The 54773-nt window shown below is 60.1% G+C and carries 58 protein-coding genes, 1 tRNA gene and 1 pseudogene (1 of these 60 running past the window's edge); 37 read left to right on the top strand and 23 right to left on the bottom strand.

Translation table 11 applies throughout. The annotated features are described in order from the left end of the window. The 4 genes from AC1D35_RS10510 to AC1D35_RS10525 form a co-directional block, all read right to left on the bottom strand. The coding region (locus AC1D35_RS10510; RefSeq protein WP_477938576.1) for a sensor histidine kinase at positions 1-1456 on the bottom strand (1456 nt) is incomplete at its 3' end. 55 nt (positions 1457-1511) lie between these two features. Continuing rightward, positions 1512-2018 carry a signal peptidase II gene (gene lspA, locus AC1D35_RS10515; protein WP_113307770.1) on the bottom strand — a complete coding sequence of 169 codons (507 nt, stop codon included), beginning with the start codon at positions 2016-2018 and terminating at the stop codon, positions 1512-1514. After that, positions 2015-2872 (bottom strand): TrmH family RNA methyltransferase, encoded by an 858-nt coding sequence (locus AC1D35_RS10520; RefSeq protein WP_113307771.1) that lies wholly within the window; start codon positions 2870-2872, stop codon positions 2015-2017. The genes lspA and AC1D35_RS10520 overlap by 4 nt, the downstream gene beginning before the upstream one ends. Next, on the bottom strand, positions 2869-3966 hold the full coding sequence (locus AC1D35_RS10525) for a class I SAM-dependent rRNA methyltransferase (protein ID WP_113307772.1): 1098 nt from the start codon (positions 3964-3966) through the stop codon (positions 2869-2871). Before AC1D35_RS10525 ends, AC1D35_RS10520 begins: the two co-directional genes overlap by 4 nt. Positions 3967-4081: 115 nt before the next feature. Between AC1D35_RS10525 and AC1D35_RS10530 the strand changes: the two genes are divergently transcribed. Both AC1D35_RS10530 and AC1D35_RS10535 read left to right on the top strand, forming a co-directional pair. After that, positions 4082-4534 carry an SRPBCC family protein gene (locus tag AC1D35_RS10530; RefSeq protein WP_113307782.1) on the top strand — a complete coding sequence of 151 codons (453 nt, stop codon included), beginning with the start codon at positions 4082-4084 and terminating at the stop codon, positions 4532-4534. A 45-nt stretch (positions 4535-4579) separates the two neighbouring features. After that, entirely contained in the window at positions 4580-5023 is a 444-nt protein-coding gene (locus AC1D35_RS10535; protein ID WP_113307783.1) for a GNAT family N-acetyltransferase, read from the top strand. Positions 5024-5029: 6 nt separating this feature from the next. Here the strand turns inward: AC1D35_RS10535 and AC1D35_RS10540 are convergent, their stop codons facing one another. The 3 genes from AC1D35_RS10540 to sppA all read right to left on the bottom strand — a co-directional run bounded on the left by AC1D35_RS10540 (position 5030) and on the right by sppA (position 6743). After that, on the bottom strand, positions 5030-5362 hold the full coding sequence (locus AC1D35_RS10540) for a LapA family protein (RefSeq protein WP_113298360.1): 333 nt from the start codon (positions 5360-5362) through the stop codon (positions 5030-5032). 100 nt (positions 5363-5462) lie between these two features. Beyond that, positions 5463-5762, bottom strand: coding sequence for an integration host factor subunit beta (locus tag AC1D35_RS10545; protein WP_003544934.1), 300 nt, complete (start codon positions 5760-5762; stop codon positions 5463-5465). A 30-nt stretch (positions 5763-5792) separates the two neighbouring features. Beyond that, on the bottom strand, positions 5793-6743 hold the full coding sequence (sppA, locus tag AC1D35_RS10550) for a signal peptide peptidase SppA (RefSeq protein ID WP_113307773.1): 951 nt from the start codon (positions 6741-6743) through the stop codon (positions 5793-5795). 223 nt (positions 6744-6966) lie between these two features. Between sppA and lptC the strand changes: the two genes are divergently transcribed. The 6 genes from lptC (at position 6967) to ptsN (ending at position 12260) form a co-directional block, all read left to right on the top strand. Further along, positions 6967-7632, top strand: coding sequence for an LPS export ABC transporter periplasmic protein LptC (lptC, locus tag AC1D35_RS10555; RefSeq protein WP_113298362.1), 666 nt, complete (start codon positions 6967-6969; stop codon positions 7630-7632). A 13-nt stretch (positions 7633-7645) separates the two neighbouring features. Then, entirely contained in the window at positions 7646-8296 is a 651-nt protein-coding gene (locus tag AC1D35_RS10560) for an LptA/OstA family protein (RefSeq protein WP_113307774.1), read from the top strand. Between the two features lie 106 nt (positions 8297-8402). Further along, positions 8403-9116 (top strand): LPS export ABC transporter ATP-binding protein, encoded by a 714-nt coding sequence (gene lptB / locus AC1D35_RS10565; protein WP_210276717.1) that lies wholly within the window; start codon positions 8403-8405, stop codon positions 9114-9116. 155 nt (positions 9117-9271) lie between these two features. Then, entirely contained in the window at positions 9272-10819 is a 1548-nt protein-coding gene (gene rpoN / locus AC1D35_RS10570) for an RNA polymerase factor sigma-54 (RefSeq protein WP_113307775.1), read from the top strand. Positions 10820-11142: 323 nt separating this feature from the next. Further along, positions 11143-11724: a ribosome hibernation-promoting factor, HPF/YfiA family gene (gene hpf / locus AC1D35_RS10575; RefSeq protein WP_113298366.1), complete on the top strand. Its 582-nt coding sequence runs from the start codon at positions 11143-11145 to the stop codon at positions 11722-11724. A gap of 71 nt (positions 11725-11795) precedes the next feature. Then, the gene (gene ptsN, locus AC1D35_RS10580) at positions 11796-12260 is read left to right on the top strand and encodes a PTS IIA-like nitrogen regulatory protein PtsN (RefSeq protein ID WP_113298367.1); all 465 of its coding nucleotides are present in this window, start codon (positions 11796-11798) and stop codon (positions 12258-12260) included. 75 nt (positions 12261-12335) lie between these two features. On the opposite strand, the gene AC1D35_RS10585 is transcribed toward ptsN, so the two are convergent. The 3 genes from AC1D35_RS10585 to AC1D35_RS10595 all read right to left on the bottom strand — a co-directional run bounded on the left by AC1D35_RS10585 (position 12336) and on the right by AC1D35_RS10595 (position 17080). Next, entirely contained in the window at positions 12336-14672 is a 2337-nt protein-coding gene (locus tag AC1D35_RS10585) for a methyl-accepting chemotaxis protein (protein ID WP_113307776.1), read from the bottom strand. Between the two features lie 240 nt (positions 14673-14912). Beyond that, on the bottom strand, positions 14913-15812 hold the full coding sequence (locus AC1D35_RS10590; protein WP_477854792.1) for a ribokinase: 900 nt from the start codon (positions 15810-15812) through the stop codon (positions 14913-14915). Positions 15813-15856: 44 nt separating this feature from the next. After that, positions 15857-17080: a DNA recombination protein RmuC gene (locus tag AC1D35_RS10595; protein ID WP_113307072.1), complete on the bottom strand. Its 1224-nt coding sequence runs from the start codon at positions 17078-17080 to the stop codon at positions 15857-15859. Positions 17081-17275: 195 nt separating this feature from the next. On the opposite strand from AC1D35_RS10595, the gene AC1D35_RS10600 reads away from it, so the two are divergent. The 5 genes from AC1D35_RS10600 (at position 17276) to arsC (ending at position 21604) form a co-directional block, all read left to right on the top strand. Further along, complete coding sequence (locus AC1D35_RS10600; protein WP_113307071.1) at positions 17276-18775, top strand: globin-coupled sensor protein; 1500 nt, start codon at positions 17276-17278, stop codon at positions 18773-18775. Positions 18776-18870: 95 nt separating this feature from the next. Continuing rightward, complete coding sequence (gene def, locus AC1D35_RS10605) at positions 18871-19386, top strand: peptide deformylase (RefSeq protein ID WP_113298605.1); 516 nt, start codon at positions 18871-18873, stop codon at positions 19384-19386. A gap of 94 nt (positions 19387-19480) precedes the next feature. After that, positions 19481-20416 carry a methionyl-tRNA formyltransferase gene (gene fmt, locus AC1D35_RS10610; RefSeq protein ID WP_113307070.1) on the top strand — a complete coding sequence of 312 codons (936 nt, stop codon included), beginning with the start codon at positions 19481-19483 and terminating at the stop codon, positions 20414-20416. Next, on the top strand, positions 20416-21222 hold the full coding sequence (gene truA / locus AC1D35_RS10615) for a tRNA pseudouridine(38-40) synthase TruA (RefSeq protein ID WP_113307069.1): 807 nt from the start codon (positions 20416-20418) through the stop codon (positions 21220-21222). The genes fmt and truA overlap by 1 nt, the downstream gene beginning before the upstream one ends. Beyond that, positions 21200-21604: an arsenate reductase (glutaredoxin) gene (arsC, locus tag AC1D35_RS10620; protein ID WP_113307068.1), complete on the top strand. Its 405-nt coding sequence runs from the start codon at positions 21200-21202 to the stop codon at positions 21602-21604. The genes truA and arsC overlap by 23 nt, the downstream gene beginning before the upstream one ends. Here arsC and AC1D35_RS10625 read toward each other — a convergent pair whose 3' ends face one another. The 3 genes from AC1D35_RS10625 to dapD all read right to left on the bottom strand — a co-directional run bounded on the left by AC1D35_RS10625 (position 21605) and on the right by dapD (position 24342). Further along, positions 21605-22201, bottom strand: a complete 597-nt coding sequence (locus AC1D35_RS10625; protein WP_113298374.1) for a hypothetical protein — start codon at positions 22199-22201, stop codon at positions 21605-21607. It abuts the gene before it with no gap. Further along, positions 22188-23381, bottom strand: a complete 1194-nt coding sequence (gene dapE / locus AC1D35_RS10630) for a succinyl-diaminopimelate desuccinylase (protein WP_113307067.1) — start codon at positions 23379-23381, stop codon at positions 22188-22190. The genes AC1D35_RS10625 and dapE overlap by 14 nt, the downstream gene beginning before the upstream one ends. A 103-nt stretch (positions 23382-23484) precedes the next feature. Continuing rightward, entirely contained in the window at positions 23485-24342 is an 858-nt protein-coding gene (dapD, locus tag AC1D35_RS10635; protein WP_113307066.1) for a 2,3,4,5-tetrahydropyridine-2,6-dicarboxylate N-succinyltransferase, read from the bottom strand. Positions 24343-24537: 195 nt separating this feature from the next. Here dapD and AC1D35_RS10640 point away from each other — a divergent pair, with 195 nt between their 5' ends. Continuing rightward, positions 24538-25413: an LOG family protein gene (locus tag AC1D35_RS10640; protein ID WP_113298377.1), complete on the top strand. Its 876-nt coding sequence runs from the start codon at positions 24538-24540 to the stop codon at positions 25411-25413. A gap of 99 nt (positions 25414-25512) precedes the next feature. Here the strand turns inward: AC1D35_RS10640 and AC1D35_RS10645 are convergent, their stop codons facing one another. Continuing rightward, complete coding sequence (locus AC1D35_RS10645) at positions 25513-26136, bottom strand: EF-hand domain-containing protein (protein WP_113298378.1); 624 nt, start codon at positions 26134-26136, stop codon at positions 25513-25515. 102 nt (positions 26137-26238) lie between these two features. Further along, a complete protein-coding gene (locus AC1D35_RS10650; protein WP_113507449.1) occupies positions 26239-26946 on the bottom strand; it encodes a pyrimidine 5'-nucleotidase in 708 nt (235 codons plus the stop codon). Between the two features lie 186 nt (positions 26947-27132). Between AC1D35_RS10650 and bchE the strand changes: the two are divergent. The 3 genes and pseudogenes from bchE to AC1D35_RS10665 all read left to right on the top strand — a co-directional run bounded on the left by bchE (position 27133) and on the right by AC1D35_RS10665 (position 30560). After that, positions 27133-28661: pseudogene (gene bchE, locus AC1D35_RS10655) on the top strand (magnesium-protoporphyrin IX monomethyl ester anaerobic oxidative cyclase). 55 nt (positions 28662-28716) lie between these two features. Further along, positions 28717-29793, top strand: coding sequence for a trifunctional transcriptional activator/DNA repair protein Ada/methylated-DNA--[protein]-cysteine S-methyltransferase (locus tag AC1D35_RS10660; protein ID WP_113307063.1), 1077 nt, complete (start codon positions 28717-28719; stop codon positions 29791-29793). Next, positions 29790-30560, top strand: coding sequence for an isocitrate lyase/PEP mutase family protein (locus tag AC1D35_RS10665; RefSeq protein ID WP_477854783.1), 771 nt, complete (start codon positions 29790-29792; stop codon positions 30558-30560). Before AC1D35_RS10660 ends, AC1D35_RS10665 begins: the two co-directional genes overlap by 4 nt. Here the strand turns inward: AC1D35_RS10665 and AC1D35_RS10670 are convergent. Further along, positions 30545-31462 (bottom strand): LysR family transcriptional regulator, encoded by a 918-nt coding sequence (locus AC1D35_RS10670; RefSeq protein ID WP_477854782.1) that lies wholly within the window; start codon positions 31460-31462, stop codon positions 30545-30547. The two genes, AC1D35_RS10665 and AC1D35_RS10670, sit on opposite strands and share 16 nt — an antisense overlap. A gap of 120 nt (positions 31463-31582) precedes the next feature. Here AC1D35_RS10670 and AC1D35_RS10675 point away from each other — a divergent pair, with 120 nt between their 5' ends. After that, positions 31583-32428 (top strand): oxidoreductase, encoded by an 846-nt coding sequence (locus AC1D35_RS10675; RefSeq protein ID WP_477938577.1) that lies wholly within the window; start codon positions 31583-31585, stop codon positions 32426-32428. 33 nt (positions 32429-32461) lie between these two features. Here the strand turns inward: AC1D35_RS10675 and argB are convergent, their stop codons facing one another. Continuing rightward, positions 32462-33349, bottom strand: a complete 888-nt coding sequence (gene argB, locus AC1D35_RS10680; protein ID WP_113307059.1) for an acetylglutamate kinase — start codon at positions 33347-33349, stop codon at positions 32462-32464. A 156-nt stretch (positions 33350-33505) separates the two neighbouring features. Between argB and AC1D35_RS10685 the strand changes: the two genes are divergently transcribed. The 3 genes from AC1D35_RS10685 (at position 33506) to AC1D35_RS10695 (ending at position 35427) form a co-directional block, all read left to right on the top strand. After that, on the top strand, positions 33506-34042 hold the full coding sequence (locus AC1D35_RS10685) for a sigma-70 family RNA polymerase sigma factor (RefSeq protein ID WP_113298385.1): 537 nt from the start codon (positions 33506-33508) through the stop codon (positions 34040-34042). Further along, complete coding sequence (locus AC1D35_RS10690) at positions 34039-34758, top strand: anti-sigma factor domain-containing protein (RefSeq protein WP_113307058.1); 720 nt, start codon at positions 34039-34041, stop codon at positions 34756-34758. Before AC1D35_RS10685 ends, AC1D35_RS10690 begins: the two co-directional genes overlap by 4 nt. A 111-nt stretch (positions 34759-34869) precedes the next feature. Beyond that, complete coding sequence (locus tag AC1D35_RS10695; protein WP_113307057.1) at positions 34870-35427, top strand: fasciclin domain-containing protein; 558 nt, start codon at positions 34870-34872, stop codon at positions 35425-35427. Between the two features lie 149 nt (positions 35428-35576). Here AC1D35_RS10695 and yihA read toward each other — a convergent pair whose 3' ends face one another. From yihA to rpmH, 4 genes are all read right to left on the bottom strand, one after another. Beyond that, entirely contained in the window at positions 35577-36230 is a 654-nt protein-coding gene (gene yihA / locus AC1D35_RS10700; protein ID WP_113298388.1) for a ribosome biogenesis GTP-binding protein YihA/YsxC, read from the bottom strand. Between the two features lie 129 nt (positions 36231-36359). Further along, positions 36360-38153 (bottom strand): membrane protein insertase YidC, encoded by a 1794-nt coding sequence (yidC, locus tag AC1D35_RS10705; RefSeq protein WP_113307055.1) that lies wholly within the window; start codon positions 38151-38153, stop codon positions 36360-36362. Next, the gene (gene rnpA, locus AC1D35_RS10710) at positions 38153-38551 is read right to left on the bottom strand and encodes a ribonuclease P protein component (protein ID WP_113298390.1); all 399 of its coding nucleotides are present in this window, start codon (positions 38549-38551) and stop codon (positions 38153-38155) included. Before rnpA ends, yidC begins: the two co-directional genes overlap by 1 nt. A gap of 22 nt (positions 38552-38573) precedes the next feature. Continuing rightward, on the bottom strand, positions 38574-38708 hold the full coding sequence (gene rpmH, locus AC1D35_RS10715) for a 50S ribosomal protein L34 (protein WP_016552555.1): 135 nt from the start codon (positions 38706-38708) through the stop codon (positions 38574-38576). Positions 38709-39161: 453 nt separating this feature from the next. On the opposite strand from rpmH, the gene AC1D35_RS10720 reads away from it, so the two are divergent. The 15 genes from AC1D35_RS10720 (at position 39162) to AC1D35_RS10790 (ending at position 52469) form a co-directional block, all read left to right on the top strand. Continuing rightward, the gene (locus AC1D35_RS10720) at positions 39162-41153 is read left to right on the top strand and encodes a methyl-accepting chemotaxis protein (protein WP_477938578.1); all 1992 of its coding nucleotides are present in this window, start codon (positions 39162-39164) and stop codon (positions 41151-41153) included. Positions 41154-41306: 153 nt separating this feature from the next. Next, positions 41307-42827 carry a sensor histidine kinase gene (locus AC1D35_RS10725; RefSeq protein WP_113298392.1) on the top strand — a complete coding sequence of 507 codons (1521 nt, stop codon included), beginning with the start codon at positions 41307-41309 and terminating at the stop codon, positions 42825-42827. Between the two features lie 123 nt (positions 42828-42950). Continuing rightward, positions 42951-43027 (top strand) — tRNA-Arg (locus tag AC1D35_RS10730). A gap of 428 nt (positions 43028-43455) precedes the next feature. Then, positions 43456-43770 (top strand): hypothetical protein, encoded by a 315-nt coding sequence (locus AC1D35_RS10735; protein ID WP_113298393.1) that lies wholly within the window; start codon positions 43456-43458, stop codon positions 43768-43770. 199 nt (positions 43771-43969) lie between these two features. After that, positions 43970-44341, top strand: coding sequence for a cell surface protein (locus AC1D35_RS10740; protein ID WP_113298394.1), 372 nt, complete (start codon positions 43970-43972; stop codon positions 44339-44341). A gap of 154 nt (positions 44342-44495) precedes the next feature. After that, positions 44496-44771 (top strand): hypothetical protein, encoded by a 276-nt coding sequence (locus AC1D35_RS10745; protein WP_113307041.1) that lies wholly within the window; start codon positions 44496-44498, stop codon positions 44769-44771. Between the two features lie 68 nt (positions 44772-44839). Continuing rightward, positions 44840-45211: a hypothetical protein gene (locus AC1D35_RS10750; protein ID WP_162747151.1), complete on the top strand. Its 372-nt coding sequence runs from the start codon at positions 44840-44842 to the stop codon at positions 45209-45211. Between the two features lie 2 nt (positions 45212-45213). Further along, on the top strand, positions 45214-45873 hold the full coding sequence (locus AC1D35_RS10755; protein ID WP_113307039.1) for a methyltransferase domain-containing protein: 660 nt from the start codon (positions 45214-45216) through the stop codon (positions 45871-45873). A 16-nt stretch (positions 45874-45889) separates the two neighbouring features. Next, positions 45890-46540, top strand: coding sequence for a TetR/AcrR family transcriptional regulator (locus AC1D35_RS10760; RefSeq protein ID WP_113307083.1), 651 nt, complete (start codon positions 45890-45892; stop codon positions 46538-46540). Positions 46541-46552: 12 nt separating this feature from the next. Continuing rightward, positions 46553-47206, top strand: a complete 654-nt coding sequence (locus AC1D35_RS10765) for an SDR family NAD(P)-dependent oxidoreductase (RefSeq protein WP_477938580.1) — start codon at positions 46553-46555, stop codon at positions 47204-47206. Between the two features lie 26 nt (positions 47207-47232). Then, a complete protein-coding gene (locus tag AC1D35_RS10770) occupies positions 47233-48114 on the top strand; it encodes an aldo/keto reductase (RefSeq protein WP_113307037.1) in 882 nt (293 codons plus the stop codon). 273 nt (positions 48115-48387) lie between these two features. Beyond that, entirely contained in the window at positions 48388-48723 is a 336-nt protein-coding gene (locus AC1D35_RS10775) for a hypothetical protein (protein WP_113298399.1), read from the top strand. Between the two features lie 15 nt (positions 48724-48738). Next, a complete protein-coding gene (locus tag AC1D35_RS10780) occupies positions 48739-50016 on the top strand; it encodes an alpha/beta hydrolase (RefSeq protein ID WP_113307036.1) in 1278 nt (425 codons plus the stop codon). Between the two features lie 77 nt (positions 50017-50093). Then, positions 50094-51344 (top strand): FAD-dependent oxidoreductase, encoded by a 1251-nt coding sequence (locus AC1D35_RS10785; RefSeq protein ID WP_113307035.1) that lies wholly within the window; start codon positions 50094-50096, stop codon positions 51342-51344. Positions 51345-51431: 87 nt separating this feature from the next. Further along, positions 51432-52469, top strand: coding sequence for a 4-hydroxyproline epimerase (locus AC1D35_RS10790; protein WP_113307034.1), 1038 nt, complete (start codon positions 51432-51434; stop codon positions 52467-52469). A 9-nt stretch (positions 52470-52478) separates the two neighbouring features. Here AC1D35_RS10790 and AC1D35_RS10795 read toward each other — a convergent pair whose 3' ends face one another. Further along, complete coding sequence (locus tag AC1D35_RS10795; RefSeq protein ID WP_113307082.1) at positions 52479-52955, bottom strand: RbsD/FucU domain-containing protein; 477 nt, start codon at positions 52953-52955, stop codon at positions 52479-52481. Then, complete coding sequence (locus AC1D35_RS10800) at positions 52939-54186, bottom strand: ROK family transcriptional regulator (RefSeq protein ID WP_113298404.1); 1248 nt, start codon at positions 54184-54186, stop codon at positions 52939-52941. The genes AC1D35_RS10795 and AC1D35_RS10800 overlap by 17 nt, the downstream gene beginning before the upstream one ends. 235 nt (positions 54187-54421) lie before the next feature. Between AC1D35_RS10800 and AC1D35_RS10805 the strand changes: the two genes are divergently transcribed. Then, positions 54422-54773: the 5' end (the start) of a sugar ABC transporter substrate-binding protein gene (locus tag AC1D35_RS10805; RefSeq protein ID WP_113298405.1), read on the top strand. Its footprint extends 668 nt past the window's final position; 352 of the gene's 1020 nt are visible here — the first part of the coding sequence; the start codon lies at positions 54422-54424; its stop codon lies beyond the right edge, outside the window.

The following is a 54773-nucleotide window of genomic DNA, read 5'->3' on the forward strand; positions in this document are numbered from 1 at the left end:
TCGTAATCGTCTCGGCGATCGCCGTGCGCGCCGCACCGGCCGGGGCGAGCAGCACGATACTGTTGCTCGCCAGCAATGTTTTCCGGCTAGCGGTATCCTCTTCCGAAAGTTCGATGGGGAAGCGAATGGTGAATTGACTGCCCTTACCCCTCTCGCTTGCAACTGTCAGCGAGCCGCCGAATTCGCGCATGATGCGGGCGGAGATCGCAAGGCCAAGCCCCGTGCCGTTGCTCTTCTGGGCAAGCGAGCCGCCCTGTTCGAATTCCCCGAATATACGCGCCTGCTCCTCCGCCGTCATGCCGGGGCCGGTATCGGTCACTGATATCAGCAACTCGCCGGCGGCCCTGGAGATGCGGATGAAGACGCCGCCCGCCTGGGTAAACTTCACGGCATTGCCGATGACGTTGAAGAGCACCTGCCGCAGCCGCGCCGGATCGAAGCTCATCAGCTCCGGTACATCGGAGGAAACCGTCGCGCCGATCTCGATACCCTTCTCATGGGCGCGGTGGGCCAGCATCTCCACGACGCTTTCGACAAGCTTGCGCAGCGATTCCGAGCGCGGGCGGAGCTGGAACCGGCCAACCTCGATGGTGGAGAAGTCGAGCAGGTCCTCGACGAGCTGGGTCAGCGCGTGGCCTGACTGGCGGATGCTGGTCAGATAATTCTGCTGTTCCTGCGTCAGCTTCGTCTCTGAAATCAGATGCGCCATGCCGAGAATGCCTGACAGAGGCGTGCGGATTTCATGGCTGACGGTCGCAAGGAGCCGCGATTTGGCCGCGCTGTTATATTCGGCCTTCTGCCGCGCCTCCTCGCGGCTCTCCGCGGCAAGCCGCTCTTCGGTCACGTCGCGCGCGATGCTCTGCAGGAGCAGGCGCCCGTTTGCCGGGTCGCGAGTGACGACATCATGCCAGAGAAAGATGCGCTGCCCGGCCGGTGTCGAGATCTCCACGTCATAGCGATGCGGCTGCGGGCCGGGACGGAAGGCAAGGCCGATCTCTTCGCAGGTCTGGCCTTCGGGTTTGGCACGTCCGGTCAGGCGGCGGAACGTCTCATTGGAGCCGATGATGCGCCGGTCCATCATGCGGGTGACGACGATATCGCCGAGCACGTCGTGGACAGTGCCGAGCAGGCCGGTCGCATCGACGCGTTCCGGCCTCTCCGGGCTGCGGCCTCCGGGTCTGTTTCCGTTCCTGAAAAAAAGAGCAAGATAACCTGCAATGGCGGCGATCAGAATGATGCCGAGGCCTGCCATGAACGGGCCGCCCCAATGAGAAAGAAGCAGCAGCAGGATGGCCGAAAGAAGACCCGATCCGCCGAGCCACTGGAAGAGCAATGGATGCCGGGAGCGAAAAGCAGCCGACGACAATTCCGCAGCCGTGCGGCCGCGATGGGCCTTAACGGCAGTTCCGCCGAATGCGGCGGACAATCGTTCCTGGAGCTGCGCCAACCTCTGCATGCAATACAGCTAACATATTGCCCGTTCCGAATGTTTTCAGGAATCCGCTAAAAATTTAGTGATCCGCCTTTTTCGGCTTCTGCACCATCTCGTCGAGGATGACGCAGCCGGCGCCGACGGTGATGAAGCTGTCGGCGAGGTTGAACACGGCGAAGGACCAGGTTTCCGTATGGAAGAGGATGTAGTCGATCACATGCCCATAGGCGAAACGGTCGATGAGATTGCCAATCGCCCCCGCAATGATGAACGCATATCCAAGATGCGCCAGCCAGCGGTCCTTCGAGGTGCGATGCCAGAGGTAAAGCACGAAGGCGACGATGACCAGGCGCATGCCGACGATGAACCAGCCATCCATACCTGACAGCATTGAGAAGGCGACGCCGAGATTGTAGGTGCGGTAGAGCGCCAGCATCGGAATAACGGGGACGGCTTCCTGCAGCGGCAGGTAGTGGTCGACGGCGATCTTGACGATCTGGTCGAGGATGACCGCGATCACGATGAAGATCAGGATCGGCAGCGGTCGAGAGAAGAGCGCCGGGCGTGCGGTCGTCAGATCGGTCATTTGCCCTCGGACAGTGAGAGGAGATGGCGGCGTGCCTCAAAAAGCATGACGGCGGTGGCAACGGCGAGATTGAGGGAATCGGCGCGGCCCTGCTGCGGAATGCGGGCAAGCGCGTCTGCCTGCCCGGCAAGCTGGTCCGGCAAGCCGGATTGTTCGTTGCCCATCAGCAGCACGACCGGCTTTTTCTTGTAGTCGATCGTGCGGTAGTCGACCGAACCGGCAAGATGGGTCGCAACGACAGAAACGCCGGCCTGCTTCTTCCAGGCAATGAACTCCTCCGCCGTCGCATGGGCAACCGGAACGGCGAAAACCGAGCCCATGGTGGCGCGCACCGTTTCCAGCGAGAAGGGATCGGTGGTCTCGCCGACGAGGATGACGCCGGAGGCACCTGCTGCATCGGCGGTGCGGATGATCGTTCCGAGATTACCGGGATCGCGCACGCGGTCGAGCGCTACCCAGGTCTCGCCCTCCTTCGGCCGGACATCCCTGAGCTTCGTCCAGCGCGTTTCGAAAATGCCGACCACCATCTGCGGATTGTCACGCCGGGTGATCGAGGAGATCACCTTCTCGTTGACTTCGAGCACGAGCCCGCCGGAGGCGACGGTCTTTGCCGCCATCTGCTCGACCAGCGGCTTACCCTTGGCTGCCTTGGCATAGACCAGTGTGCGGATCGTCCAGCCGAGTTCGATCGCATCGATGACGAGCTTCAGACCTTCGGCCATGAAGGTGCCGCTCTCCTCGCGCGACTTCTTGTTCGTCAGCGTCTTGATATCCTTGATGATAGGATTGGCGAGCGAGGTCACTTCCTTCACCTGCCCGACCTTGCGGGGGCCGCGATCGTGGAATTCGTTCATTTCGGCACCCAGCGGGAAAAGAGGGAGGTGGAGAGCGCCCGGCCAGGCGTCTTGCCATCGAGGCCAGCCTCGCGGATGACCAGTTCGCCGGATTCGACCACGCCGCCCGCCCCGCGCATCGTCTCGCGCATCAGTTCATGGATGGAATAGAAGCTTGCCCGGATCGAATAGGCCGTCAGCACCAGGCCGACCGCCTTCGGCGACAGGATTTCTCGGCAGATGTCCAGCATCAGCGGCAGGTGCTCGAAGAGGTGCCAGACCTCGCCATTCGGGCCGCGGCCGAATTTCGGCGGGTCGGTGAGGATGATGTCGTACTGGCTGCCGCGGCGTTCTTCGCGCAGGATGAATTTCATCGCATCCTCGCAGATCCAGCGGATCGGCAGCTTTTCCATGCGTCCCAGCGCCTGGTTTTCGCGCGCCCAGCCGATCGCCTTCTTCGAGGCATCGACATGGGTGACTTCCGCACCGGCAGCCGCAGCGACCAGCGAGGCGACGCCGGTATAACCGAAGAGGTTCAGCACCTTCAGTGGCCGTCCGGCGCTTTCCACCTGTTGCTTCATCCAGCTCCAGTGAACGATCTGTTCCGGGAAGACGCCCACATGGCGGAAAGAAGTGAAGCGGCCGAAGAAATCGACGCCGAGCAGGTTCAGAGGCCAGGTCTCGCCGTGTGCTTCCTTTGGAAAACGCCAGCGGCCGCTGCCTTCTTCATCCGTGTCACCGGTAAAGACGGCATCGACCTTTTCCCATACATGGGCAGGCAGCGATGGCTGCCAAAGCGCCTGGCCTTCGGGACGCACGATCCGGTAAGGGCCGTATTGTTCGAGCTTCTGGCCGTTGCCGCTGTCGATCAGATGGAAATCACCCGCACCCGTCGATTCCAGGATGACAGGCACGCGCTCGGCCGGCCGCTCGCCGTGGCGCGCCGTGAGCGGGCGTTCGATTGCCGCCGGAACCGCCGCCGGTGGGAGCTGTTCCCGCGCAGGTGCAGCCTTTATGGCCGTCTTTTCCGGCTGTACAGGCCGCGCATCGGAGCGGCGTCCGCCGGAAGGGCCTGCCGCCATCTTCGCGCCGGGCCGGCGTTCTCTTTGTTTCAACGTGGTCTTCCGCGTCTTAAATTCAATTGAGCCAGTGCAAATAGCATTCCGTCCGACCTTGGCAAAGCGCTTTCCCGTTATGATATGGTCCGGCTATGGAAATGGGGAACTGCTGATGGACTTGATCGGGGAGGAACGCATCGCCGCGCCGCGGGATGTCGTGTGGGCGGCCATGAACGATCCCGATATCATCAGGCAATGCATTCCGGGCTGCCAGAGCGTCGAAAAGCGGTCGCCAACGGAATTCGTGGCAACCGTCAAGGTCGGCTTCGGCCTGTTTTCGGTGACATTCAACGGCGATATCACGCTTTCGAATGTCGATGCGCCGCATAGCTATACGATTTCTGCGGAGGGGCGGGGTGGCATTGCCGGTTTTGCCAAGGGCGAGGCCGACGTTACGCTGGTCAATGAGGGCCTGCATACGCTGCTGCGCTATGAAGCCGACGGTGATACGGGTGGCCGGATTGCCGAACTCGGCGGCCGGCTGATCCGCGCCACGCTGGAAAAGCTCGCCCGCCGCTTTTGGGGAAATTTCAATGCGGCGGTCATCGAAAAGGCTGCAGGCTAGTCCCGCGGGCTTGGCATGTCAGACAATCCCTTTTACGCAAGATCGATGACTTGGAAAATCCGACCCAACTGCCCCGAAGACGTGACGCAGCTTGCCGACATCTATCTGTCCGTCCGTCGCCAGACCTTCACCTGGGTCGATCCAGGTAAATTTCATCGGGAGGATTTTGCCGCCCATACCAACGGCGAAGTCGTTTCCGTCTGCGAGGCGGCTGACGGGAAGATAGCCGGCTTCATCTCGATCTGGGCGGCGGATGATTTCATCCATATGCTCTATATCCTGCCCGAATTTCAGGGCAAAGGTGCAGGAACCGCCCTGCTGCAATCGCTCCCCGGTTGGCCGGCGCATAAATATCGGCTGAAATGCCTCGTCAACAACCGCGACGCCAAGGCCTTCTATCTGGCACATGACTTTCAGGTCACCGGCAGAGGCGCCTCAACCGAAGGCGATTATGAAGAGCTGAGTTTCACGCCGGCGTCAGTGGAATAGCGGCAATCACCGCGAGGGCAATTGCCCGACGATCTCTTCCGCGCGCGTCTTGTGACGATCTGCTTCGCCCTGCCAGCGGATAGCCTCTTTGGCTTCGACGCGTGCGCGCTTGCGATGCTTACCCTGGTTGAACCAGGTCGCAGCCGAGCCCACCAGCATGCCGACGATGAATGCGATGAGCAGGAAAACGAAGAGGGGCGCGGCGAGCGAAAGAACCTGATCCTCTGGCCGGAACGGATTGAAAGCGAGCGTCACACTCTGCCGGTTGGCGACGCAGAAGATGATCAGGATGACGCCGAGCGGCAGCAAAATCAAAAGGTTGATGATCTTCTTGGCCATATCGTTCTCCACGCCGGTTTGGCGAAGGCAAGCTTCATGGACGCCAGAATAGAAGTGCGGCGGCGAAGTTCAAGTGCGGCTTGATGCCCGTTTCAGAGGATCAATCCTCTTCGTCGGCCTGTCCGGGGTTCAGCCGCTCACGCAGTTCCTTGCCAGTCTTGAAGAAGGGAACCCACTTCTCCTCGACGAACACGGTATCTCCGGTGCGCGGGTTGCGGCCGGAGCGGGAAGGGCGGTTCTTCACGGAAAATGCGCCGAAGCCGCGCAGTTCGACGCGATTGCCAGCCGCAAGCGCATCAGTGATCTCGTCGAGGACCGCATTGACGATATTTTCGACATCCCGATGATAGAGATGCGGATTGCGTGCTGCAACAATCTGCACCAATTCGGACTTGATCACGTTCGCCCCCTTAAATTATTGATTTCTTATTCAATCCTGGCCAACCTGCCAAACTGAAAGCAGCCCGTCAAGGAGCAACTTTGGGGGCAGGATGCCGTTAATATCCTGGCCTTTGACAAGATCGCCATAACCAAGGATGGTAATCAACCGGGAAACAGCTCCAGCGAGCAGGAAGGGCGTGTTGCTCTTCTTGTCCCAGTCGACGACCGGCAGCTTGTCGCTGACATCTCGCGAGGTCAGATAAGCGCGGATTTCGTCTTCTCCACCGACGGCATCGATAAGTTTCACCTTGAGCGCCTGCCGGCCCGTAAAGATCGTGCCGTCGGCAAGCTTCAGCACCTCGTCGCGCGGCAATTTGCGCCTGTCCACAACGAGATTGACGAACCAGTCGTAACTGTCGAGAACCATATTGCGGATCATGGCTTTGGCCTCTTCACTCGTATCGTGAAAGGGCGAGGGCTCGGCCTTGAGCGGGGAGGATTTGATTTCCTGCAACGAAACGCCGAGCTTGTCGAGCAACGGCTGGATCTGCGGATACTGGAAGATGACGCCGATCGAACCGGTGATCGAGCTTTCGCCGGCAATGATCGTGTCGCCGGCCGTGGCGATCATGTAGCCGGCGGAGGCTGCAAGCGTCCTGACGTCGGAGACGACGGGCTTCTTTTCCGCGATCGCTCGGACCGCCTTGAAGATTTTCTCGCCGCCATAAGTCGTCCCGCCGGGTGAGGAGATCGAGATCACGACTGCCTTCACCTGATCATTGTCCCTGATCTTTGCCAGCCGCTCGAGCAGTTCATCGTCATCGGTGATGAGGCCGGAAATCGTCACATGGGCGATATGGGGCCGGGCGGTGCTGCCTTCGCTGAAGGCAAAATTATAAAGCGCAAAGCCGAGCGCGACGAGCAGCGCGATCGCGGCAAGGCGCCAGAAGCCAAGCCTGCGGCGCAGCAGCCGGCGGTCTGCGATGATCGAGCTATCCATTCCAACCTCCAGAGACGAAACCCAGCGGGCGGTTTGTCACCGCCGGGGAGATAAGGCGCAAGCTGCCGCGAGAAAATGCCCGGAAACCTGTGTTTTTCGGTTTTGTTGCTTGTTGCAGAAAAAAATCCATATTGGCAAGCCAATGTAATAATGCGAAACGAACTGTGATTGGAGCCCGGCATTGCTATATAAGCGGCACGATCATCACACACGGACCAGGCATATGCTCGATACCCTCAGGAACAACGGGAAACCCGCATACGCCGGGTCCAAGGATAGCGCCTACGGCGTTGCCCGGTTCCATTCGACGCGTGTGCGCCGCCTGAAGATATTGTTGCCGGTCGCAGCCCTCATCATTTCCTTGATCTTCATCGCCGTCTCGGTAATCCGCACTTATCTGCCGGATACCATCAAAATCGAGGGCGCCAAGATCGAGAACGGCAAGGTTGTGATGGAGAAGCCGGCCATTGCCGGCCGCAACTCCGACGGTATCAACTATTCGATGCTCGCCGAGCGCGCGCTGCAGGATATCCGCAATCCGGATCTCATCACGCTGGAGACGATCAAGGCTGCGGTGCCGATGAATGACGGCCTGATGGCCCGTGTTACGGCTGCGACTGCAGATTTCAACCGCGCCACCGACAACCTGCACATGACGGCGCCGTTCACCCTCGTTCTGAGCAACGGTCTCGTCGCGAATTTCCAGACCGCACATCTTGATATCAAGGGCGGAAATATGTCGACGGACGATCCCGTCAGAATCACCAAGGACAATGCTTCGATTGTTGCGCGGTCGATGAATATAACCGATAAGGGGCGTGTGATCACATTCGAGGGGAACGTTCGCATGAATGTTGAATCATCCGCCATCCACAAACAGGGCACCTAAAGAGCCGGGTCAAATGACAAAAGATTGTCGCATTTCAACGCGTAAGACTGGCGTAGCTTTCATCACCGGCGCACTTGCCATCGTCCTGTCGGTCGCGGGGGCGGCCGCCCAGTCGACGACCATGCCTGGGATGAAACTATCCAGCGATCAGCCGATCCAGATTGAAAGCAACAAGCTGGAGATCCATGATCAGGAACACACGGCGCTCTTCACCGGCGACGTCAAGGTCGTTCAAGGAACGACGACCCTGCAGGCCGGCAAGATGACGGTCTATTACAAGGACAAGTCGAAGCAGCCCGCAGCAGGCGATGCTGCCACCAAGCCGGCGCCTGCTGCCCAGACGGCTCCGGCCGCGGCGGAACAGTCGAACTCGCTTGCCTCCGGCAGTGCCGATATCGACAAGATCCTGGTGACCGACAAGGTTTACCTGACGTCGGGAACGCAGACGGCGACCGCCGATGACGGCAATTTCGATATGACTTCCCAGGTCTTTATCCTCACGGGCAAGAAGGTCGTTTTGACCGATGGCCCGAACGTCTTTACCGGCTGCCAGCTTACCGTTCATATGGCGACTGGTCAGGCGGAGCTTGAAAGCTGCGGTGGTCGTGTCCAGATTCAGCTCGATCCAAAATCGCAGCCGAGTCAGCAGCCAAAGCAGAATTGAGAAGTCGGCCTTACACGTGAAGCTATTCTCCTTATCCACCAAGTCCGGCAGAGCCGCGACGGAAGCTGCGGCCGCCTCCGTCGATAAGGCCCGCTACCAGGGAACGCTGATTGCACGCGGTCTCACCAAGACCTATGCGACACGGCGTGTCGTCAACGGCGTTTCGCTGGTGGTGCGGCGTGGTGAGGCCGTCGGCCTGCTGGGGCCAAACGGCGCCGGCAAGACGACCTGTTTCTACATGATCACCGGCCTCGTGCCGGTCGATGAGGGAACCATAGAAATCGACGGCAACGACGTGACGACGATGCCGATGTATCGTCGCTCCCGCCTCGGCGTCGGCTACCTGCCGCAGGAGGCCTCGATCTTTCGCGGCTTGACGGTGGAGGAGAATATCCGCGCCGTCCTCGAGGTCCATGAAAAGGACAAGGCGGCGCGTGAGCGCAAGCTCGACGAACTGCTCGAGGAGTTTCACATCGCGAAGCTCCGCAAGAGTGCCGCCGTGGCTCTCTCGGGCGGTGAGCGCCGACGCCTGGAAATTGCCCGCGCGCTTGCGACCGACCCGACCTTCATGTTGCTCGACGAGCCCTTTGCCGGTGTCGACCCGATCTCGGTTGCCGATATTCAGAACCTCGTGCATCATTTGACGGCACGCGGCATTGGCGTTCTCATCACCGATCACAATGTGCGTGAGACGCTGGGACTGATCGACCGGGCCTATATCATCCATGCCGGCGAAGTGCTGACCCATGGACGCGCCAACGATATCGTCAACAACCCGGAAGTGCGCCGGCTTTATCTGGGCGACAATTTCAGTCTTTGAGCCAAACCTGGACGACAGAAAATTACGCTGTCGTTTAGGTTCCGCTTGACCAAATAGGATAAAAAAGCAATTTTTGGGCCAACTCGGATTTCCGTGGCCCGAAGCCTTGATCGGACGCGGTTTCTTGGAGGAGTCGAGGGAGTTTCGCGTCCGCCATGGCCCTGTCTGCCAATCTTTTTCTGCGACAGAACCAGTCCCTGGTGATGACACCGCAACTGATGCAGTCCATTCAGTTGCTGCAGATGACGCATGTCGAACTCACTCAGTTCATCGCCCAGGAAGTGGAGAAGAATCCGCTCCTCGAATTTCCGTCGGGCGAAGGCGATGCCGGTGAACGCGGAGAGGCTGTCGAAGAACCCCACCCCCAGCAATCGGAGGACGCGGGCGACAGCGACTATGAAGGCCGCGACGAAACGCTTTCCGCCGACTGGTACGATAATGGCAGCCCGAGCCGGCTGAGCGATGAGCTGGACGCCAACTACGCCAATGTCTTTCCGGATGATGGAGCGCCGCAGCGGCTCGATGCGCCGGAACTCATCAGCCAGTGGAAGTCGATGCCCGGCAGCGCCGAAGGTGCTGACAATTACGATCTTGATGATTTTGTCGCCGGCCAGGTGTCCTTGCGCGAGCATCTTGCCCAGCAGATACCCTTTGTATTGCCCGATATGACCGATCGCCTCGTCGCCCAGAATCTGGTCGATCAGCTTGATGAGGCCGGCTATCTGCAAGCCGATGTTGGCGAAGCCGGCGAGCGTCTCGGCACTGATGCAGAAGATATCGAGCGCGTGCTCTCAGCGCTGCAGACGCTTGATCCGCCTGGCGTCTTTGCGCGTAGCCTTGCCGAATGCCTGGCTATCCAGCTTCGCCAGAAGGATCGTTTCGATCCCGCCATGCAGGCTCTCGTCGAAAATCTCGAACTTCTGGCACGGCGCGACTTCGTCACCCTGAAACGCCTCTGTGGCGTCGATGAGGAAGACCTGCTCGATATGCTCGGCGAAATCCGCCAGCTCAATCCGAAGCCCGGCAGCGGTTTCGAGGCCGGCGTTTCAGAGGCGATCATGCCTGACGTCGTCGTCCGCCCCTCCTCGGACGGCGCCTGGCTGGTCGAGCTCAATCCGGATACGCTGCCACGGGTCCTCGTCAATCAGTCCTATTTTTCGCACGTAGCGAAGAACGGCGAGGATCACGCCTTCCTCTCCGAATGCCTGCAGACCGCCAATTGGTTGACGCGCAGCCTCGACCAGCGCGCCAAGACCATCATGAAGGTGGCGAGCGAGATCGTGCGCCAGCAGGATGCCTTCCTGTTGCATGGCGTTGATCATCTGCGGCCGCTGAACCTGAAAACGGTGGCCGAGGCGATCAAGATGCATGAATCGACGGTCAGCCGGGTCACCTCGAATAAATATATGCTGACGCCGCGCGGGCTTTTCGAGCTGAAATATTTCTTCACGGTTTCGATCAGCGCCGTCGCGGGGGGCGACAGCCATTCGGCGGAAGCAGTTCGCCACAAGATCCGCGCCCTGATCCTGCAGGAAAGCCCCGATGCGGTGCTTTCCGACGACGACATCGTCGATATGCTCAAGAAGGGTGGGATCGATCTCGCGCGCCGTACGGTCGCCAAATACCGCGAGGCAATGAACATCGCCTCTTCTGTCCAGCGCCGCAGGGAAAAGCGCGCGCTGGCCAAGGTCGCCGGTTTCTGACTTGCAATGCTAGGGCGAGCAAATGATCGCCGCTAGGAACCGCTGATGGCGAAGACCTCCCCATTTCATGGGATTTTCATTGCACGTTTTCCGCGTATGATAGGTCTCGCTGTGCCGGGCTATTGACTTTCCGGGAGGCTGTCGCTAGAAGCCCGCCGCAATCGGAGCAGCGAAGGGCGTCCGGGCATTATCCCCATCATCCTCAGGACAGCAGGGACACGCGGACTTGAGCTCATCTTGCTTGAGATTGCGCGAAGTGCTTGGATGAGCCTGAGGCTTGGCGTAAACTGGTACTCGCAAACTACTATAAGAAGGGAAACTCCATGAGTGTGCGTGTATCCGGTAAACATATGGAAATTGGTGACTCCTTCCGTCAAAAGATCGAGGACCAAATCGGTTTGGCCGTCACGAAATACTTCGACGGGGGATATTCCGGTCAGGTAATCGTGGAAAAACAGAACTCTCGTTTTTCTGCCGATTGTAAGCTTCATCTCGATAGTGGCGTCGTGCTGCATGCAGCAGGCGAGGCCATGGATCCGCAGATTGCCTTTGATGCGGCATCCGAGCGCATCGAGAAGCGCCTGCGCCGCTACAAGCGGAAGCTCAAAGATCACCACGCCGGAAATCATCTGAACGGTAACGGCTTTGCAGAAGTCGCCTATACCGTCATGGACGCGGTTCCCGATCACGAAGACGAGGTCCCGGACGATTTCGCTCCGGCCATCGTCGCCGAAAGCACGAAGCAGCTCAAGACGATGTCCGTCGCAACCGCCGTCATGGCGCTCGACATGACCGACGAGCCGCTTCTCCTGTTCCGCAGCCCCGGCAAGGAGCAGCTCAACATCGTTTACCGTCGTCACGACGGAAATATTGGCTGGATCGATTCGGCCAATATCAAAGGCTGAGATCAGGGCGAGGGAGCGGCGCAGGCGCTGCTCCCTCAACCACTTGATTTCGGCGACAAAAGGAAAAAGAAATGGCATTGGCAGATTTGCTGCACCAGGATGCGATCATTCCCGCCCTCAGGGTAAATTCCAAGAAACAGTTGCTTCAGGAATTGGCAGCAAAAGCCTCCAGGACTACGGGGCTTTCCGAGCGGGAAATCTTCGATGTGATCCTGCAGCGCGAACGTCTGGGCTCGACCGGCGTCGGCAACGGCATCGCCATTCCTCACGGCAAGCTCGTCAATATCCATTCCATCGTCGGTATTTTCGCCCGGCTGGACCAGCCGGTTGATTTCGAAGCGCTGGACGACCAGCCGGTCGATCTGGTGTTCCTGCTCCTGGCGCCGGAAGGCGCCGGCGCCGATCACCTGAAGGCGCTTTCGCGCATCGCCCGGGTGCTGCGCGACCATGATCTGGTCGCCAAGTTGCGCGCGACCGATTCCGCTTCGGCAATTTATGCCTTCCTCAATGAAGAGCAGACGTCGAACGCAGCCTGACGGCTGGCGATCCACCCGGAATGCAAAAAGGCGCCCGAATGATCAGGCGCCTTTTTCTTGTCATGAGATCGGCAATCAGAACTCTTCCCAACTGTCCTGGGCAACGGCGGCAGAACTGCGAGACTGGGCAACGGCCCGGCGCGGGGCCGGAGCAGCCGAACGTGGCGTCGGCGCAGCCGGTGTGCGCATCTGCTGTGTGGCCGAGCGCAATGCCCCGGCATTGCCCTGGCCGGAGACCCGGAAGCGGGTGACCAGTGCCTTCAGCGTCTGAGCCTCGTCGTTCAGCGTCACGCTGGCTGCGGTGGTTTCTTCCACCATCGCGGCGTTCTGCTGTGTGACCTGGTCCATCTGGTTGACGGCCTGGTTGATTTCCTTCAGGCCGACGGCCTGTTCACTGGCCGAGGCGGAGATCTGACGGATGAGGCCGTTGATGCCCATCACCTGCTCGGCAATCTTGTGCAGCGTGTCGCCGGCGCGGCCGACGAGATCGACGCCGTCCTTGACCTGGACGGCCGAGGTGTTGATGAGCGTCTTGATCTCCTTGGCGGCATTCGCCGAACGCTGGGCGAGTTCCCGGACTTCCTGTGCGACGACTGCAAATCCCTTGCCTGCTTCGCCGGCGCGGGCCGCTTCGACACCGGCGTTCAGAGCCAGAAGATTCGTCTGGAAGGCGATCTCGTCAATGACGCCGATGATGCGCGAAACCTCAGTGGAGGACTGCTCGATGCCGTGCATGGAGGCAATCGCCTTCTGCACAACTTCGCCTGATTTCTCGGCGTCTTCGCAAGCGAGATTGACGTTGTCGGCTGCCGTACGGGCGTTCTCGGCGCTGGAATTGACCTGGGCGGTGAGCTCGTTGAGCGCCGCTGCCGTCTCTTCCAGACTTGCCGCCTGCTGTTCGGTGCGCTTGGCAAGGTCGGAGGCGCTGTTGCTGATTTCGCCCGTGCCGGAGCCGATATTGACGACGCTGAGGCTCATCGTGTTGATGGTTTCCTCAATGCTTGCGAGCGCAGCGTTGAAGTCCTGCTTCAGCTTGCCGTATTCGCCGGGGAATTCCTCGGTAATGCGGTGGCCGAGATTGCCCTGTGACAGTTCGGAAAGGCCAGCACCGACGATCGAGACGATGTGACGCTGCAGGCTGACCGATTGCTGGCGTTCCGATTCCGAGCGACCGCGTTCGGTTTCGGCTGCAAGGCGCTGGCTGTCGGCCTCGGCTTCGAGACGCCGCGTATCGGCAAGCGCGAAGCGGAAGCCTTCGAGAGCCTTGGCGACCGAGCCGATTTCGTCGGCGCGGTTCTGGCCGGCGACCGTTTCGTCATATTTGCCGTCGCTCAGCGCCTTGACGCTGGAAACGAGGCCAGCGAGCGGACGCTGAACGAGCGAGCGGACGGCGAAGTAGAGGGCGATCAGCACGGCGCCGAGCACGATGATGCCGTTGATGACCATCATGAAGGTCTGATCCTGAACCGGCGCATTCATCGCAGCATGCGGAACGTCGACCAGCACGACCCAGTTGGCGTTCAGGCCGGGAACTGCGAAGGGATAGACAACACGGTCGAAGGGATCGAGGCCATCGAAGCTGAGATTCTTGACGAGACCGACTTTCATGGACGAAAGCGCAGCCTTCACGTCAGCAGAGCCGGGATTGTCGCCATAGGGCTTGGACATCAGGTCGGGGGCCGGAGCGACGATCCAGTTGCCGTTCTGGGCGATGAGCGTCACACGGCCGGAGCCGAAGGGCCGCAGCGCCTGCACCTTGTCGGTAAGCGACTTCAGCGAGATATCGACGCCCTCCACACCGATCATCTTGCCGCCGGACATGACCGGATAGGCAATCGACGTCAGCAGGGTCGGGACGTCGGTGCCTTCGGCGAGGTAGGGCGCCGTGATCGCGCCCTTGCCACTGTCGGCGGCGAGCTTCCACCACTCGGCGGTATAGTCGTTCTCGAAAGTCGAGAATTGGATGTCACCGGTCCTGGTTTTCGACCAGTAAGGCGTGAAGGCGCCGACCTTGTTGGTGCCCTCGTCATTGTTGTTGGCAATTTCCGTGGTCTTGCCGTCGAAGGTGCCAAGCTGCTCGCAGAACCAGCTGCCGAAGGCGAAGGCGTTCTGTTCGAGATTGGCCTTCAGAATGCTGATAATGCCCTTGCGATCGAGAATCTTGCCTTCATGTCCGCGTCCTACGACGCCCGACATGGTGCGGGCCGCACTCGCGAGTTCGCCGACATTGGCTGCAATCTCGTTGGCGATCGACTTGGCTTCCGAGTTGGCCTGATCCAGCGTCAGGGTCTGGACGCGGTTACGGGTCTGGTCGATGAGGAAGAGGTTCGAAACGACAAGCACCAGTGCAATGGCGGCACCGGTAATGACTATGAGCTTCGCCGCAAGCGATTTCATTCTGAAAATGAACATAGGTTCCTCGGGGCAAGGACGCACCGAAGGGCCATTCTCCGGCGCAGCGGGTAAGGCACGCTCTATCATGGAGCAGCCATGGGGGTGACCGCCTCGAAGATGAACGAAGTCGCGATCGCCCGAAGGATCGCCAGAAACCTCTTAAATTTGAATGAAATTCGCTATGTTTCGGCAGCAAATCCGGAAAGCCACCCCAAAACTAGGGGTAGCTTTTCATCGATTGTTCGCGGCTGGACTGGACTATATTCTGTCTGCGACTTCGGCTGCGAGCGGAATGGAGGGCTGAGCCCCCGGCTTCAGGCAGGCGAGCGAGCCGGCAACCGCTGCACGGCGCAGCGCCGAGTCGAAATCCAGACCCTCATCGAGGCTTGCTGCGAAATAGCCGCAGAACGTATCGCCAGCGCCGACGGTATCGACGGGTTCGATGACAAGGCCCTGCGCACGGGAAATCTGGCCATCCCGGATCGCGATGACACCATCGCCGCCGAGCGTAACGATCAGCGTCTGGCCGGTCTCGGCATGCAGCCGCTCCAACGCCGCCTCACGGTCGCCGGGACTCATGTTCTCCTCTCCCGCCAGCCGCTCGAATTCGGTCTCGTTGGCAATGACGATGTCGGCCAGCCGGCCGAGTCGCGGCGCATCCGGAATGAGCGGCGCAAGATTGAGAATGCTGGTGATGCCCTTGGCACGGGAGGCAGTAAGCGCACGCTCGACCGCCTCGACCGGAACTTCAAGCTGCAGCATCAGAATATCGCCTTCATTCATGGCGTTGACGGCGGCCTCGGCATTGCCACCGCTGACCTTGCCGTTCGCGCCGGGAATGACCGCGATCATGTTTTCGCCGTCGCCGCCGACGAGAATGAGGGCCGTGCCCGTCGGCCCCTCGACATGGCTGACGCGCGAAAGATCGGTGCCGGCGCCGTCGAGCAGTTCAAGGGCGCCTTCGGCAAAGGCATCCTTGCCGACAGCGCCCGCCATATGGACATAGCGGCCCGCGCGGCGGGCGGCGAGCGCCTGATTGGCACCCTTGCCGCCGGCAGCCGTTGCAAAGCTATTGCCGGCAACCGTTTCTCCGGGCTTCGGCAGGCGCTCGGTGGTGGCGATAAGGTCCATGTTGATGGAGCCGAAAACTGTGATCATGGAATGTCTGTCCCTTGCTTCGGGTCGCGACACTGCCGAAGCGATCACTCCTCGTCAACCACCCTGAGCTTGAGCAGTCCGGTCCTGCTTTCGACTGATTTCGCCGCCGGCTCGCTCACTTGCGCCGGCTTGCCGTCGCCGCCTGCCTCGAATTCCAGCGCCTCGATCTTCGCGCCGCGCTTGGTAAGCTTGTCCGCCGAGGTAATAATCTGGTCCACGTCGCGCTGCGTCTGGGAAAAATGTCCCTGCAGCTTGCGCACGCGCTCGTCGAGCCGGCCGAGATCGTCCATGAGCAGGGCAACTTCACCCTGGATGACATGCGCCTGCGCCCGCATACGTTGGTCTTTCAGCACAGCCTGAATGACCTGGATCGACAGCATCAGGAGCGAAGGCGAGACGATGACGACGCGTGCGCGGTGAGCCTTCTGCACGATCGCTTCGAAATTCTCGTGAATTTCAGCGAAGATCGATTCCGAGGGAACGAAGAGGAAAGCCGTCTCCTGCGTCTCGCCCTGAATCAGATATTTGTCGGAAATATCCTTGATATGGACTTCCATGTCGCGACGAAACTGCTGGCCGGCAAGCTTGCCGGCGTCCGCGCCGCCTGCATCACGGATCGCGTTCCACGCTTCGAGCGGAAATTTGGCATCGATGACGAGCGGTGGTGCCCCATTCGGCATTCGGATCGTGCAGTCAGGTCGCGAGCCATTGGAAAGCGTCTGCTGGAAGGTATAGGCGCCCATTGGCAGGCCATCGGCGACGATCGTTTCCATACGCGACTGGCCGAAAGCCCCACGCGTCTGCTTGTTGGAAAGAATGGCCTGCAGCCCGACGACATCCTTGGCGAGCGTCTGGATATTATTCTGGGCTACATCGATCACCGCCAGGCGCTCCTGCAGTTTCTGCAGGTTGTCATGCGTCGATTTCGTCTGCTCGGTCAGCGTCGAACTCATGCGCTGTGACATGCCGTCGATCCGCTGGTTGATCGCATGATTGAGCTCGGCCTGCCGTGCACCGAAGACCTCCGTCATGGTCGAGATGCGTCCCTGCATCTCCGCCTGGATTTTCAGAAGCTCGCCCATGCGCGCTTCGCTTTCTGTGGCGCGAAGATTGGCCTCCTCCGCCTCCTCGCGGCGGATGCCGGCATTGCGAAAGGCAAACACGATCGCCACGAGAATGAGAACGGCGAGCGCGGCGCCCGCGACTGCAAGCATGGCCGGGTTCGGCACGGGCAGGGAGAAGGTGAGTGAGTCGGGTGTCATGGTCATATTGCACCATAACAAAATGGACAGCGATATCCAGATCAAAACGTGAACAATCCGCGCCGGCCTGTCAGGCGCCGTCAGCGCTACTTCGCTGTAATCTGAGAAAAATTAGCGGGCATACTTAACGATTGCTAAACCATATTCGCCAAATCTGGCGCGGAAATTCCCCTCCGCATCCGCGCCAGATAGAGATCCTCCATGACTCCCCAGCAGACCGATAATGCCCTCAAGCAGCGCCTTGACTTCATTGAGCTCGACGATGAGGCACGCAAGAATCTGCGGGAGCTGCGGCCGGCGATCTCCGAGCTGCTCGGCGGCGCCCTGGACAAGTTCTACAATAAGCTTGCCAAGACTCCGGCTGTTGCAGGCTTCTTTTCCGACAAGGCCCATATGGGTCACGCCAAGAAGCGTCAGCAGGAACATTGGGGCAATCTTTCCGGTGGCAATTTCGACCAGAGCTATGTGAATGGCGTCACGGCCGTCGGCCGCACCCATGCCCGCATCGGCCTAGAGCCGCGCTGGTATATTGGCGGCTATGCGCTTGTCATGTCGGAGCTCGTCCGGGGCCTGATGGAAAAGCAGTGGCCATCGCTCTTTGCCCGCCAGCAAGGAAAGGCGCTTGCCGAAAAGCTGACCGCCGTCATCAAGGCTGCGATGCTCGACATGGATTATTCCATCTCCGTCTATCTCCAGGCGCTTGAAGAAAAGCGCCAGGCGCTGGAAGAAGAACGCGCTCGCTCCGAAGCCGATCAGGCGCTGGCACTGGAACATCTGCGCCGCGGCCTCGAAGCGCTGTCGCGCGGCGATCTCGAGGCGACCCTTCCTGCCGATCTGCCCGGCAATTTCCGGGAGATGGCCGAGGACTACAACAGGGCCGTCAACGCTCTTCGCAATTCCTTCACTTCCGTCCGCACGACGTCCGGTCACATTCTCGAAGGCGCCGATGTGATGTCGAAGGCAACGGACGATCTTGCCTTGCGCACCGCGCAGCAGGCTGCGGGCGTCGAAGAAAGCTCGGCTGCGCTACAGCAGCTCTCCGTCAGCGTCAGCCAGACCGCCGCCAATGCCGAGAAGGCGTCCGGCGCCGTGCGCGAAACACAGGAAAAAGCCAAGAATTCCGGCGAACTCGTCAACAGCGCCGTTTCGGCCATGGCCGGTATCGAGAAGTCTTCCACCGAAATCGCCAAGATCATTGGCGTCATCGATGAGATCGCTTTCCAGACCAACCTGCTGGCGCTGAACGCCGGCGTCGAGGCCGCCCGCGCCGGTGATGCCGGCAAGGGCTTCGCCGTCGTCGCACAGGAAGTCCGTCAGCTTGCGCAGCGCACGGCCGATGCCGCCAAGGAGATCAAGAATCTGATCTCCGAAAGCTCGACACAGGTGAACGAGGGGGTGAACATCGTCAGCAGCACCGGTGAGGCGCTGAGCGACATGATCAGCCGAATCGACATCATCAACAGCTTCGTTGCCGATATTGCGGCTGCCGCGCGCGATCAGGCAACGGGCGTCAACGAGGTGAGCGTAGCGATCCGTAATATGGACACCATCACCCAGCAGAATTCCGGCATGGTCGAGCGTACCTCGGCCGAAACCCGCAAGCTGAAGGATGGGGTCGAAAACCTCATTGAACTGCTGCAGCGTTTCCGTGCAAGCGCCGAAGGCCGTCAGGTTGCTCGTGCCGCTCGCCGCGCAGCCTGACAATCCGGGCGAAAACCGGGCAGGCGCTGCAAAAAACCGCAATCCCTGCCCGGCGGATAATTCCCTAGTGTGAAAAGATGGGTTATGGGAACGCCATGACCATCAAGCCACTCATCATTCTTCCCGATCCCGTTCTCCGTCAGGTTTCCAAGCCGATCGAGCGGGTTGATGCTGATCTCCAGCGCGTTGTCGACGACATGCTGGACACTATGTATGACGCACCGGGCATCGGCCTTGCCGCAATCCAGGTCGGTGTTGCGCGCCGGATGCTCGTCATCGATCTTTCGAAGGAAGGCGAGGAAAAACAGCCGCTCGTCTTCATCAATCCGGAGATCGTCAGCTCCTCGGACGAACGTTCCGTCTATGAGGAAGGCTGCCTTTCCATTCCCGATTATTATGCTGAAGTGGAACGGCCCGCCAAGGTTACCGCCAAATATCTCGACCGCGAAGGCAAGGAGCAGAGCGTGGAGGCTGACGGGCTTCTGGCGACCTGCCTCCAGCACGAGATCGATCACTTGAATGGCGTGCTTTTCATCGATCATATCTCGAGGCTGAAGCGCGAGATGGTGATCAAGAAGTTCACCAAGTCCGCCAAGTCTAAGGCGCTTTGAACCGCCAAGGCGGGAGAATACAAGGCTTCGAAGGGCTTGATCTCAAGCTCGTAAACCCGTTTGAAGACGGCTGATCCTCAATTGGCGAGATAGAATGTCTCTTCGTATTGTTTTCATGGGAACGCCCGACTTCTCCGTCCCGACGCTGCGCCTGCTCGTCGACGCCGGCCACCAGATCGTTGCCGTCTATACCCAGCCGCCGCGGCCGGGCGGGCGGCGCGGGCTCGATCTTCAGAAATCGCCGGTGCACCATGCGGCCGAACTGCTCGGCCTGCCGGTTTTCACACCAATCAATTTCAAAGATCCCGAAGAGCGTGAGCGCTTCCGCGCGCTGGGTGCCGATGTCGGCGTCGTCGTCGCCTACGGGCTGCTGCTGCCCGAAGCTATCCTGACCGGCACGCGTTACGGATGCTACAACGGCCATGCCTCGCTGCTGCCGCGCTGGCGTGGCGCGGCCCCCATCCAGCGGGCGATCATGGCGGGCGACGCAAAAACCGGCATGATGGTCATGAAGATGGACAAGGGCCTCGATACAGGCGACGTGGCACTGACCCGGGAAGTCGAGATCGGTGCCAATATGACGGCAGGCGAACTGCACGACAGGCTGATGCATGTCGGCGCCAAAGCCATGGCAGAAGCCATGGTCAGGCTGGAGATGGACGATCTGCCGCTCACACCGCAGCCTGCCGAAGGCGTGCTCTATGCCGCCAAGATCGACAAGGCGGAAACGCGCATCGATTTCGGCCGCAACGCCAAGGACGTTCACAATCACATCCGCGGCCTCGCACCCTTCCCGGGTGCCTGGTTCGAACTTGAAAGCAACGGCAAGCCCGAGCGTATCAAGGTGCTGGGCTCCGAGCTTGATACGGGTGAGGGCGCAGCCGGTGAACTTTTGACGGATGACCTTGTGGTCGCCTGTGGCGCCGGCGCCATCCGCTTGACCAAGCTTCAGAAGGCTGGCGGCAAACCGCTCGCCGCCGCCGATTTCCTGCGCGGCACGCCGCTTGCCGCGGGCACGAGGCTCGCCTGATGCCACGTTACCGCATGATCGTCGAATATGACGGCGGACCCTATGTCGGCTGGCAGCGACAGGACAACGGGCCGTCGGCGCAAGGCGCGATCGAAGCCGCGATCTTCTCGGCGAGCGGCGATACCGTTTCTATCCGTGGTGCAGGGCGCACCGATTCAGGCGTTCATGCCATGGGTCAGGTCGTCCATGCCGATCTCTCGAAGGAATGGTCCCCCTTCAAGCTGCAGAATGCGTTGAACGCCCATCTGAAGCTCGCCGGCGAGAAGGTGGCGATCCTGAGCGTCGAGCTAGCGAGCGAATTCTTCGACGCCCGGTTTTCGGCGCTTCGGCGGCACTATCTCTATCGTATCATCACCCGCCGGGCACCGCTCGCACTGGAGGCGGGCAAGGCATGGTGGGTGCCGAAGTCGCTGGATCATGAGGTCATGCATGCTGCCGCCCAGACACTCGTCGGCAATCATGACTTTTCCACCTTTCGTTCGGCTCACTGTCAGGCCAACAGCCCGGTGCGCACTCTCGACAGGCTGGACGTGACCCGCAATGGCGAGCTCATCGAGATTCGCGCCACCGCCCAGAGCTTCCTGCATAACCAGATCCGTTCCTTTGCCGGAACGCTGAAGCTGGCAGGCGAAGGCAAATGGACGCCAGAGGATGTGCGGGCAGCACTCGACGCGCGCGACCGAAAAGCCTGCGGCCCTGTAGCGCCGCCCGACGGGCTCTATTTCATGCAGGTGGATTATCCCGAAGTGATCACCGATCGCCGCAAGCCGATGGATGAAAACGATGACGGTGACGATCTATCATAATCCGGCCTGTGGCACGTCGCGCAACACGCTGGCCATGATCCGCCAGTCCGGCGAGAAGCCCGAGATCATCGAATATCTGAAGACGCCGCCGACACGCGAAAGGCTTGTCGAACTGATCGCCACGATGGGCATGTCCGTCCGCGATCTTCTTCGTCAGAACGGAACGCCTTATGCCGAACTTGGCCTGGATAATCCTGCTCTGACCGACGAAGAGCTGCTCAACGCGATGATGGCGCATCCGATCCTCATCAACCGGCCGATCGTGGTGACGGAAAAGGGCGTGCGGCTGTGCCGACCGTCCGAAGCGGTCCTGGGCATTCTGCCCAATCCGGACATCGGCACCTTCACCAAAGAAGATGGCGAAGTCGTCAAACCACGCTGACTACGATGGATAGATGCCCAGGAAGTTCTGCAGATATTCCGATAGCAGCATCGATGGGACCAGGAGCACCAGCGTCAGAGCGCCGACCATCAGGGCATGGCCGTGGCAGATCATCCTCAGGACGCGCGCCAGCGCGAAGACCTGCGCCAGCATGAAGACGAGCAGCAGCAGCGACACGACACCGACGGAGCCCGGCAGGAAGAACACGAGCGCCAGTAGCAGCCCGTTGATATAGGCGAGCGGCACGTTGAGCCAGTTGAAGCCGACGACGACAGGCGCGAAACGCTCGCCCATGCGGAAAGCAAGCAGCAGCAGGCCGGCAAAAACCAGGGGCACGAACCAGTTCGCAAGCTCTACGAGCCCAAGCCGAAAATAGAAGGGAAAGCCGACGTCGGCCTCCGGCGGCATGGACCGGAGATAGGCATTGCGCCACCAGAGCCACGAAATGCCCGTCGGCGGCAGGCACCAGATGATCGCCCAAAAGGAGCGGTTCACGCCGCGATCCGATATGTCGAGGAAGCGGAAACCGCGCGGGTCGAGCTTGATCAGCAACCAGATGCCGGCGAGATAGTATTGAACCTCTCTAAAGCCCGGCATTCGCAAACCATCGTTCGATGAAGGTCTCGTAGATCGCCGTCAGCGTCTCCAGATCGGCAACCGCGACCCGTTCGTCGACCATATGCATGGTCTGGCCGACGAGGCCGAATTCCACGACCGGGCAATAATCCTTGATGAAGCGGGCATCCGACGTGCCGCCCGTCGTCGACAATGCCGGCGATGCACCGGTGACGCTTTCCACTGCCGAGGACAGCGAGGCGATCAGTGCGTTGTTGCGCGTCAGGAAGACATGGCTCGGGCGGTCTGCCCAGATGATCTCGTAGTTCACCGGCTCGCGGCCCGGCCGCAATGCACCGTCCGCCGCTGCCGCGTCGAGCCGCCGGACAATCTCGGCTCGCAGCGTATCGGCCGTCCAGGTGTCGTTGAAACGGATGTTGAAGCTCGCCGAGGCCTTTGCCGGAATGACGTTGGTCGCGGGATTGCCGACATCCACAGTTGTCACTTCGAGATTGGACGGCTGGAAGTTATCCGTGCCGGTATCGAAGGGCGGATCCATAAGCGCTTGCGTGAGTTGCAGCATGCCGCGCACCGGATTGTCGGCAAGATGCGGATAGGCGGCATGACCCTGCACGCCATGCACGACGATCTTGCCGGACAGCGAACCGCGCCGGCCGATCTTGATCATGTCGCCGAGCTTGTTCGGATTGGTCGGCTCGCCGACGACGCAGGCGTCCCAGCGCTCGCCGCGTTCGGTCGCCCACTGCAGCAGCTTGATCGTGCCATTGATCGAAGGGCCTTCTTCGTCGCCGGTAATCAGGAAGGAAATCGAGCCCTGTGGCGCGCCGTGTTTTTCGACATGGCGGGCGACAGCGGCGGCAAAGCAGGCGATGCCGCCCTTCATGTCAACCGCGCCGCGACCGAAAAGCTCGCCATTGGCAATCTCGGCGGCAAAGGGGGGATGTGTCCAGGCGGCTTCATCGCCGACGGGCACGACATCGGTATGTCCCGCAAACATCAGGTGCGGACCTTCGGTGCCGAGGCGGGCATAGAGGTTTTCGACATCGGGCGTGCCGGCCTCTTTCGAAACCATCCGGTCGACCTTGAAGCCGAGGGGCGAAAGCATCGCTTCGAGCGCCGAAAGCGCTCCGCCCTCTGCCGGCGTCACGGACGGGCAGCGGATCAAGGTCTGAAGATTGGCAATAGGATTCGTGGCGGTCATGATGGTCGAATTATCCGGTGGGAATGGCAAAGGCGTGGCAAGGCGCGAGCTCGCCTTGCCCAAAAAGACGCCGATTGTTTACCGAATCAATGTCGGGCTGTCATCAATCTCTGAGCAGTTCGTTGATGCCTGTCTTGGAGCGGGTCCGCTCATCGACGCGCTTGACGATCACGGCGCAGTAGAGGTTCGGAGCCTGCTGGCCGTTTGCCATCGTCTTGTCCGATGGCAGCGAGCCGGCAACGACGACGGAGTAGGGCGGCACTTCGCCATAGGTAATTTCGCCGGTGGCGCGGTCGACGATCTTGGTCGACTTGCCGATGAAGACGCCCATGCCGAGCACGGAGCCTTCACGCACGATGCAGCCTTCGACGACTTCCGAACGGGCGCCGATGAAGCAATTGTCCTCGATGATCGTCGGGCCGGCCTGCATCGGCTCCAGAACACCGCCGATACCGACGCCGCCGGAGAGGTGTACATGCTTGCCGATCTGCGCGCAGGAACCGACTGTGGCCCAGGTGTCGACCATCGTGCCTTCGCCGACATAGGCGCCGAGGTTGACGAAGGACGGCATCAGGATGGCGTTCGGAGCGATATAGGCCGAGCGGCGCACGACCGCATTCGGCACGGCGCGGAAGCCGGCGGCGCGGAACTGGTTTTCGCCCCAGCCCTCGAACTTCGAGGGAACCTTGTCCCACCAGGTCGACTGGCCGGGACCGCCTTTGACGACTTCCATGTCGTTGAGGCGGAAGGACAGCAGCACGGCCTTCTTAAGCCACTGATTGACTTTCCAGACGCCGTCGGCGCCGCGCTCGGCCACGCGCGCCTTGCCTTCGTCGAGCAGGTTAAGAGCCGCCTCGACCGCATCTCGTACTTCACCCTTCGTCGACGTGTTCACATTGTCGCGATTGTCGAAGGCGGTTTCGAGGGTCTTTTCGAGGGATGCGAGGTCGATGGCGCTCATGGGAATTCCTTAAACTTCGATCTTTATCGTGGAGACGGCAGAGTCTCCGGAATTGCGGTTGGCGGGCTGTCACCCGATCTACAGCATGCGCCCGTAAAATGGAATAATTTTTCGGACAAGATCATATCTGGATTCAAGGCGTTATAGCGACATATCCGATCACTCGTGACCGGTGATACTGAAAGGCATTTCGACATGGCAAAGGCAAGAAACGGCGGTGCGCGGCGCAAGGACGGCGTCTGGGACCCGCTAAAGAGCAGTTCGACCGACAGGCAGCGCGCGGAAGCGGTTCCGAAGACGCCGCAGACGCTCTCGCCGGCCTATCGCCTTGCCTATGTGGACGAGGACTTCCTCTGCCGCGAGGAGCTGCGGCCGATCCGCCTGCAGCTCGAGCTTCTCAAGGTCGAGATGATGCTGGCTGAGCGCGGCATCAAGTCGACTGTCGTCATGTTCGGCGGCGCCCGCATTCCGGCACCCGGCCAGAGTGCCTGGGCTGCCCGCAACGAGACCCAGCGTGTTAACCTCGAAGCGGCATCGGTCTATTATGACGAGGCCCGCAAATTCGCCCGTCTCTGCTCGCGCTATGCGGCCGGTTTCGATTTCCACGAATATGTCGTGGTCACCGGCGGTGGCCCCGGCGTCATGGAAGCGGGAAACCGCGGCGCGGCGGATGAGGGAGCCCCTTCGATCGGCCTCAACATCGTGCTGCCGCACGAGCAGGCGCCGAATGCCTATGTGACGCCCGAGCTCAGCTTCAACTTCCACTATTTCGCGATCCGCAAGATGCACTTCATGGTGCGCGCCAAGGCAGTCGCAGTCTTCCCCGGCGGCTTCGGAACGCTGGACGAATTCTTCGAATGCCTGACGCTGATCCAGACCGGTCGCATGGAGCGTATCCCGCTGCTGCTCTTCGGTTCGAAATTCTGGCACAGCATCATCAACTTCGAGGCGCTTGCGGAATTCGGGACGATCGCCCCTGAAGACGTGAACCTGATCAGTTTCGTCGATACCGCCGACGAAGCCTGGAAGATCGTCCAGGATTTCTACGAGCACCGCGAGGGTCATCTCTAAAGGTCGCAACGAAAAACCCTCTCCCCGCAAGGCGGGAAGAGGGCACCGGGTGAGGGGCAAACCCCTCGCGATACCTAGCAAAGGATCTGTCATTTCCTCCTAGAGGAAGGGATGGTCCGGCATGTCATCAATCGAGATCACGCCGTCCTTGTTGCGGTCCATGCGATCGAAGAACTTGTTGAAGGCCGTTTCCGCCTCCTGCTTGCTGATTTGGCCATTCTCGTCGGTATCGATGCGATGCATCATCAGCGAGGCGCCCATGATGCGCATGTTCATTCCATGATGGCCGTCGTGATCGGGCCGGCCATGACCATTGTTGTCAGCCGTCTTCGGATCTGCTTTCTCATCCGCATTGTCCTGCTTGGCCGAGACCGCTTCACGGCGCGCCTTGAACTGCGCCTGGCGGTATTCGCGGATTTCGCCGGGGGTCAGCGAGCCGTCGTGATTGGTGTCAATAGCGGCAAAGATCTTCTCCATGCCATCGGTCGCCTCCTGCCTGGAAATCTGCCCGTCCTTGTTGGTATCGAACTGCTTCAGCATGCGCACGAAGGCGATTTCGCGGAAGGCCTCACCACGCGGACCGCCCATCATGCCATGCTGCATTTTGCCATGGTGGCCTGGATGATCGGCCTGGTCGCCTGGGGCTGCGAAGCTGGACCCGGCGGCTGCGCCGAGGAGAAGAACAGAGGAAAGCGCCGTCAGGATAAGCTTGTTACGGTACATATCAGTGCGTCCTTTCGTAGGATGTCCCTCGATACGAAAGGTAGGACCGAACAGTGCCACGGCCGAGTTAAACATCTGTAAGATGGATGAAACTTTGGTAAGCTAGCCGGTAATCTTCTTCAGGAAATCAGCGAGATCGTCGGTGACGAAATCGATGTGATCGTCCTCGCCGCTCGTTTTCTCCCACCATTCTACGACCGTCTCTTCCAGATTGCGCGGGACGAGCAGAACGGTCTGCATGCCGAGCGCCTTCGGTACGGTGAGATTGCGCGGCAGGTCCTCGAACATCGCAGCCTTGCCGGTCTCGACCTTTTTCAGCGCCGTGAATTTGTCGTAGGTCGCCTGCGCCGGCTTCGGCAGATAGTCGGCCGCGACGATATCGAATATGTCGTCGAAATGGTCGAGGATGCCGAGCGCGCCGGCCGTCGCCTGTGCATGCTGGACGCTGCCATTTGTGAAGATGAATTTGCGCCCCGGCAGGGATTTGATGGCTTCGGCGAGTTCCGGCTGCGGGGTGAGCGCCGTGTAGTCGATCGCATGCGCCTTTTCGAGGAAGTCGTTGGGATCGACGCCGTGATGGATCATCAGCCCCTGCAGCGTCGTGCCGTGATCGTAATAGTACTGCTTCTGCAGCTTGCGGGCCTCTTCCTGCTCCATTTGCAGAAGCGCCGAGACATAGGCCGTCATGTTCTTGTCGATCTGCGCGAAGAGATTGACATGATGCGGATAGAGCGTGTTGTCGAGGTCGAAGACCCATTCGGTCACATGCTCAAAATCGTTTTTGCTAGGCGTACGGTCGATCTTTGTCATAGCCGCCCTTATGGCATGGCCGCGGCGGGAAACCAAAGGCTTTTGCTTGCAGGTCCGGCCCACCCAAGCTTCCCTAAAAATGCGGCCAGATTTTCACAACTTTTGAGAGATTTTGGCTGACTTTCGCCACCGATCGCTGATGACCTCTGCTTGCGTCAGACAGGGGGCCCGCAAGGGTGAAGTCGCATGAAGATTATTCTGATAAATCCACCGCATACCGCGATCGGCAGCCGCATTCCCGATGATCATCTTCCACCGCTCGGCCTTCTTTCTGTTGCAGGTCCGCTGATCGACGATGGTGACATCGTCAGCCTCATCGATGCCGAATTCGGGCCGCTGACGATTCCAGACATCGTCAGCCGGGTCGTGGGCGGGAGTCCGGATCTTGTGCTGATCGGCCATTCCGGCTCGACGTCGGCCCATCCCACTGCCCGCGTGATCGCAGAAGCTATCAAGCGCGGCGATCCCAAAATCTCCATCATCTATGGCGGCGTGTTTCCCACCTATCACTGGCGAGAGGTGCTCGCCGAGACCGGGGCATTCGATATCATCGTGCGCGGCGAGGGCGAGGAAACGATGCGGCGCCTAGCCGAAGCCCTGGCGGCGAACCGTCCGCTTGCGACCATCCCCGGAATCGCCTTTCGCGATGGCCACGGCGAGGTGCTGGCAACACAGCCATCGCAGGCGATCGCCGATCTCGATTCCTACCGCGTCGGCTGGGAGCTGATCGACCATCGCAACTACAGCTACTGGGGTGGCAAGCGCGCCGTCGTCATGCAGTTTTCCCGCGGCTGCCCGCATCTTTGCAATTATTGTGGTCAGCGAGGCTTCTGGACCCGTTGGCGTCACCGCTCGCCGGAGCTTTTCGCTCGCGAGATCGCAAGGCTCCATCGCGAAGAGGGTGTCGAACTCATCAACCTCGCCGACGAGAACCCGACATCCTCGCGAAAAGCCTGGCTGGCTTTCCTCGAAGCGATGATCGCCGAGAATGTGCCCGTGCAGATCGTCGGTTCGACACGGGCAGATGATATCGTTCGGGACGCCGATATCCTGCATCTCTACCGTAAGGCAGGCGTCGTGCGCTGGCTGCTCGGCATGGAAAACACCGACGAGGCAACTCTGGCCCTGATCAAGAAGGGCGGAGCCAAGACAACCGATCGCGAGGCGATCCGCCTCCTGCGCCAGCACGATATCCTCTCCATGGCGACCTGGGTTGTCGGTTTCGAAGAGGAGAGGCTGAGCGATCTCTGGCGCGGTTTCCGGCAGTTGCTCTCCTATGATCCAGACCAGATCCAGGCGCTCTATGTGACGCCGCATCGCTGGACGCCCTTCTTCCGTATCGCCCGAGAACGGCAGGTGATCGAGACCGATATCCGTAAATGGGACTACAAGCATCAGGTCCTGAAGATGCGGCACCTGAATCCGCTCGTGCTGACCGCCTGCGTCAAGCTGATCGAGGTCGCTGTCCAGGCGCGGCCGAAAGCGCTGCTGCGCATCCTCTTTCATCGCGATTTGGAACAGCGCCATTCCATGCGCTGGTACACGCAGATGGGCCGCCGTGTCTGGTTTCACGAGATCGTCGAATTCCTCTTTCGCCGCGTCATCTCAAGGATGGCCCGACGCTTGAGAATTTCTGGGGTGCGCCACAGGATGCGGAGGAGGAATCCATGCTACGCCCGCAGCGGAATGTGAAGAGCCTCGACGCTGCGGAATAAAATAGACGCCCGATTTTCGGCGGACGGCGCAGGCGGAGGGTGTTAGAAAGCGGACATGCTTTTCGAACGCCCCGATGACGACACGCTCTACGATGCCCTGATCGCGCGCAGCGCCGATTATGAGGGCCAGGCCTATGTCTGCGTCAAGACGACAGGCATCTTCTGCCGCCTGACCTGTCCGGCGCGCAAGCCGAAGCGGGAAAACACCATCTTCTTCGATACGATCGCCGCCTGCATGCATTCCGGCTTCCGCCCCTGCCAGCGCTGCAGGCCGCTGGAGCAGCCGGGCAGGGAACCGATCGTTGATGAACTGCTGGCGCGGCTCGACAGCGAACCGGAGGTGCGCTGGACGGAAGATGAGCTTGTGCGCCGAGGATATGATCCATCGACGGTGCGCCGCGCTTTCAAGCGAGCGCTCGGCATGACCTTCCACGATATCGTTCGCTATCGCCGGCTGGGTGAGGCGGCGCGGCAGCTCGCCGATGGTGCGCGTGTCATTGATGCGCAGCTCGACGCGGGCTATGAGTCCCCGAGTGGCTTCCGGGCGGCTTTCCAACGCCTTGTCGGCAAGGCGCCGGTGCTCTCGCAGAACCGCGAACTGCTCTTTGCCGACTGGTTCGACACGCCGCTCGGGCCGATGGTCGCCGTGGCCGACCGAACGCACCTGCATCTCCTCGAATTTCACGACCGCAAGGCACTGCCGACCGAACTCGAAGCGCTGCAGAAGCGTGTTCGCTCCTCGGTCGCGATTGGCCGCACGCCGGCAATCGACCAGATCGAGGCGGAGGTCAGGGACTATTTCGAAGGCAGGCTCACCACCTTCAAGACGCCGCTGGCACTCGGCGGCACACCCTTCGAAAAACATGTCTGGGCAAAGCTCATCGAAATCCCCGCCGGCCAGACGCGCGCCTATGGCGATCTGGCGCGGGAGATGGAAAGACCGGAGGTGGTGCGTGCCGTCGGCCGCGCCAATGGCGCAAACCAGCTTGCCATCATCGTACCTTGTCACCGCATCCTCGGTGCGGACGGATCGTTGACGGGCTATGGCGGCGGACTCTGGCGCAAGCAATGGCTGCTACGGCATGAAGAAAAGATCAATGGACAAGCACCCGACCTGGAGAAGACAGCATGAACCAGACTGAAAAAGCCGAGCTTTTCGGCACGCTGCACCGCAAGGGCAAGCCCGTCATTCTGTACAATATCTGGGATGCAGGAACCGCCAAGGCTGTGACGGAGGCCGGCGCAAAAGCGCTTGCGACCGGAAGCTGGTCGGTCGCCGCCGCCCAAGGTTATGGCGACGGCCAGAAACTGCCGATGGATGCGCTGATCGAGACGGCGCGCTCGATCACGGCCGTCAACGACCTGCCGCTCTCGGTCGATTTCGAAAGCGGATATTCCACGGAACCCGCCGGTGCCGCGGCCAATGTCGCAAAGCTCATTGAGGCAGGTGCCGTGGGTATCAATCTCGAGGACCAGCGCGTCGGCGAGGCCGGCCTTCATCCCATCGAAGCGCAGGCAGCACGCATCCGCGCCATCCGAGAGATGGCCGAGGCACGGGGCATCGTTTTCTTCATCAACGCCCGTACCGACCTCTTCCTCCAAGAGGGCGATGGCTCCAGGCATGCTGGTCTGGTCGACGCAGCGATCGAGCGCGGCAAGGCCTATGCGGCGGCAGGCGCCAGCGGCTTCTTCGTGCCGGGCCTGATCGAACCGGCGCTGATCGAGAAGATCTGCGCCGCCTCCACGCTGCCGGTCAATATCATGATGAAGACGGGCGCACCCGATCCGGCAGCGCTGGCAAGGCTCGGCGTCTCACGCATCAGCTATGGCCCGGGGCCTTACCGGGCCATGATGGAAAAACTGAAGGAAGCGGCGGCCGCGATCTATTCGGCCAACTGACCGTTATTGGCAAGGCTCCGCATTATGCCGATGGCCTGAGCCAGGAAATTGCGGACGATAGGAGAGCGCTCGTCGCGGCGGGTGGCGAGCGTCAGCCGTGCTGTTGGCGCTCCGCCTGAAATTGCGACGTAGCGAACACCGGGAATATTGATCTTCACCATCTCCGCCGGCACGATCGAGACGCCGAGACCGACGGCGATCAAGCTGGCAATCGAGGTGATCTGCGGTGCCGATTGTCCGAGCTGCGGTTCAAAGCCCGCCCGCCGGCACGCGGCGATGATATCGTCGAAAAAGCCGGCACCTGCCTCGCGTGGAAAGAGGACAAAGATTTCTCCAGTCAGTTCATCAAGGCGCAAGGTCTGCGCCTCCGATCGGGGGTGGCCTGATGGCAGGATAATGACCATGGGTTCTTCGGCGAGCAGGTGACATCGGGCTTGCAGGCGGTCATCGCTGCCCGGGCGGACAAAGACGGCGTCGAGTTCTTCCGCATCCAGCAGCTCCAGCAATCGCGCAGTGGGTGCTTCCTCCAGATCGAGTTCGACGGCTGAGTATTTCTCGCGAAAGGCATTGACTACGGTGGGTACGATCGGATTGAAAACCGCCGAGCTGGTGAAGCCTATCCGCAGCCGTCCACGTTCGCCGCGCGCCGCACGCATAGCGGATTGCTTGGCCTGATCGGCCTGCAGCAATATTGCGCGCGCTTCCGGCAGGAAAACCTTGCCGGCTGCCGTCAGTTCCGCGCCATTCGACAGGCGACGGAAAAGTGATGCACCAATCTCGTTTTCAAGATCGCGTATCTGATTGCTGAGTGGCGGCTGGCCGATGCCGACCTTCCGCGCGGCGCGCGTAAAATTCAATTCTTCAGCGACCGCGATGAAATAACGAAGATGGCGAAGCTCCATGTAATACTTTTAAGATATCACATTCGTCTGTGCAATATATTGGAACTATCTCTCCTGCGCTGCCAAATGACGGTGTGCGCCACGTTGTGCGTGGCGCTTGCAGCAGGACAGGAGTTCACTATGAGTTCAATTGAAAAGCGGTTCCTGATCACCGGTGTCAGCTCGGGCTTCGGCCGCGCCTTTGCCGAGGCCGCACTGGAAAAGGGTCACCGCGTGGTGGGAACGGTACGGAATGATGAAGCGGCGGCCATGTTTGAAAGCCTGGCGCCAGGTCGTGCCGCAGCCGTCCATCTCGACGTCGCCGATATCGAGACAATCGAGCCGGCCGTTGCCGATATCGAGAGGTCAATCGGTCCGATAGATGTTCTTATCAACAATGCCGGCTATGGGCATGAGGGCACATTGGAGGAATCGCCGATCGATGAAATGCGTCGGCAATTCGAGGTCAATGTCTTCGGCGCCGTCGGAATGATGAAGGCCGTCCTGCCGTTCATGCGCGAGCGGCGGTCGGGCCATATCATCAACATCACATCGATGGGCGGGTTCATCACCATGCCCGGCATCGCTTATTATTGCGGCAGCAAATTTGCCCTGGAAGGCATAAGCGAGGTTTTGGCGAAGGAAGTCAAAGGCTTCGGCATTGCCGTCACGGCGGTAGCTCCCGGCTCGTTCCGCACCGACTGGGCCGGGCGCTCGATGATCCGCACGAGCAGGAGCATCGCGGATTACGATGCTCTCTTCGATCCCATTCGCCAGTCACGCGAGGAAAAGAGCGGCAAGCAGACGGGCGATCCACGCAAAGCGGCCGCAGCCGTGCTGGCTGTGGTCGAGGCTGAAAACCCGCCGGTCCACCTGTTGCTCGGCGCCGATGCACTGGCGCTCGTTCGCAACAGGCTCAAGAGCCTAAGCTCCGAAATCGATGCCTGGGAAGATCTGACGCTCTCGACGAGTTTTGCCGAAGCATAGGAAAAAGGCGCCCCGAGAGGGCGCCTTTTTCGATCAGGGAACGATCAGCGTGCCGACGCCGTGCTCGGTGAAGATTTCGAGCAGCACGGAGTGAGCGGTCTTGCCGTTCAGGATGACAACGCCCTGCACGCCGGCCTTGATGGCCTCGATGCAGGTTTCGACCTTCGGGATCATGCCGCCGGAGATCGTGCCATCGGCAATCAGCGCATTGGCTTCGGCCACCGACAGCTCCTTGATGAGCTGGCCCTGTTTGTCGAGCACACCAGGCACATCTGTCAGGAACAATAAGCGGGTGGCGTTCAGCGCACCGGCGATGGCGCCGGCAAAGGTGTCGGCATTGATGTTGTAGGTCGCGCCGTCGCGGCCCGGAGCAACCGGAGCGATGACCGGGATCATCTCGGAGCGGGCAAGGAGGTCGAGCAGCGTACGGTCGACTTCCACCACTTCACCGACAAAGCCGAGATCGAGCACACGTTCGATGTTGGAATCGGGGTCCTTGACGGTCTTGCGTGCCTTTTCGGCAAAGACCATGTTGCCGTCCTTGCCGCAGAGGCCGATCGCCCATTCGCCGGTCTGGTTGATCAGCGCGACGATTTCCTTGTTGATCGAGCCGGCGAGAACCATTTCGACGATCTCGACCGTCTTCTGGTCGGTTACGCGCAGGCCGCCCTCGAACTTGGATTCGATGCCCATTTTCGTCAGCATCGCGCCGATCTGCGGGCCGCCGCCGTGAACGACGATCGGATTAACGCCGGACTGCTTCAAAAGTGCGATATCGCTGGCAAAGGCCTTTCCGAGCTCGGGATTGCCCATGGCGTGGCCGCCGTATTTCACGACGATCGTCTTGTTTTCATAACGCTGCATGAAGGGCAGCGCCTGGGCAAGAAGACGTGCCTGCATTTCGCTTTCGGACTCGTTCATGGGGAACCCCGCGCAATTGATCGCGGCCTTTTATCTCAAGTTTTTGACAGAGGGAATAATCCGGCACGCAATAGTTTTTCGTATCTAAGGCCGACCTGGGAACTTGCCAGTTCATATTGAAACCACTGAACCGGAAATCGTTCAATCGAGGGCGGCATGACAGGCGACTTTGCAGAATTGATTGGCCGCATCGCGCTCGGGGACCGAAAGGCCTTCACCGCGCTCTATAATCAGACCAGCCCGAAACTTTTCGCCATCTGCCTGCGTATCCTGGATAGCAGGCCGGAAGCCGAGGAGGTGTTGCAGGAAGTCTATGTGAAGATATGGCAACGTGCCGGTGCCTTCACAGCAGGATCGGCGACATCTGCTGCCTGGCTTGCGGCTATTGCCCGCAATCAGGCAATCGACATGCTGAGAGCGCGCAAGCCCATAGCTGACGAAATCGATAGTGTGCTCGGCATTGCCGATACTGGTCCCGATCCTGAAGCACAAGTCGTGATTAAGGATGAAGGAAGGCGGATTGACACCTGCATGGAAGAGTTGGAAGCTGATCGTGCGGTCGCGGTGAAACGGGCTTATGTCGAAGGGCTGAGCTATCAGGAACTGGCCGATCAGTTTGGTGTCCCACTGAACACTGTGCGGACATGGCTAAGACGCAGCCTGCTGAAACTGAGAGAGTGCATGGAACGATGACATCGCCCGACAAAAGCAAGGGAGACCGCTCCCGGGATGAGGTTCTCGCCGGCGAATATGTGCTGGGCGTCCTCTCCCTTCAGGACCGCAGGATCGTCGAGGAGCGCATGCGCCGCGACCGGCCGTTTGCTGCCATCGTCAGCCGCTGGGAGGTCAATCTTTCCAGCTTCAACGATGAATATGGCACGGCCACACCGAGCCGCGAGACCTTCAAGCAGATCGAGGCGCGCCTTTTTGCCGATGCAGAAAATCCACCGCGCTTTTCGCACGGACTCTGGAATTCCGCCGTTTTCTGGCGCTCGCTGACTTTTGCCTCGCTTGCGGTCACCTTGGGCGTCATCGCCTTCGCCTCAGGTCTCGTGCCCCAGCCCCCGGCATCGGCGCCGCTGGTGGCGGACCTCTCGGGACAGAACAACCAGGTCAACCTGACGGCCTCTTACGATATTCAGAGTGGCCGATTGAAGATTGTGCCTGTTGCGGCCGGCAAACCGGAGGAGAAATCTCTTGAACTCTGGTTTATGCCTGGCGGCGGCACGCCTCGTTCCCTTGGTATTTTCCAGCCCGGCATGAATGGTGAACTGGTGATCCCGACGGATATGCGCAGCCAGATTTCCGATGGCGCGACGCTGGCCGTCAGCCTGGAGTCATTTGGCGGCTCGCCCACACATCAGCCGACCGGCCCCGTCGTCGCCAGCGGTGCGATCCACAGGCCTTAAAACAAAAATCAGTTTCCTGAAACTCTTCTGCAGCGCCTTCCGTAGTTGCTGATATCCGGGCGGCGCAGGGCATAAAGCCAGCGGCTGCGACCGGGTGCAGAGGAGAAAATCATGTTGAAGTCCGCCTTGCGCGCAACCGTTCTCGCCGCCGCTTTTTCCGCAATTGCATTTGCCGCCCAGGCAAAGAACCCGACGGTCGGCGGTGCCGCCATGTTCGAAAACAAGAACATCGTCGAGAACGCCGTCAATTCCAAGGATCACACGACCCTGGTCGCAGCCGTCAAGGCTGCCGGCCTCGTCAGCACTCTGGAGGGCAAGGGTCCCTTTACCGTCTTCGCGCCGACCAACGAGGCATTCGCTGCCCTGCCGAAGGGCACTGTCGAAACGCTGCTGAAACCTGAAAACAAGAACAAGCTGGTCAAGATCCTGACCTGCCACGTCGTTGCCGCTGACGCCATGTCAAAGACCGTCGCCAAGATGATCAAGGACGATGGCGGCGAGCACGACATCAAGACGGTCGGCGGTTGCGTGCTCAAGGCAAAGGAAAGCATGGGCAAGATCACGCTGACGGATGAAAACGGCGGCGTTGCCCACGTCACCATCGCCGACGTCAAGCAGTCGAACGGCGTCATCCATGTCGTCGACAAGGTGCTGCTGCCGAAGATGTAAACTTAAAGCATGTGGCGCAAAAGTGTGCGGCGGTTTTGCGATAACGACATGCGAAAAACAAAGACTTAAAGCGTGGCAAGCGAATCTGAAAGATTGCGACACGCTTCAAGTATCGGCAGAGGCAGGAGGCGTCCTTCGGGGCGCCTCTTTTATTTCCAGTTGGCGACACCGACCGTTTCGGCGATCGCCTGGCGCAGCTCGTCCAGCCCTTCGTTTTTTTCCGAAGAGGTGGAAAGCACGGCCGGATAGGCGGCCGGGCGCTTGCGGATTTTCTCTGCCGTTTCTGCGAGCAGCTTCGGCACGGCCGGCGCCTTGATCTTGTCCGTCTTGGTCAGCACGACCTGGTAGGAGACGGCCGCCTTGTCGAGCAGCGTCAGGACATCGTCGTCATTCTTCTTGATGCCGTGGCGGCTGTCGATCAGCACGTAGACACGCTTCAGCGTCGAGCGACCGCGCAGATAGTCGAAGACGAGCTTCGTCCAGTTATCCACCTGTTCCTTCGGTGCCTGCGCATAGCCATAGCCCGGCATGTCGACCAGCGCCATCGGCGGCAGGTCGCCGGCTTCGCCCGAATATCCATCCGGAACGAAGTAGTTGAGTTCCTGCGTGCGGCCGGGTGTGTTGGAGGTGCGGGCCAGACCTTTCTGGCCGACCAGCGCATTGATCAGCGAGGATTTGCCGACATTCGAGCGGCCGGCGAACGCTACTTCCAGCGGTCCTTCCGGCGGAAGGAACTTCATGGAAGGCACACCGCGAATGAAGATCCAGGGGTGGCCGAAGAGCGGCTTTGCGGTTTCAGGCATGCGAATTCTGCAATCTCCGGGTTCGGAATGAAACCGGCTTCGTGTTTTTAAGGCGGATTGTCAAGGTTCAGGCCACAAGGCGATCCGGCGGCCCGAAACAAAAAGCCCCGCCGAAGCGGGGCTTTTCGACTATTTCGATGGCGCCGGTTTTCGCTTGAACAGGCCCTTCAGATTGTCGAAGAGCTCGATCTTCACGCCGTGACGCCTCATGATCACCGACTGCTGCAGCACCGAGAGCGTATTGTTCCAGGCCCAGTAGATAACGAGGCCGGCCGGGAAGCTTGCCAGCATGAACATGAACACCAGCGGCATCCAGTTGAAGATCATGGCTTGCGTCGGGTCGGGCGGCGTCGGGTTCATGCGCATCTGCACGAACATGGTGACACCCATGATCAGCGGCCAGACGCCGAGATGCAGCAAGGCCGGTGCTTCGAAGGGCAGCAGGCCGAAGAGGTTGACGATCGTCGTCGGATCGGGTGCCGAAAGGTCCTTGATCCAGCCGAAGAACGGCGCATGGCGCATCTCGATGGTGATGTAGATCACCTTGTAGAGCGAGAAGAAGATCGGGATCTGCAGTGCAACCGGCCAGCAGCCGGCGATCGGATTGATCTTCTCTTCCTTGTAGAGCTGCATCGTCGCCTGCTGCAGGCCCATGCGGTCGTCGCCGAATTTTGCCTTCAGCTCTTCCATCTTCGGCTGCATGCGCTTCATGTTCGCCATCGAAGCGTACTGCTTGCTGGCGAGCGGGAAGAACAGCGCCTTGACGACGATGGTCGTGCAGAGGATCGCCACGCCGAAATTGCCGAAGTAGCGGAAGAAGAAGTCCATCAGCTTGAACATCGGCTGCGTGAGGAACCAGAACCAGCCCCAGTCAATCAGGCGATCGAAATTCGGGATGGAATATTTCGCTTCATATTCATCGACGACAGGCACTTCTTTGGCGCCGGCAAAGACGAGGTTCTTGACGTCGACCGTCGCTCCGGGAGCGATCGACAGGCCCTCGCCCTTGAAATCGGCCTGATAGCGCGGCTGACCGTCCGTGAAATGCGAGAAGCGGGAATCGAAGGGAACGGTCTGGCTCGGGATGAGAGCCGCAGCCCAATACTTGTCGGTAATGCCGATCCAGCCGCCAGTGACCTGCGGGTTGGACTGGTTTTCCTTTTCGATCGCCGTGTACTTGCTCTCGGAAATGCCGCTGCCTGCGCCGAGCACGCCGAGGAAGCCCTCATGCAGCACGTAGACCGAAGGCGTCGTCGGCTTGTTGTAGCGCGTCACGCGGCCATAATTGGACAAGGATACGGCGGCGTCGCCGCTATTGGTGATCTTGTCGACGACGGTGAACATGTAGCGGTCGTCGACGGAAATCGTCCGGCTAAAGGTCAGGCCCTTGTCGTTGGTATAGGTCAGCGTCACCGGCGTCTTTTCGGTGAGCTTTGCACCCTCAGGCGCGGTCCAGACGGTAGACGCGCCGGGAACGGCGCCTGTCGCGTCAGTGCCGATATAGCCGAACTCGGTGAAATAGCCGTCCTTGGTTTCAGCCGGCGAGAAGAGCGTGATGATCGGGCTCGAGTCATCGACGGTCTCGTGATAGCCCTTCAGCCTCAGGTCGTCGAGGCGCGCACCGGCGAGGTTGATGGAGCCGGAGAGGGCAGCCGTGTCGATTATGACGCGCGGCGACTTTGCAAGTGCTTCCTCGCGGGTAGCCGTCGCTGTGGCCTGACCGGTGGGAGCTGCGCCGTTCGGCTGCGCGCTTTGACCGCCGGCGGCAGGCTGTTGCGTCTGCTCGGTCTGCTGCTGTGCCTTCTGGGCTTCCTGAGCCTTGCGCTGAGCCTCGATGCGAGGGTTCATATAGAGGAATTGCCAGCCAAGGACGATCAGCACCGAGAGAGCGATCGCAATGAAGTAATTGCGGTTGTTTTGCATCATACGTTCCTGGGGCGCTCGTCTTTTGGGCGCCTGTGTTTCGGCCTGGTTTCCACGCGGGCTTTCAGTTCCGCGGCCAGTTCATCGAAGGACGCCGTCAATACGTCCCTGCGGGCGACAACCACATAGTCGTGTCCGGGCTGCATTGCAAACCCTGCATGAAGCCGCACCGCCTCTTTAAGGCGCCGCCGCATGCGGTTTCTTTCGACCGAGTTGCCATGTTTTTTGGTGACTGTGAAGCCGACGCGGGCTTCGCTTTCTTCCTTGCGGTTCAGCACCTCGAGAAGGAAGAGACTGCCGCGGCGCTTTTCGCCTTCGCGGACTGCAAGAAACTGCGGGCGGCTCTTGAGCCGCCCGGCAGTCTTTTTGTCTTCATTGGTCTTCAATTCGCCCGTCATGTTCTATCGGGCAATTCCGGCCTTAGGCCGAAAGACGCTTGCGGCCGCGTGCGCGGCGAGCAACGATGACCTTGCGGCCGCCCTTAGTGGCCATACGCGCACGGAAACCGTGGCGGCGCTTGCGAACAAGCTTCGAGGGCTGATAGGTACGCTTCATTTATTTTAACACCGCGGAGTGCGGCCCTTCTTGAATTTGCATAATGCAAGGAGCGTGGTTTTTCGAACGGGCGAGGTCATGAAGACCTGAAATGACCGGACGTGCGGCGGCTTATACGGATGAAGCCTGCCGAAGTCAATTATGACAGGCCGATTCGCTCCCGCGGCCCGGCGGGATAGTAAGATTTCGCACTCCGGTGTTAATGAATGCGACCGTTCACGATATGGTTGTATATTTCGTCCCAAAGCTTCAGCAAGCTTGCAGCCAGAGCTTTTATTCCTCGAAGATGCTCGAATCTTGACGGGGCATATCGTGCATCACAGTAAATATAGGTAATTTCTTGTAGCTGTTATTGTTAATATTCGAAATACAACATTAACGAATTTACCCGATCTTTCAGTGCATCGGCTGGGAATTTGCTTTCCGGGCATTGTGTGAAGCGAGGAGCGTTCGTTGAAAATTCGCGGCAAAATCAATCTTCTTGTGTCCGTCATGGGTGGCGTTGCGCTGTTGATCGGTGCCACTGCGCTGTCGGCGATGCGCGAGTACAACGCTAACCTGACGGCTTATGAGCATGCTGCGGCCCGTGCCTATGCCGGCGAACGCCTCAACCGCTTCGTCACCGCCGTCGTCATGGAATCGCGCGGCATCTATGCTGCAAAGAGCCTCGAACAGACACCTGCCTTTGCCAAGGGCCTGATGACCGATCTGGATGAGATCGACAAGGTCATCGCCGGTTGGACGCCGCTTGTGCCTGACAGCCAGAAGGATTCCTTCACCAAGCTTGTGGACCGTGCCAAGGAGTTCCGAACCTTCCGCACCGAGACGGCTCGCCTCGGCACGCAGGTCAGCCCGCAGGCGGCCAACGAACAGGGCAACAACGACGCCAACCGCGCGAACCGCAAGGCCTTCCAGGCCGAGATCGACGCGATCGTCAACACCGACAAGGCCGAGCTGACGGCCGTCAACGATCAGATCGAGGATTTCCGCAGCTGGATCCTGATGCTGGTGCTGAGCATCACCGGCATCGGCATCGCAGTCGGCGTTGGCATGGGCATGTACATCGGCACCAGCCACCTGAGCCGGCCTATCAAGAAGGTGACGCAGGCGATCAAGGACGTCGCGGACGGCAATTTCCAGGCGGAAGTGCCCTTCGCTGGTCGCAAGGACGAAATCGGCGAGATGGCAGCTGCCGTCGCCATCTTCAAGGAAAACGGTCTCGTCATCCAGCGCATGAACGCCCAGGAAGCGGCGATGCGTGCAAAGAGCGATGACCTTCAGTCCAGCATGTCGGTCGTCGTCGCGGCCGCAGCCGCCGGCGATTTCAGCCACCGTATCAGCAAGGATTATGAGGACGAGAGCCTCAACCAGTTCGCCGGCAATATCAATCGGCTGCTGTCGAGCGTTGATGCCGGCGTCGACGAAACCCGCCGCGTCATTGCAAGCCTTGCTGACGGTGACCTGACGCAGAGCATGCGCGGCGAGTTCCAGGGTGCCTTTGCCGAACTGCAGAAAAACGTCAACAACACGTTCGTGACGCTGCAGACGACCATGCGCGAGGTGCGCGAGACAACCGAAGCGATCAACGGCAATACCAACGAACTCCGGAACGCCAGCGACGATCTTTCCAAGCGCACGGAACAGCAGGCTGCAGCACTTGAGGAAACCTCCGCTGCTCTCGATGAAATCACTGCCGTCGTTCAGAATTCGACCGAACGCGCCCAGGAAGCGACCATCATGGTCTCCGAGGCGAAGGACAATGCCGGCCGCTCCGGCGTCGTGGTCCGCAACGCTGTCGATGCGATGGGCCGTATCGAACAGGCCTCCCGCGAAATCAGCCAGATCATCAACGTCATCGATGAGATCGCCTTCCAGACCAACCTGCTGGCATTGAATGCCGGCGTCGAGGCCGCCCGCGCCGGTGAAGCCGGTAAGGGCTTCGCTGTCGTGGCCCAGGAAGTGCGCGAACTTGCGCAGCGCTCGGCAACGGCTGCCAAGGACATCAAGGCGCTCATCACCAAGTCCGGCGATGAGGTGCAGGTCGGCGTCAAGCTGGTTCAGGCGACGGGTGAGGCGCTCTCCGAGATCGAGACGCGGGTCATCGCCATCAACGATCATATCCATTCGATCGCGACTGCGGCAAAGGAGCAGTCGACCGGCCTCAAGGAAGTCAATACCGCCGTCAACCAGATGGATCAGGTTACCCAGCAGAACGCCGCAATGGTCGAAGAAACCTCGGCTGCGACCCACAAGCTGTCAGCCGAAGCCGACGGCCTCGTGCGCCTCATCTCCCGCTTCAAGGTCTCGAATGATGCACAGGTGGCGGTCGCCCGCCAGCAGCATCACCAGCCGGTCGCCTCACCGGCGCGTCGCGCGGTCGCTCGCGTTGCGCGTGCCTTCGGCGGCAATACCGCCGCTGCGGAGCAGAGCTGGGAAGAGTTCTGATCATAGTCCTGAACGCTATCGGAGCGCCGCCTGTGGGCGGCGCTTTCGTTTGTGACGACTTGCCGCTGCTCGCAAAGATTTGAAAGCGGACCGTTCTGGTCTAATATAAGAGCTCATGCTGATGGCGGCCTTTCGCCGCACGGACAAGATGAGATGCCGGTTCAAGACCAGGGCGAGACTTCCAAAGCGGAAAACATCGCGGCCGGTGAGGCTGCCAAGGGTTCTTATCCGCGCGCTGGCATGTTCAGCCGCCTTTCCGGCAAGCTGCTCTGGCTCACCGTTTTCTTCATTATGCTGGCAGAGATCCTGATCTTCTTTCCCTCGATTGCGAGCATGCGCGTGCGCTGGCTCGAGGACCGGCTGAATACGGCCGCGGCCGCGGCAATCGTCATCGACGGCCTGCAGCCGGTGGAACTCCCGCGCGCGCTGCAGAAGGAGACGCTGGAGGCGACCGGCACCAAGGCGATTGTGCTGCGCAAGGACGGCACTTCCCGCCTGCTTGCCATGAGCGATATGCCGACTTCGGTCGATGAATCCTACGATCTGAGCGATATCCCGCCATTGACTGCGATGCGCGATGCGCTGGACACGATGATCTTCGGCGGCAACCGCATGATCCGCGTCTATGGCGCAGTCGGCGAGACCAATACCGGCGTCGAAGTGGTCATGAAAGACCGGCCATTGCGCAAGGCAATGTTCGTCTATGCCCGCAACGTGCTGCTATTGTCGGTCCTGATCTCGCTCTTTACCGCGACGCTGATCTTCTTTGCCATCAACCGCATTCTCATTCGCCCGATTCGCAGATTGACGGGCAGCATGCAGCAATTCGCCTCCGATCCCGAAAATCCGCAGCGTGTCTATGTCGGCGATGGCGGCCGTGACGAACTGGCCGTTGCCGGCCGCAACCTCACCTCCATGCAGCTCGAACTGCAGAAGACGCTGAAGCAGCAGAGAAACCTCGCGGCACTCGGGCTGGCGGTCTCCAAGATCAACCACGACATGCGCAACATTCTGGCATCCGCCCAGCTCATGTCCGACCGCCTTGTCGATGTCGACGATCCCATGGTGAAGAGCTTCGCGCCGAAGCTGCTGCGCACCATCGATCGCGCCGTCGGCTACACGACCGAAGTCCTTTCCTACGGCAAGGCAACCGAATCGGCACCACGCCGCCGCCGCATCCGCCTTTATGAGCTGGTGCAGGAGGTGAAGGACATCCTCGCCATCGAACCACAAAGCAGCGTCGAGTTCATCGAGCAGATGGGGCTGGATCTCGAAGTGGATGCCGATAGCGAGCAATTGTTCCGCATCATCCACAATCTCTGCCGCAACGCCCTGCAGGCGCTGACCTCGCCGGGTGAGGAGGGGGCTGTGATCGTCAGGCGCATCACGGTCGCCGCCCAGCGCGTCGGCAGCGTCGTCAGCATCACGGTGGACGATACAGGCCCCGGCATGCCGCTGAAAGCGCGCCAGAACCTGTTTGCGGCCTTCCGCGGCTCGGCACGCTCCGGCGGCACCGGTCTCGGCCTCACCATTGCTCGTGAGCTGGTGCTGGCCCATGGCGGCACCATCGCGCTTGTGGAAAAGCCTTCGGTCGGCACGCAGTTCCGCATCGAAATTCCGGATCGCCCTGTTTCACTGGAAGATTACCGCAGCCGGTCGCACGCCGAAAAGTGATGCAATTTCCGCAAGGGAGCCTTGCCGAACCAAAGTCGCGATTTTTTTCGAATTGCTCTTGCATTGCCCGAAAAGACCCTTTAGAGAACCGCCCACGCAAGCGGCTCGGCCGCCACTGCAGACGCACCCGTAGCTCAGCTGGATAGAGCACCAGACTACGAATCTGGGGGTCAGGAGTTCGAATCTCTTCGGGTGCGCCATTTCTTCCAATTACCTCTGAACGAAACCTGACGTCAGCTTCTTCGCATTGGAAGCCGGCGATAGAAGTGTCATCGTTGATCCTTGTCGCCGCCCCTGGGGCTGACATAGCCGGTTGTCGCGAGCTGGTCGGCTACCGGCGCCAACAGCGCCTGCCTGATTCCTGTCACACCGTATTGACGATGTCAGATAGCCCGGTGCAAACGCGATGGCGGCGACCGCGGTCGAAGCCTCTTCTTCCTGAACAACTGTCATCTTGAGGCTCCGGTGCAGATGGACCGCGGCCGAACATCCATTCTAGGGCCGGCCTCGAGATCTGGTGTCCGCCACAATACATGGGCGCCGCACCCTCATGCCTAGCTTCGCGCAACCTTCGGCGTCTATCTGCGGAAGCGATGGATTGTTTCAGGCAAAGCGGCCGGAGGGTTGGATGAAGACGAGAATCGGTGGTGTAGTAGGTCTCGTCATGATGATGGCGGCCCTTGCCGGCTGTATTGACCGTGCCAATGCGCCGGTGCTCGTGCCGGTCGCTTCGCCCGTCAATCCGCCTGGTGTCACTCACGCCCTTTGTATGTCCGATGCCAACGCCATGTACGACGAGGCGAACAAGCAGTATGACCTGCGTGCGCAGATGACCGGCCACCGCGATGCCGTGGAACGGGAAACCAATGCGAGCGGCGCCGCCCATCGGCAATACCGCTCCTGCGTCGCAAGCCAAGGCTACCGTCCTTTGTACGCCAATTGAGAACAGTGAATTCACGCACCCGATGAATTGCCGCAGGTGACTGCTCGCGCGGCTTTGTAAATCGCACTTTTTTATTTTTTGTCTCTTCCAGTCACGCCGGATCGCCTGCAATCACGAGTTTAGGAAGCTGCGTGTGATGGTGGAACTTCGCCCGTATCGAACGCATTTTTCATAGGCAAACCCAGAAGGAGGGTTTCTCATGAAAATGCTCAATATGGCTCCGTCCGCCTTTGCGCTCAGCGCTCTTCTCGCCCTCTCGTCTACCGTTACAGCGCTGGCGGCGCCCGTTCAGCAGACCCAGATCCCCGTCCCCTCGAACGTGGAAATGGTGCAATATAAAGCACATGCCGCTTATTGGCATGGCTATCGTGGCTCCGCTACGGAACGCCCCGGGACCCGCCGTCATTCGGACGGCTTCTGGTATCCGCTTGCTGCGTTCGGCGTCGAAGCCGGCACCACGGGCTCGATTGTCCCCAAACCCGAGAACCGCCCCGAACCTAAGACTATGTGCAATCCTGAATTTAGTGGATCGATCGGCCCCGGCAGCATGCCTTGTGATAACGGCTATTGAGCCGGCAAAGAAAAGGCGGCGAAAAGCCGCCTTTTTCTTTCGCGGTGCCGAATCTCACGTATCCGTGATCGCTGTTGCAGCGCAGTAGAATATGACAATTTCGCTTCCTAGCTCCTTGGCGTAAACTCCAACAATCCTCCCAAGGAGAGATGAAATGATCAACGTATTGAAGAATGGTCTCGTGGCTGTAGCCTTAGGCGCAATCATCAGCGTTTCGGCTTTCGCATCTGCCAACGCAGCTTCGGCTCAACAGCAGCAGATCGTAAAGCAGCACAAGAACACCAACGCTCGCAACGAGCCCCGCACGACCGGTTCGGTCAACGGCGCATCCCGAAGCTCCGCGCCTTACCAGTACAGCCCGAAGAAGACGCTCAACATGGCTTGCGGCCTGCGCTTCAATCCGACCAGCAGCTCGGGTTGCAACTACTAAGGCAGTCTGAAGGCATAAGGCGGAGGGGAATGGGACTGACGTCCCTGCCGCGAAAGAGGGCAGCCTTCATGGCTGCCTTTTCGTTCCAGGAAAGCCTCGGTCACGGTGTCAGAGGAAAGGCCGGTCAGATCTTCGCAGACCTGCCACAGCTTTCACCAGACCGTCTTTTCCTGCGCTATGCGAACGATCAATTTGCCGACACGCTTCTGCCAGCTCAGCCCCGTACGCAGGCTGACTGTTCGCGCTTAACTGGAATGGGCAACGGTGCCCACCAGATTTATTGCACTAATTGCAAAAATGCATTAGATATAAAAATACACGAAATGTTGTTGGAAACAGGCATGCGCGAAAACCATGGATTGACGGGGCTGCCTTTGAATTGCCATGCTGCAGGAGATCGTCGCATCGATAGTCAATCGCATTTCAGACGGGTGGGATAATCATGATCGCAAACAGTGCATTCTCCGATTTCATGCATTTTTTCCGTTCGTGGCTGAGCAACCCGCTGAGGGTAGCCGCCATCGCGCCCTCCGGTGACTCGCTCGCGCGCATCATGACCAGCGAGATCGCTGCTCTGGATGGTCCGATCATCGAGCTCGGTCCGGGTACCGGTGTCTTTACCCGCGCGCTGCTTGCGCGCGGCATCAGCGAGTGCGACCTGACGCTCATCGAATACGGTCCCGAGTTCATCGGGTCGCTTCAGAAGCGCTTCCCCGATGCGCGTGTCCTGCAGATGGACGCCGGCCATCTGGCACAGGCCAATATTTTCGAGGGTGAACCCGTCGGTGCCGTCGTCAGCGGTCTGCCGCTTCTTTCCATGTCACCGCGCAAGATCGCCTCGATCCTTGCCGGGGCCTTCGTCTATATGCGGGCCGGCGGCGCCTTTTATCAGTTTACCTATGGGCCGCGTTGTCCCGTGCCGCGTCCGATCCTCGACCGTCTGGGCCTGAAGGCGACGCGTATCGGCGGCACGGTTAGAAACCTGCCGCCAGCCTCCGTCTATCGGATTTCACGCCGCAGGCCGCTTGAGCTCTCGCGTGAGCGCTTCAAATTTCGTAGCAGCGGAGTGGATATGGAGGTTGCCGCTGAAGCGGACGACTGAATGACAGCCGATGGAAATGACTGAGAAGAAACAGCCTGAAGCCGTCGAGGGCAGGCGTGAGCGCAAGCGTCGCCAGACCCGCGAGCGCATCGAACAGGCAGCGATGACCCTCTTCATGGAGCGCGGCTTCGACGCGACCACCATCGAGGAGATCACCGAGGCAGCTGATGTCTCGAAGCGCAGTTTCTTCGATTATTTCCCGTCGAAGGAAGAGGTCGTCTTCGCCTGGCAGGATTCATTCGCTGATCGCCTGATGGCGGCGATTGCCGCACGTCCGGCCGGCGAATCCCCCGTCAAGGCCGTCGAGGAAGCCCTTATCGTCACTGTAACCGCCTCGGCTGACGAGCGCGCTCTTGCGCTCAGTGAACTGATCCATTGCACCCCAACCCTCAAGGCCCGTGATCAGCTCAAATATGCCAAGCTGGAGCAGAAGCTGACCGAGGCGCTGATTACTCGCAGCGGCGGCGATCCGCGTGCACGCGCGCGCATGCGCTTGCTTTCGGCTGTTGTCATCGGCGCGCTGCGCGTTGGCGGAGAGCTGTGGCAGCAGCGCGTGGCAGGTACTTCGACCGAAAGCATCTCGATGGAAGCCTTTGCACGCGAGATCTTTGGTGAGCTCTGGAAGATGCTGGCCGAATTCGGTGAAGAAGCAAAATCCCGGCTCTAGGTAATTCCACGCCTGGACGATCACTCTTTCTGTTGTGGTGCTTCCGATCGGTCCTCTCGCAGGAAAGTCGATGAGGCGCGCAGCTTCGCCGGATATGGCCATGAAGACCTCGTCCAGGAATCGACGATGGAAGAGCTGCATCAGTTTGAGGCCAACATTTTCGGTCCGGTAGCTGTCATGCAGTCGGTCCTGCCCTATATGCGCAAGCGCCGCAGCGACCATATCTACAATATCACCTCGATGGGCGGGATCATCACCATGCCGGGCATCGCTTTCCATCATGCCAGCAAGTTCGCCCTCGAGGGCATTTCCGAAAACCTCGGCAGCGAGATCAAGAGCGTTGGGATTCACGTGACCGGCATCGAACCCGGTGGCTTCCGCACTGATTGGGCCGGCCGCTCGATGATGCGTGCTGAGCGCTCGCTCGCCGATTGTGATGAGGTCTTTGAGCCGCGGCGCCAGCGCCGCCTCGAACGCAACGGTAACCAGCCGGGCGATCCGAAAAAGGCAGCTGCCGCGATGCTGAGGCTCATTGCATCCGACAATCCGCCAGCCCATCTGTTGCTTGGGGGTGACGCGATCAGCCTCGTTCCTGAGAAGCTCGGCTATCTCAAGACCGAATTCGACGCCTGGGAGCAGGTCTCCAGCTCCACCGATTTTGAGTGATTTATTGACCAAGAGAGGAAAAGACGATGAGCGATTACAATGCAGCGAAATCCGGTACCTTCAAGATCGGTGGCGATCTGGAAGTCAATCGCCTCGGCTTCGGGGCCATGCGCATTACCGGCGATGGCATCTGGGGCAATCCTGTCGACCACGATGAATCGATCCGTACCCTGAAGCGTTTGCCGGAACTCGGCGTCAACTTCATCGATACGGCTGATTCCTATGGTCCTGACGTTTCCGAATGGCTGATCAAGGAAGCGCTTCATCCCTACAAGAAAGGCCTCGTCGTCGCCACCAAGGGCGGTCTGACGCGCCACGGTCCGAATATCTGGCTGCCGCTCGGCCGTCCGGAATATCTGATCCAGCAGGTGCACAAGAGCCTGCGCAATCTCGGTGTCGAGCAGATAGATCTCTGGCAGCTTCACCGCATCGATCCGAAGGTTCCGGCCAAGGAACAGTTCGACACGATCAAGTCGCTGCTCGATTCCGGCCTCATCCGCCATGCGGGCTTGAGCGAAGTCTCGGTTGCCGATATCGAAGCAGCCTCCAAGGTCTTCAAAGTTGCTACGGTCCAGAACCGCTACAACCTCGTCGACCGCACCAGCGAGGATGTGCTCGACTATTGCGCCAAGCACAATATCGGCTTCATCCCCTGGTATCCGCTGGCGGCGGGCGATCTTGCAAAGCCAGGCTCGCTGCTCGATACGATCGCCAAGAAGCATAATGCGGCCCCGAGCCAGATCGCGCTGGACTGGGTGCTGAAGCGCAGCCCTGTCATGCTGCCGATCCCCGGCACGTCCAAGGTCAAGCACCTGGAAGAAAACGTCGCTGCCGTTGACATCACGCTGTCGGACGAAGAGTTCACCGCGCTCGACGCAGAAGGCAAGAAGCTCTTCAAGGCCGCCTGATAAGCATGAAATCACGCATGGAAGGGCCGCGGTTTCAGCCGCGGCCGTTTTCGTTTCGCGCCGCGCCGTCATTTCCCGCGTGACATCGAGAAAGGGCGCGCAGCGTTGGCAGCGCGTCCCGGTGGCCCGAATAATGGAGGCAGGGCTCGGGAAGTATGTCATCCGGTCTGTCGCGAGACATGGCTCCCACATTTTGCGACCAAATCTGTGTGGATTTCATATGCGGGCACAATTTGCGAAATAATTTGACCATCTGATCAAAGGTGCCGCAAAATGAGGCGCGCACATGATGCCGGCGAGGCAAGCATTGCGCCCAATGCATTGCTGCATTGCGGTAATTTCGCTATTCTCCATCAAATGAATTGGGTATTAATGATCTCGAAGGCAGCGCACTCCTCCTCCCAGCGCTCCTTCATCGGACTGACAACACTCCTCCTCCCAGTTGTCAGTCAGGATCAAGAGCCCGATGCACCTCCTCCCGCGTCGGGCTCTTTTCTATTCCGGATCATTTTTTCCCAAACCTTCGTAAAATTGACTCCGTCCCTGGCCTCGGACTATCTGGAGGCGCGCGGCAAGCGCATGTCGGTGGCTTGGCGCGATGACGCCTGAACCTGCGGAGAAGTCATGATCGGCAGATGCGGCGTTTCTCGCAAAGCCCTTGCAACCCTACTTGTCCTGTGCGTCGGCCTCGCTTCCTGCGGGCGGCCGATCGGTGTCATGCAGGCGGCCGGCACGGTTCCACCGGGTACGTCGCGAGTCGATCTGCTGGTGGCGACAACGCGCGCTGCCGATGAAAATCCGGCCGTGCTCTTCTCCGGCGAGCGCGGCACCGGGCTGAGGGTCGATGCCGTCGATGTCTCCATTCCACCGGAAGCCAATCGCAAGGCCGGGCAAGTGCAATGGCCTCGTCGTCTGCCCGCCAATCCTCTCAAGGATTTCGTCACCGTCGCGGTCGATCCGCTGGATGGGGAGAAAGCGGGAGAGGGCTGGCTGAGGACGCATATGCCAAAAAGCAAGCGGGTCCTCATCTTCGTCCATGGCTTCAACAATCGCTATGAGGATGCGGTCTATCGATTCGCGCAGATCGTCCATGATTCGCATGCCGATGTTGCGCCCGTCGTTTTCACCTGGCCCTCGCGCGCCAGCATTTTCGACTATAACTACGACAAGGAAAGCACCAACTATTCGCGCGATGCGCTGGAAGAGTTGCTGCGGCGCACGGCCAACAATCCGGCGGTGGCCGATATCACAGTCATGGCCCACTCCATGGGCACGTGGCTGACGGTAGAGGCTCTTCGCCAGATGGCGATCCGCGACGGACACGTTGCCTCGAAGATCAACAATGTCATTCTTGCCTCGCCGGATCTCGATGTCGATGTGTTCGGCCGACAGTTCCAGAGCCTCGGCAAGGACAAGCCGCATTTCACCATCTTCGTCTCGCAGGACGACCGGGCGCTGGCGCTCTCCCGCCGCATCTCGGGCAATGTCGATCGCCTCGGCCAGATCGATCCCTCCGCCGAACCCTATCGCAGCAAACTGGAAGCGGCGGGCATCACCGTGCTCGATCTCACCAAGCTGAAGACCGGCGATCGCCTGAACCATGGCAAGTTTGCCGAAAGCCCAGAAGTGGTGAAGCTCATCGGCGATCGGCTGATTGCCGGCCAGACAATTACGGATTCCGAAGTGGGCCTCGGCGAGGCGGTTGGCGCCGTTGCTATCGGCGCTGCCCAGACGGCCGGCAGTGCGGTCAGCCTTGCCGTCAGCACACCGATTGCCATCTTCGATCCCCGCACCCGCCGCAACTACGATGCTCAGGTGCGCCGTCTCGGCCAGTCGATGAACAATACTGTAGGTTCCGTGGGCGATAGTGTCGGCGCCGGGGTGCCGGAAACCGCTCAGTAAAAAACCATAGGCATTCGCCTCGTTGTGATATATCACACCTCGAACGGCATTCGACTCTGCCGTGCGGTGGGTAAGACATGGCGAATGAAATCAATAAGACGGTGGCTGTCGTCGGCGCCGGTGTGGTCGGCGCTTCGATTGCTTTCGAGCTGCAGCGGCGCGGTTATCAGGTCACTTTAATCGACAAGGGCGAGCCGGGCAGGGGAACCTCCTACGGCAATATGGCGAGCATCGCGCTCGACTTCGCAGCAGGCTCCGGTCCTTCAACCTGGAAGAAACTGCCGCGCTGGCTGATCGATCCGGAAGGCCCGGTCTGGTTGCGGCCGTCCTATGCGCCGAAAATCCTGCCATGGTTCCTGCGTTTCCTCGCTGCCGGCCGCCCCTCGCGCCTGAGAGAGATCGAGGATGCGGGCATGAGCCTCTCCAAAATTGCTCTCGGTGATATCAGCGCCATGCTCGATGCCGTTGGCGCTCCTGAGTTGATGACCGAGGAAGGCTGCCTGGCGATCTACGAAACCGAGGCCGAATTCGATGCGGATCGCGGTCACCTCGAATTGATGCGGCGCTATGGCATGGAATTCGAGGTGCTGAGCAACGGTGCCATCCAGTATTACGAGCCGACCCTTTCGCCGAAAATCGCCAAGGCCGTGCTGTTGCCGGACAACAAGTCGATCCGCGATCCCTACAAGCTTGTCGTGAAGCTCACTGACGCCGCAAAGGCTGCAGGCGCAAGCTTCGTTTCCGGGCAAGTCAAGGCCGTGGAGCGCAAGGGCGATGGCAAGACAGTCGTCCACCTCGAAAATGGCAATCGCATCGAAGCCGATAAGGTCATCCTCGCGGCCGGTGTCCATACGCGCTTCCTTGCGGCTGCCCTTGGCGAGCCGATCCCGCTCGAAACCGAGCGCGGCTACCATACGCAGATCATGCAGCCCGGCATTTCCATGCGCTATTCGGTGATCTGGCCGCATCGCGCCTTCATGGTCACGCCGACGGCCGGCGGCATCCGCGTTGGCGGCAACGTCGAGCTGGCCGGGCTGACGGCCGCGCCCGATTTCCGTCGTCCGCGCGCGCTGGTGCGCCATGCGCAGCGTATCCTGCCCGATCTCCAGGTTCAGGACACCAGCGAATGGATGGGCCATCGCCCGGCGCTGCCGGATACGATCCCGATCATCTCGCCCTCTTCGAAAATACCTGGCGTCTTCTATGCGACCGGCCACGGCCATCTCGGTCTGACCTATTCGGCAACGACAGCGCGGCTGATCGCGGATATGGTGGCCGGCGTCAAAACATCAGTTGATATCAAGCCATTCCGCATCAACAGGTACTAGGGCTGTCGCGCCGGCGCCTTCGTCACCGGGAAAAATATCCGCGTCGATGGCGGCATCACGCGTCACGTCCGATTTGGAGTTTGAAAGATGAGATGGAAGCGTACGATCCAGCTTCTGGATGTTCATGCTGAAGGTGAAATCGGCAAGGTCGCGATCGGCGGCGTGCCGAAGATCCCCGGCGAAACGGTCGCCGCCCAGCTTCACTGGCTGAATACCGATCCGAAGGGCCAGGAGCTTCGCCGCTTCCTCTGCCTTGAGCCGCGCGGCGCGCCGATCGGCTCGGTCAACCTGCTCCTGCCGCCGAAACATCCGGATGCGGATGCGGCCTTCATCATCCTGCAGCCCGATCAGGCGCATGCGAGTTCCGGCTCGAACTCCATCTGTGTCACGACTGCCCTCCTGGAAGCCGGCATCGTCGAGATGAAGGAACCGGAAACCGTCGTGACGCTGGAAACCGCCGCCGGCCTGGTCAAGGCGACGGCCACCTGCCGCGACGGCCGCTGCGAGAAGGTGAAACTCACCATGGTGCCGTCCTTCGTCCACGAGCTGGATGTCGAGATCGAAACGCCGCATTGGGGAAAGATCAAGGCCGACATCTGCTATGGCGGCATCTTTTACGCGCTGGTCGATGTCGGGCAGATCAATTTGACGATCGAGAAGGCCAATGCTGCAGCACTCGTACAGGCCGGCATGATCCTCAAGGACCTCATCAACCGCAATATCCATGTCGTGCATCCGGAAATCCCGGCAATCTCGGGCGTGGCCTATGTCATGTTCCGCGATCTGGAGGCAGACGGCACGGTGCGCACCTGCACCACCATGTGGCCGGGCAGAGCCGACCGCTCGCCCTGCGGTACAGGTAACTCGGCCAATCTCGCCACCCTCTACGCGCGCGGGAAGGCCAAGATTGGCGATGTCTTCAAGTCGAAGTCGATCATCGGCTCGGAATTCGAGGTTGGCCTGCAGGGACTGACGGAAGTGGCCGGCAAGCCCGCCGTCATTCCGACGATCACTGGCCGCGGTTTCACCTTCGGACTGTCGCAGGTTGCACTTGACCCCTTCGACCCGCATCCGGGCGGCTTTGCGCTGACGGATGTCTGGGGTCCCTCGGCGGGCGAAATCTGATCGCCGACTTCAGTAGACGAAGGGATCGACTTCGGCCTTGGCAAGTTCGCCAATGGCCGAGGGATAGATCACGCCCTTGCGCAGGATGATGTTGGCGTAAAGCCTTGGCTCGCCGGTCTGAATGACCGCATGGGCCGCGCGCACCCGACCGTAGAAATCCTGCCCGACGAGAGGGACGACCTCGCGATCCGGCTCATGCCTGGCGCAGCAGGCAATCATTTCCTCATGGATCGGATCGAGCTTGTCGCGTTCGGTCTTCACGGTTGAGCGGAAGATGGCCTCGTTCACAAAGTCGTCGATCGGCAGCACGCTCAAAACGGCATCAAGAACCGGAATGAGATGATGCCCGTCGAGCCGGATCAGCCGTCGCGCATGCTCGATGCCCGGATAGTTGCCGTCGACGATGGCGATTTCGTCGCCATGGCCCATGCCGCGCAATGTCGCCAGCAGGTCCGGGCTCAGCAGTGGGTCAAGCCCTTTCAGCATTGTCGATCTCCTTGAAAAGCACATTCTGATCGGTGAGATAACGCGCGAAGATCGGCAGGCTGGCGCCGCCGATGGCGCGGGCATGCGCGCCGACCACGCCTTCGACGATATCGGGCATGACGACGCCCTGCAGGTCGAGCTTTTCGGCTTCGTAGATCGTCGCCTGTACGATGCGCCGGCGCACCCAGTCCGGGAAACCGCCATCGATGACGGCGGCGCTGAAGTCGATGATCGAGGCTGCGGCGACAATCGCCTGCGCCAGTGCCTTGGCAGTATCCTGGATCCAGGCTTCCATCGGTTCGCCGAAATCTATCCAGTCGTCGGCCGAATACCAGAGCGGCTGCGGGTCGATGCCCCGCTCGCGCAGCATGTTTTCCAAGACGAAGATCGAGGCGATCTCCAGAAGCTGCATTGTCTCGCCGTTCTTGCCGCGCACCGGCAGCGGACCGATGGCGCCTGCCGTTCCCGTCTTGCCCGAAAAGATTGCCGAATTCAGCACGATCCCGCCGCCGATGAAGGAGCCGATAAAGAAATAGACGAAATCCGGATAGGACGGGCCAATGCCGAAGACCAGTTCCGCACCGCAGGCGCTGGTCGCGTCGTTCTGCAGGAAGACCTGGTAGGATACCTGCGTGGCGATTTCCGACTGCAGGTCGAAATCGCGCCAGACCTCCATCGTGCCCTCGGGCGCGCCCACTTCGTCGGCCCAATTCCAGAGTTCGAAGGGGGCCGCGATGCCGAGGCCGGCAATGCGGCTGCGCTCGCGCTCGCTCAGCTTGCCCTCCAGCTCCCTGATCCCATGGGTCACGAAGGACAGGATCTCATCGGGCAGGGGATAGGCATAGATCCTGTGCAGTTGCAGCCGGATCCTGCCGACGAAATCCATCAGCACGAGGTCTGCGCTGCGCCGGCCGATCTTCACGCCGAAGGAATAGACGGCATCCGGATTGAGCCGCATGGGTATGGATGGTTGGCCGACGCGACCGCGGATGGGCTCGCCACGCGAAAGCAGCCCTTCCTTCTCCAGCACCCGCATGATGACGGAGACGGTTTGAGCCGAAAGCCCGCTGCGGCGTGCGATATCGGCCTTCGACAGGGCGCCGTAGAGGCGCACCAGCGACAGCACGAGCCGTTCGTTATAGGCGCGCACCCTGATCTGGTTCGCACCTCCCGACGGATTAAGAATTGGCGGTGGGACCGGCATGTAATCCGGACCATCCATGGACGACATTGGCCACTCCTCCCGATTAACGGCCTATGCCTGATTTCATGTCAGCATGCCACATCGAATTAATAATTCAATTGGATTTATTTATTGACAAGCGGTTTTCTTTCGCTCTTAATTGCCATCGTCAACGGCACGGGACGGCTTTGGGGAGAAGGCTGATGCCGCATTCCGCAAGTCTCGTCGTGCATGAATTCCGGTGCCGCCTGGGGGCGGGCCGGCCAATCTCTGGGAGGAGTTCATGAAGAAATCAGTTCTCGCTTTCGGCGCACTCGCGCTTGGCGTCGCCTTTTCCGCTCCGGCAATGGCGGCAGATGTTTCTGCATGCCTGATCACCAAGACCGACACCAACCCCTTCTTCGTCAAGATGAAGGAAGGTGCGACGGCCAAGGCCAAGGAACTCGGCGTCACGCTGAAGTCCTACGCCGGCAAGATCGACGGTGACAGCGAAAGCCAGGTCGCAGCGATCGAAAGCTGCATCGCCGATGGTGCAAAGGGTATTCTGATCGCCGCTTCGGACACCAAGGGCATCGTGTCGTCGGTCAAGAAGGCTCGCGATGCTGGCCTGCTCGTCATCGCGCTCGACACGCCGC

Source organism: Rhizobium sp. P1_E6, from assembly GCF_056405875.1.

Excerpts from the sequence above, each read along its gene's own strand:
- lspA (WP_113307770.1), bottom strand. The coding sequence starts at position 2,018 with ATGACCGATCTGACGACCGCACGCCCGGCGCTCTTCTCTCGACCGCTG.
- AC1D35_RS10520 (WP_113307771.1), bottom strand. The coding sequence starts at position 2,872 with ATGAACGAATTCCACGATCGCGGCCCCCGCAAGGTCGGGCAGGTGAAG.
- AC1D35_RS10530 (WP_113307782.1), top strand. The coding sequence starts at position 4,082 with ATGGACTTGATCGGGGAGGAACGCATCGCCGCGCCGCGGGATGTCGTG.
- AC1D35_RS10535 (WP_113307783.1), top strand. The coding sequence starts at position 4,580 with ATGACTTGGAAAATCCGACCCAACTGCCCCGAAGACGTGACGCAGCTT.
- AC1D35_RS10540 (WP_113298360.1), bottom strand. The coding sequence starts at position 5,362 with ATGGCCAAGAAGATCATCAACCTTTTGATTTTGCTGCCGCTCGGCGTC.
- sppA (WP_113307773.1), bottom strand. The coding sequence starts at position 6,743 with ATGGATAGCTCGATCATCGCAGACCGCCGGCTGCTGCGCCGCAGGCTT.
- lptC (WP_113298362.1), top strand. The coding sequence starts at position 6,967 with ATGCTCGATACCCTCAGGAACAACGGGAAACCCGCATACGCCGGGTCC.
- AC1D35_RS10560 (WP_113307774.1), top strand. The coding sequence starts at position 7,646 with ATGACAAAAGATTGTCGCATTTCAACGCGTAAGACTGGCGTAGCTTTC.
- rpoN (WP_113307775.1), top strand. The coding sequence starts at position 9,272 with ATGGCCCTGTCTGCCAATCTTTTTCTGCGACAGAACCAGTCCCTGGTG.
- hpf (WP_113298366.1), top strand. The coding sequence starts at position 11,143 with ATGAGTGTGCGTGTATCCGGTAAACATATGGAAATTGGTGACTCCTTC.
- ptsN (WP_113298367.1), top strand. The coding sequence starts at position 11,796 with ATGGCATTGGCAGATTTGCTGCACCAGGATGCGATCATTCCCGCCCTC.
- AC1D35_RS10585 (WP_113307776.1), bottom strand. The coding sequence starts at position 14,672 with ATGTTCATTTTCAGAATGAAATCGCTTGCGGCGAAGCTCATAGTCATT.
- AC1D35_RS10590 (WP_477854792.1), bottom strand. The coding sequence starts at position 15,812 with ATGATCACAGTTTTCGGCTCCATCAACATGGACCTTATCGCCACCACC.
- AC1D35_RS10595 (WP_113307072.1), bottom strand. The coding sequence starts at position 17,080 with ATGACCATGACACCCGACTCACTCACCTTCTCCCTGCCCGTGCCGAAC.
- AC1D35_RS10600 (WP_113307071.1), top strand. The coding sequence starts at position 17,276 with ATGACTCCCCAGCAGACCGATAATGCCCTCAAGCAGCGCCTTGACTTC.
- def (WP_113298605.1), top strand. The coding sequence starts at position 18,871 with ATGACCATCAAGCCACTCATCATTCTTCCCGATCCCGTTCTCCGTCAG.
- fmt (WP_113307070.1), top strand. The coding sequence starts at position 19,481 with ATGTCTCTTCGTATTGTTTTCATGGGAACGCCCGACTTCTCCGTCCCG.
- truA (WP_113307069.1), top strand. The coding sequence starts at position 20,416 with ATGCCACGTTACCGCATGATCGTCGAATATGACGGCGGACCCTATGTC.
- arsC (WP_113307068.1), top strand. The coding sequence starts at position 21,200 with ATGACGGTGACGATCTATCATAATCCGGCCTGTGGCACGTCGCGCAAC.
- AC1D35_RS10625 (WP_113298374.1), bottom strand. The coding sequence starts at position 22,201 with ATGCCGGGCTTTAGAGAGGTTCAATACTATCTCGCCGGCATCTGGTTG.
- dapE (WP_113307067.1), bottom strand. The coding sequence starts at position 23,381 with ATGACCGCCACGAATCCTATTGCCAATCTTCAGACCTTGATCCGCTGC.
- dapD (WP_113307066.1), bottom strand. The coding sequence starts at position 24,342 with ATGAGCGCCATCGACCTCGCATCCCTCGAAAAGACCCTCGAAACCGCC.
- AC1D35_RS10640 (WP_113298377.1), top strand. The coding sequence starts at position 24,538 with ATGGCAAAGGCAAGAAACGGCGGTGCGCGGCGCAAGGACGGCGTCTGG.
- AC1D35_RS10645 (WP_113298378.1), bottom strand. The coding sequence starts at position 26,136 with ATGTACCGTAACAAGCTTATCCTGACGGCGCTTTCCTCTGTTCTTCTC.
- AC1D35_RS10650 (WP_113507449.1), bottom strand. The coding sequence starts at position 26,946 with ATGACAAAGATCGACCGTACGCCTAGCAAAAACGATTTTGAGCATGTG.
- AC1D35_RS10660 (WP_113307063.1), top strand. The coding sequence starts at position 28,717 with ATGCTTTTCGAACGCCCCGATGACGACACGCTCTACGATGCCCTGATC.
- AC1D35_RS10665 (WP_477854783.1), top strand. The coding sequence starts at position 29,790 with ATGAACCAGACTGAAAAAGCCGAGCTTTTCGGCACGCTGCACCGCAAG.
- AC1D35_RS10670 (WP_477854782.1), bottom strand. The coding sequence starts at position 31,462 with ATGGAGCTTCGCCATCTTCGTTATTTCATCGCGGTCGCTGAAGAATTG.
- AC1D35_RS10675 (WP_477938577.1), top strand. The coding sequence starts at position 31,583 with ATGAGTTCAATTGAAAAGCGGTTCCTGATCACCGGTGTCAGCTCGGGC.
- argB (WP_113307059.1), bottom strand. The coding sequence starts at position 33,349 with ATGAACGAGTCCGAAAGCGAAATGCAGGCACGTCTTCTTGCCCAGGCG.
- AC1D35_RS10685 (WP_113298385.1), top strand. The coding sequence starts at position 33,506 with ATGACAGGCGACTTTGCAGAATTGATTGGCCGCATCGCGCTCGGGGAC.
- AC1D35_RS10690 (WP_113307058.1), top strand. The coding sequence starts at position 34,039 with ATGACATCGCCCGACAAAAGCAAGGGAGACCGCTCCCGGGATGAGGTT.
- AC1D35_RS10695 (WP_113307057.1), top strand. The coding sequence starts at position 34,870 with ATGTTGAAGTCCGCCTTGCGCGCAACCGTTCTCGCCGCCGCTTTTTCC.
- yihA (WP_113298388.1), bottom strand. The coding sequence starts at position 36,230 with ATGCCTGAAACCGCAAAGCCGCTCTTCGGCCACCCCTGGATCTTCATT.
- yidC (WP_113307055.1), bottom strand. The coding sequence starts at position 38,153 with ATGCAAAACAACCGCAATTACTTCATTGCGATCGCTCTCTCGGTGCTG.
- rnpA (WP_113298390.1), bottom strand. The coding sequence starts at position 38,551 with ATGACGGGCGAATTGAAGACCAATGAAGACAAAAAGACTGCCGGGCGG.
- rpmH (WP_016552555.1), bottom strand. The coding sequence starts at position 38,708 with ATGAAGCGTACCTATCAGCCCTCGAAGCTTGTTCGCAAGCGCCGCCAC.
- AC1D35_RS10725 (WP_113298392.1), top strand. The coding sequence starts at position 41,307 with ATGCCGGTTCAAGACCAGGGCGAGACTTCCAAAGCGGAAAACATCGCG.
- AC1D35_RS10735 (WP_113298393.1), top strand. The coding sequence starts at position 43,456 with ATGAAGACGAGAATCGGTGGTGTAGTAGGTCTCGTCATGATGATGGCG.
- AC1D35_RS10740 (WP_113298394.1), top strand. The coding sequence starts at position 43,970 with ATGAAAATGCTCAATATGGCTCCGTCCGCCTTTGCGCTCAGCGCTCTT.
- AC1D35_RS10745 (WP_113307041.1), top strand. The coding sequence starts at position 44,496 with ATGATCAACGTATTGAAGAATGGTCTCGTGGCTGTAGCCTTAGGCGCA.
- AC1D35_RS10750 (WP_162747151.1), top strand. The coding sequence starts at position 44,840 with ATGGCTGCCTTTTCGTTCCAGGAAAGCCTCGGTCACGGTGTCAGAGGA.
- AC1D35_RS10755 (WP_113307039.1), top strand. The coding sequence starts at position 45,214 with ATGATCGCAAACAGTGCATTCTCCGATTTCATGCATTTTTTCCGTTCG.
- AC1D35_RS10760 (WP_113307083.1), top strand. The coding sequence starts at position 45,890 with ATGACTGAGAAGAAACAGCCTGAAGCCGTCGAGGGCAGGCGTGAGCGC.
- AC1D35_RS10770 (WP_113307037.1), top strand. The coding sequence starts at position 47,233 with ATGAGCGATTACAATGCAGCGAAATCCGGTACCTTCAAGATCGGTGGC.
- AC1D35_RS10775 (WP_113298399.1), top strand. The coding sequence starts at position 48,388 with ATGAGGCGCGCACATGATGCCGGCGAGGCAAGCATTGCGCCCAATGCA.
- AC1D35_RS10780 (WP_113307036.1), top strand. The coding sequence starts at position 48,739 with ATGATCGGCAGATGCGGCGTTTCTCGCAAAGCCCTTGCAACCCTACTT.
- AC1D35_RS10785 (WP_113307035.1), top strand. The coding sequence starts at position 50,094 with ATGGCGAATGAAATCAATAAGACGGTGGCTGTCGTCGGCGCCGGTGTG.
- AC1D35_RS10790 (WP_113307034.1), top strand. The coding sequence starts at position 51,432 with ATGAGATGGAAGCGTACGATCCAGCTTCTGGATGTTCATGCTGAAGGT.
- AC1D35_RS10795 (WP_113307082.1), bottom strand. The coding sequence starts at position 52,955 with ATGCTGAAAGGGCTTGACCCACTGCTGAGCCCGGACCTGCTGGCGACA.
- AC1D35_RS10800 (WP_113298404.1), bottom strand. The coding sequence starts at position 54,186 with ATGTCGTCCATGGATGGTCCGGATTACATGCCGGTCCCACCGCCAATT.